Source organism: Alcaligenes sp. MMA, from assembly GCF_020907215.1.
Lineage (GTDB): Bacteria > Pseudomonadota > Gammaproteobacteria > Burkholderiales > Burkholderiaceae_B > Alcaligenes > Alcaligenes aquatilis.
Genome location: NZ_JAJJPP010000001.1, coordinates 920,545 through 978,215, shown reverse-complemented (window position 1 = coordinate 978,215; position 57,671 = coordinate 920,545). Strand labels below are relative to the sequence as shown.

Annotated in this window: 48 protein-coding genes and 1 other annotated feature (1 of these 49 running past the window's edge); of the genes, 10 read left to right on the top strand and 38 right to left on the bottom strand. The window is 55.8% G+C overall.

The features are described from left to right. Window positions 1-119: 119 nt before the first annotated feature. From LNA76_RS04385 to LNA76_RS04340, 10 genes are all read right to left on the bottom strand, one after another. Complete coding sequence (locus LNA76_RS04385) at window positions 120-2,132, bottom strand: DEAD/DEAH box helicase (RefSeq protein ID WP_230018077.1); 2,013 nt, start codon at window positions 2,130-2,132, stop codon at window positions 120-122. A 51-nt stretch (window positions 2,133-2,183) separates the two neighbouring features. Further along, window positions 2,184-2,621 carry a single-stranded DNA-binding protein gene (locus LNA76_RS04380; protein ID WP_003799856.1) on the bottom strand — a complete coding sequence of 146 codons (438 nt, stop codon included), beginning with the start codon at window positions 2,619-2,621 and terminating at the stop codon, window positions 2,184-2,186. 66 nt (window positions 2,622-2,687) lie between these two features. Next, window positions 2,688-3,125 (bottom strand): hypothetical protein, encoded by a 438-nt coding sequence (locus LNA76_RS04375; protein WP_230018076.1) that lies wholly within the window; start codon window positions 3,123-3,125, stop codon window positions 2,688-2,690. An 88-nt stretch (window positions 3,126-3,213) separates the two neighbouring features. After that, window positions 3,214-4,332 carry a PFL_4669 family integrating conjugative element protein gene (locus LNA76_RS04370; protein ID WP_230018075.1) on the bottom strand — a complete coding sequence of 373 codons (1,119 nt, stop codon included), beginning with the start codon at window positions 4,330-4,332 and terminating at the stop codon, window positions 3,214-3,216. A gap of 47 nt (window positions 4,333-4,379) precedes the next feature. After that, on the bottom strand, window positions 4,380-4,769 hold the full coding sequence (locus LNA76_RS04365; protein ID WP_230018074.1) for a hypothetical protein: 390 nt from the start codon (window positions 4,767-4,769) through the stop codon (window positions 4,380-4,382). A gap of 364 nt (window positions 4,770-5,133) precedes the next feature. Next, window positions 5,134-6,747: a hypothetical protein gene (locus LNA76_RS04360; protein ID WP_230018073.1), complete on the bottom strand. Its 1,614-nt coding sequence runs from the start codon at window positions 6,745-6,747 to the stop codon at window positions 5,134-5,136. 7 nt (window positions 6,748-6,754) lie between these two features. Beyond that, window positions 6,755-7,351, bottom strand: coding sequence for a hypothetical protein (locus tag LNA76_RS04355; RefSeq protein WP_230018072.1), 597 nt, complete (start codon window positions 7,349-7,351; stop codon window positions 6,755-6,757). 6 nt (window positions 7,352-7,357) lie between these two features. Next, entirely contained in the window at window positions 7,358-7,963 is a 606-nt protein-coding gene (locus LNA76_RS04350; RefSeq protein WP_230018070.1) for an STY4526/YPO1902 family pathogenicity island replication protein, read from the bottom strand. Continuing rightward, window positions 7,960-9,693: a ParB family protein gene (locus LNA76_RS04345; RefSeq protein ID WP_230018068.1), complete on the bottom strand. Its 1,734-nt coding sequence runs from the start codon at window positions 9,691-9,693 to the stop codon at window positions 7,960-7,962. Before LNA76_RS04345 ends, LNA76_RS04350 begins: the two co-directional genes overlap by 4 nt. A gap of 8 nt (window positions 9,694-9,701) precedes the next feature. Then, entirely contained in the window at window positions 9,702-10,646 is a 945-nt protein-coding gene (locus LNA76_RS04340) for a ParA family protein (RefSeq protein ID WP_230018066.1), read from the bottom strand. A 1,123-nt stretch (window positions 10,647-11,769) separates the two neighbouring features. Here LNA76_RS04340 and LNA76_RS04335 point away from each other — a divergent pair. Next, window positions 11,770-15,321: an AAA family ATPase gene (locus LNA76_RS04335; RefSeq protein WP_230018064.1), complete on the top strand. Its 3,552-nt coding sequence runs from the start codon at window positions 11,770-11,772 to the stop codon at window positions 15,319-15,321. Here LNA76_RS04335 and LNA76_RS04330 read toward each other — a convergent pair. The 18 genes from LNA76_RS04330 to LNA76_RS04245 all read right to left on the bottom strand — a co-directional run bounded on the left by LNA76_RS04330 (window position 15,290) and on the right by LNA76_RS04245 (window position 40,900). Then, the gene (locus LNA76_RS04330; protein ID WP_230018062.1) at window positions 15,290-19,282 is read right to left on the bottom strand and encodes a type VI secretion protein IcmF/TssM N-terminal domain-containing protein; all 3,993 of its coding nucleotides are present in this window, start codon (window positions 19,280-19,282) and stop codon (window positions 15,290-15,292) included. The genes LNA76_RS04335 and LNA76_RS04330 overlap by 32 nt on opposite strands. 1 nt (window position 19,283) lies before the next feature. Then, window positions 19,284-19,964, bottom strand: a complete 681-nt coding sequence (locus LNA76_RS04325; protein ID WP_230018060.1) for a DotU family type IV/VI secretion system protein — start codon at window positions 19,962-19,964, stop codon at window positions 19,284-19,286. Window positions 19,965-19,969: 5 nt separating this feature from the next. Continuing rightward, entirely contained in the window at window positions 19,970-21,367 is a 1,398-nt protein-coding gene (gene tssK / locus LNA76_RS04320; protein ID WP_230018058.1) for a type VI secretion system baseplate subunit TssK, read from the bottom strand. Between the two features lie 7 nt (window positions 21,368-21,374). Beyond that, window positions 21,375-22,016 (bottom strand): type VI secretion system lipoprotein TssJ, encoded by a 642-nt coding sequence (gene tssJ, locus LNA76_RS04315; protein WP_230018055.1) that lies wholly within the window; start codon window positions 22,014-22,016, stop codon window positions 21,375-21,377. Window positions 22,017-22,018: 2 nt separating this feature from the next. Next, on the bottom strand, window positions 22,019-22,423 hold the full coding sequence (locus LNA76_RS04310; RefSeq protein ID WP_094196774.1) for a DUF4150 domain-containing protein: 405 nt from the start codon (window positions 22,421-22,423) through the stop codon (window positions 22,019-22,021). A gap of 29 nt (window positions 22,424-22,452) precedes the next feature. Beyond that, window positions 22,453-23,124, bottom strand: coding sequence for a DUF3540 domain-containing protein (locus LNA76_RS04305; protein WP_230018053.1), 672 nt, complete (start codon window positions 23,122-23,124; stop codon window positions 22,453-22,455). A 13-nt stretch (window positions 23,125-23,137) separates the two neighbouring features. After that, window positions 23,138-24,094, bottom strand: a complete 957-nt coding sequence (locus tag LNA76_RS04300; protein ID WP_230018050.1) for a pentapeptide repeat-containing protein — start codon at window positions 24,092-24,094, stop codon at window positions 23,138-23,140. Next, window positions 24,091-26,592: a DUF2169 family type VI secretion system accessory protein gene (locus tag LNA76_RS04295; RefSeq protein WP_230018048.1), complete on the bottom strand. Its 2,502-nt coding sequence runs from the start codon at window positions 26,590-26,592 to the stop codon at window positions 24,091-24,093. The genes LNA76_RS04300 and LNA76_RS04295 overlap by 4 nt, the downstream gene beginning before the upstream one ends. A 13-nt stretch (window positions 26,593-26,605) precedes the next feature. After that, window positions 26,606-29,491, bottom strand: coding sequence for a type VI secretion system tip protein TssI/VgrG (gene tssI, locus LNA76_RS04290; protein WP_230018046.1), 2,886 nt, complete (start codon window positions 29,489-29,491; stop codon window positions 26,606-26,608). A gap of 3 nt (window positions 29,492-29,494) precedes the next feature. Continuing rightward, on the bottom strand, window positions 29,495-32,176 hold the full coding sequence (gene tssH, locus LNA76_RS04285) for a type VI secretion system ATPase TssH (RefSeq protein WP_230018044.1): 2,682 nt from the start codon (window positions 32,174-32,176) through the stop codon (window positions 29,495-29,497). After that, window positions 32,163-33,191 carry a type VI secretion system baseplate subunit TssG gene (gene tssG / locus LNA76_RS04280; RefSeq protein WP_230018041.1) on the bottom strand — a complete coding sequence of 343 codons (1,029 nt, stop codon included), beginning with the start codon at window positions 33,189-33,191 and terminating at the stop codon, window positions 32,163-32,165. The genes tssH and tssG overlap by 14 nt, the downstream gene beginning before the upstream one ends. Beyond that, on the bottom strand, window positions 33,155-34,873 hold the full coding sequence (gene tssF / locus LNA76_RS04275; protein WP_230018039.1) for a type VI secretion system baseplate subunit TssF: 1,719 nt from the start codon (window positions 34,871-34,873) through the stop codon (window positions 33,155-33,157). Before tssF ends, tssG begins: the two co-directional genes overlap by 37 nt. A 40-nt stretch (window positions 34,874-34,913) precedes the next feature. Continuing rightward, complete coding sequence (gene tssE / locus LNA76_RS04270) at window positions 34,914-35,333, bottom strand: type VI secretion system baseplate subunit TssE (RefSeq protein WP_003799822.1); 420 nt, start codon at window positions 35,331-35,333, stop codon at window positions 34,914-34,916. 12 nt (window positions 35,334-35,345) lie between these two features. After that, entirely contained in the window at window positions 35,346-35,831 is a 486-nt protein-coding gene (locus LNA76_RS04265; protein WP_003799821.1) for an Hcp family type VI secretion system effector, read from the bottom strand. Between the two features lie 143 nt (window positions 35,832-35,974). After that, window positions 35,975-37,462 (bottom strand): type VI secretion system contractile sheath large subunit, encoded by a 1,488-nt coding sequence (tssC, locus tag LNA76_RS04260; RefSeq protein WP_230018037.1) that lies wholly within the window; start codon window positions 37,460-37,462, stop codon window positions 35,975-35,977. 2 nt (window positions 37,463-37,464) lie between these two features. Then, entirely contained in the window at window positions 37,465-37,968 is a 504-nt protein-coding gene (tssB, locus tag LNA76_RS04255; protein ID WP_003799817.1) for a type VI secretion system contractile sheath small subunit, read from the bottom strand. Window positions 37,969-38,006: 38 nt separating this feature from the next. After that, window positions 38,007-39,434, bottom strand: a complete 1,428-nt coding sequence (locus LNA76_RS04250; RefSeq protein ID WP_125276771.1) for a TssA family type VI secretion system protein — start codon at window positions 39,432-39,434, stop codon at window positions 38,007-38,009. Between the two features lie 198 nt (window positions 39,435-39,632). Then, window positions 39,633-39,749, bottom strand: a sequence feature (AL1L pseudoknot). A 389-nt stretch (window positions 39,750-40,138) separates the two neighbouring features. Further along, complete coding sequence (locus tag LNA76_RS04245; RefSeq protein ID WP_230018035.1) at window positions 40,139-40,900, bottom strand: SDR family oxidoreductase; 762 nt, start codon at window positions 40,898-40,900, stop codon at window positions 40,139-40,141. 223 nt (window positions 40,901-41,123) lie between these two features. On the opposite strand from LNA76_RS04245, the gene LNA76_RS04240 reads away from it, so the two are divergent. Beyond that, a complete protein-coding gene (locus LNA76_RS04240; protein WP_094198355.1) occupies window positions 41,124-41,627 on the top strand; it encodes a DUF523 domain-containing protein in 504 nt (167 codons plus the stop codon). Window positions 41,628-42,435: 808 nt separating this feature from the next. Here the strand turns inward: LNA76_RS04240 and LNA76_RS04235 are convergent. The 4 genes from LNA76_RS04235 to LNA76_RS04220 all read right to left on the bottom strand — a co-directional run bounded on the left by LNA76_RS04235 (window position 42,436) and on the right by LNA76_RS04220 (window position 47,003). Further along, entirely contained in the window at window positions 42,436-44,547 is a 2,112-nt protein-coding gene (locus LNA76_RS04235; protein WP_230018033.1) for a hypothetical protein, read from the bottom strand. Between the two features lie 11 nt (window positions 44,548-44,558). Then, window positions 44,559-45,008 (bottom strand): aegerolysin family protein, encoded by a 450-nt coding sequence (locus LNA76_RS04230; protein WP_230018030.1) that lies wholly within the window; start codon window positions 45,006-45,008, stop codon window positions 44,559-44,561. A gap of 329 nt (window positions 45,009-45,337) precedes the next feature. Further along, window positions 45,338-45,799: a GNAT family N-acetyltransferase gene (locus LNA76_RS04225; RefSeq protein ID WP_162496891.1), complete on the bottom strand. Its 462-nt coding sequence runs from the start codon at window positions 45,797-45,799 to the stop codon at window positions 45,338-45,340. A 79-nt stretch (window positions 45,800-45,878) separates the two neighbouring features. Then, window positions 45,879-47,003, bottom strand: a complete 1,125-nt coding sequence (locus tag LNA76_RS04220; RefSeq protein ID WP_230018027.1) for a site-specific integrase — start codon at window positions 47,001-47,003, stop codon at window positions 45,879-45,881. Window positions 47,004-47,193: 190 nt separating this feature from the next. On the opposite strand from LNA76_RS04220, the gene LNA76_RS04215 reads away from it, so the two are divergent. After that, window positions 47,194-47,559 carry an SH3 domain-containing protein gene (locus tag LNA76_RS04215; protein WP_230018024.1) on the top strand — a complete coding sequence of 122 codons (366 nt, stop codon included), beginning with the start codon at window positions 47,194-47,196 and terminating at the stop codon, window positions 47,557-47,559. A 157-nt stretch (window positions 47,560-47,716) separates the two neighbouring features. On the opposite strand, the gene LNA76_RS04210 is transcribed toward LNA76_RS04215, so the two are convergent. Beyond that, window positions 47,717-48,214 (bottom strand): hypothetical protein, encoded by a 498-nt coding sequence (locus tag LNA76_RS04210; protein ID WP_230018022.1) that lies wholly within the window; start codon window positions 48,212-48,214, stop codon window positions 47,717-47,719. 303 nt (window positions 48,215-48,517) lie between these two features. On the opposite strand from LNA76_RS04210, the gene LNA76_RS04205 reads away from it, so the two are divergent. Genes LNA76_RS04205 through LNA76_RS04195 form a run of 3 tightly spaced genes read left to right on the top strand, consistent with a single transcriptional unit; the run spans window position 48,518 to window position 50,268 of the window. Next, window positions 48,518-49,087, top strand: coding sequence for a cytochrome b (locus tag LNA76_RS04205; RefSeq protein WP_094196789.1), 570 nt, complete (start codon window positions 48,518-48,520; stop codon window positions 49,085-49,087). Then, the gene (locus LNA76_RS04200; protein ID WP_094196790.1) at window positions 49,084-49,647 is read left to right on the top strand and encodes a YceI family protein; all 564 of its coding nucleotides are present in this window, start codon (window positions 49,084-49,086) and stop codon (window positions 49,645-49,647) included. The genes LNA76_RS04205 and LNA76_RS04200 overlap by 4 nt, the downstream gene beginning before the upstream one ends. A 48-nt stretch (window positions 49,648-49,695) precedes the next feature. Then, window positions 49,696-50,268 carry a YceI family protein gene (locus LNA76_RS04195; protein ID WP_230018020.1) on the top strand — a complete coding sequence of 191 codons (573 nt, stop codon included), beginning with the start codon at window positions 49,696-49,698 and terminating at the stop codon, window positions 50,266-50,268. A gap of 31 nt (window positions 50,269-50,299) precedes the next feature. Here LNA76_RS04195 and arsC read toward each other — a convergent pair whose 3' ends face one another. Then, entirely contained in the window at window positions 50,300-50,644 is a 345-nt protein-coding gene (gene arsC / locus LNA76_RS04190; RefSeq protein WP_094196792.1) for an arsenate reductase (glutaredoxin), read from the bottom strand. 122 nt (window positions 50,645-50,766) lie between these two features. Between arsC and LNA76_RS04185 the strand changes: the two genes are divergently transcribed. The 3 genes from LNA76_RS04185 (at window position 50,767) to LNA76_RS04170 (ending at window position 53,272) form a co-directional block, all read left to right on the top strand. Then, the gene (locus LNA76_RS04185) at window positions 50,767-51,465 is read left to right on the top strand and encodes a glutathione S-transferase N-terminal domain-containing protein (protein WP_230018019.1); all 699 of its coding nucleotides are present in this window, start codon (window positions 50,767-50,769) and stop codon (window positions 51,463-51,465) included. A 10-nt stretch (window positions 51,466-51,475) separates the two neighbouring features. Then, window positions 51,476-52,267 (top strand): RsiV family protein, encoded by a 792-nt coding sequence (locus tag LNA76_RS04180; RefSeq protein WP_094196794.1) that lies wholly within the window; start codon window positions 51,476-51,478, stop codon window positions 52,265-52,267. A gap of 165 nt (window positions 52,268-52,432) precedes the next feature. After that, window positions 52,433-53,272 (top strand): DUF2789 family protein, encoded by an 840-nt coding sequence (locus LNA76_RS04170; protein ID WP_326833642.1) that lies wholly within the window; start codon window positions 52,433-52,435, stop codon window positions 53,270-53,272. A gap of 168 nt (window positions 53,273-53,440) precedes the next feature. Here the strand turns inward: LNA76_RS04170 and LNA76_RS04165 are convergent, their stop codons facing one another. The 3 genes from LNA76_RS04165 to holB form a co-directional block, all read right to left on the bottom strand. After that, on the bottom strand, window positions 53,441-54,337 hold the full coding sequence (locus tag LNA76_RS04165) for an ankyrin repeat domain-containing protein (protein ID WP_230018018.1): 897 nt from the start codon (window positions 54,335-54,337) through the stop codon (window positions 53,441-53,443). A 351-nt stretch (window positions 54,338-54,688) separates the two neighbouring features. After that, window positions 54,689-55,459, bottom strand: a complete 771-nt coding sequence (locus LNA76_RS04160) for a TatD family hydrolase (protein ID WP_108727520.1) — start codon at window positions 55,457-55,459, stop codon at window positions 54,689-54,691. A gap of 17 nt (window positions 55,460-55,476) precedes the next feature. Further along, window positions 55,477-56,526, bottom strand: coding sequence for a DNA polymerase III subunit delta' (gene holB, locus LNA76_RS04155; protein WP_230018017.1), 1,050 nt, complete (start codon window positions 56,524-56,526; stop codon window positions 55,477-55,479). Between the two features lie 136 nt (window positions 56,527-56,662). Here holB and LNA76_RS04150 point away from each other — a divergent pair, with 136 nt between their 5' ends. After that, complete coding sequence (locus tag LNA76_RS04150; RefSeq protein ID WP_230018016.1) at window positions 56,663-57,472, top strand: deoxynucleotide monophosphate kinase family protein; 810 nt, start codon at window positions 56,663-56,665, stop codon at window positions 57,470-57,472. Window positions 57,473-57,560: 88 nt separating this feature from the next. Here LNA76_RS04150 and mltG read toward each other — a convergent pair whose 3' ends face one another. Then, a protein-coding gene (gene mltG / locus LNA76_RS04145; protein ID WP_230018015.1) for an endolytic transglycosylase MltG crosses the window boundary here: on the bottom strand, window positions 57,561-57,671 show its final stretch. It continues 897 nt past the right edge of the window; only the last 111 of its 1,008 coding nucleotides appear in the window; its start codon lies beyond the right edge, outside the window; the stop codon is at window positions 57,561-57,563.

Below are 57,671 nucleotides of genomic sequence, written 5' to 3'. Positions count from 1 at the left end.
TACTGCAAACCGAAAATCAATTTTTTGGAGAGCCATTAGATTTAACCAGAGATTGTTTCTCAAATCAATTCTAAGTCAATTAGCTTTATAGAAACTCAAATCCACTAAGACAATTAATTTTAAACATGTTCCAACGCGCCTGACTCGCCATGCATCCACCGCTGTAAGAAAGCGTCCGTTATCGCAGCGTCTTCATTTTCTTGCAGCGTCGTTACAGCCTCCACAACATCAATCTCTGTCTCACGTTTGCCCTCCAGGATCTTCCACACGGCTTCGTCAATCGTGTCAGGTATCAGGGGGACAATAATAATCACATCGCGCTGTTGGCCCAGCCGGTATGCCCTATCCTCAGCTTGGCGCATAAGTGCGGGTGTCCAGGGCATAGAAGCAAAGGCCACGTAGTTAGCAGCGGTCAGAGTAATCCCAACACCCGCTGCCATCGTAGTGCCGATAAACACCCGGACCTCGGGATCATCCTGGAACGTGTCGATGGCCTTTTGCCGCTTCATTGCAGAGTCAGCCCCAACCAGACGCACAGCCTTGATACCAGCGGCCGTAAAGGCATCATGCATGGCATTGACCGTGCTCATGTACTCGCAAAAGATAATGATCTTATCTTCAGCCTGCAGACCTTCCACTGTTTCGATCAAGAAGGGTGTCTTGAGCGTTTCCAGGCATTGGCGTAGCTTGGTGATCTTTGGCATGGCCATTAGGCTCATGTCATCGTAAATCTCTTTGTAAGCCGCCAAGCCTTCGCTGGGCGAGATGTAACGGACTGAATGGGTCTTGGCGCCTAGGTCAAGCACGTCCTTTCGCCTGCGTAGCATCCAACCGCACAATGCACGGGCTAATGCGGCTCGACGTTCTCGCGAACCCGTAAAGGTCTTGCGGAACTCCTTCAGTTCCATACGGCCAAGTGGGTGGCCGGTAAGTCGCAAGAGCGTGTGCAACTCAATTTCTCGATTTAGAAGCGGCGTGCCAGTTACAACGTATCGCTTCGGAATGCGCGTAGCCATAACAAAGGCATTGCGCGTACGTCCGGATTTATGCTCCTTAAGGTAATGCGCTTCATCAATAGCCATCGCCCCAAACTCAAGCCCAACCTCTCGCACCAGGCCGCCTAACCGCTCATAGTTTGCAATGACCCACTGACAACCGTACAAGGTCGAAATCCGATCATCCCCGGCAAAGCCGACGATAGCATCGGGGTACACGGCGTGGATTTCGCGTTCCCAGTTGATACGCAAAGAGGCGGGACAGACAATAAGCACTCTACCCTGCCCTGCAGCTAGACGAGCACCCACAACAGTCTGGCGGGTCTTGCCTAGGCCCATATCATCGCCCAAGCACGCACCAGTTTGACCGGCTAGGTGACGGACACCATCGACTTGATAGTCCCGTAATCCTGCGCCCACAGCGATCGCAGCCAGCACTGCTTCATCGATGTCGACTGCGTTGCTCTGCTCCAGGTCGGCAGACAAAAAACCCGCTCCATCCACATCTTGGGCGGGGCCGCTTTCCCCTTGCTCTGGGGTCGCGGCAGGCACCTGGATGGGCGATTCGTCCGCGCTCGCGGACACCAACTCTTCGAGTACGACGGGCTGCTCGTGCACGAACGAGAACTCAGACGCAACGCCAGCTAGGTCACGCAGCACCTGCTGAATATGCGCCACACCACCACGCATTTGCCAGGCAGCGGCTGGCTTATGAAATCGCCCTTGTAGCGCCCGCATTGCACGAATGCACAACCCATCATAGGAGAAGCTGACAGCATGTTGGCCATGGTTGAGCTCGCCTCTGGCCAATTCAAAAATCTGGACGTCGAGCAGTTGGGTAAAGTAATCAGGCGCTGGTGCGCTTATAGCCGCTTTTAAAAGTGCAGACGTTCCCTCAAAGTCAACGTGCTCACGCTGATAGAGCGCCTGCAACCACGCCAGGGCATGGTCTGCACTGCCCTGCTCCAGTACCCACATCCGTCGTCCAGGACACCACCATGCCCCAGCTTTAGATAACCGGGCAGCCATTCCTGAAATATTGAATAACTGTAGCCCAAGCCTACGACCATCAAAAACAGCTTGAATCAGTAACTCAGGAGGCTTAAGCGAGATTGGGGCAATATTCAACGGCAGCACCTCACTTTCATAAACCCTCCATATCCATGAACATTGCCCCTATCTTGTTGATCAAGCAGGCACATCCTCCTCCGACGGCTCATCTTGATCACGAGCTGCCGCAGGCCGGTTTGCTTGTTTGTAGGTGATCGACTCAATGCGAGTGAGCTGCAGGGCTACATCCTCAGCGACAATCTTGATGACTTGTACCTCGGCATTCGTGGTCTCATCTTTGGCAAAGAAGTCGCGCTCCTCGCCAATAACCAGCACGCGTGCACCCTTGCGCAAGAACTGTGCGCACGCCTCGGCCTTGCTGCCGTAGATCTCGACTTCGCGCCAGAACCCCCCGATCTGCCCCACTTCGCCGGTAGCCTGATCCACCCCATAACGCCCAAAATACACACGCATACTGCACACACTAAACTCTTCCCCCGAATTGTTCTTACGAGGGATACGTTTCAAGGTGGGTGAGTCGCCCAGGTTGCCCTTACCAATAAACAGGTTCTGCATATCAACTCCTTTCGGTGAAAAACAAACGACTTGACCATATGGTCGGATTGCCCTGCATTAACTGGATCACGTCCCACTTCGGCTCGGAATTGACCTGGCAAAAGTGGGCACGTTGCGTTGCTGGCTCAGTAACTTCAGTTCACGTACGAGTCCGCGCAATTTGAGGTGTTGCGAATTGAATTCTTGTGCCTGGGCATTAGCGTGTTCGTACCACTGCCGCAGCACGGTCGGTAAGACCGAATATCTTGCGTGCGCCTCTTCCCATGACAGATGCTTTCTTGTGCCAATCTCTCGCCAACGCAGAGCCATATAGCCATCCGCTTTACGACGGTGCTCGGCCAGATACATGGAATAGCCAGCCACTTTCTTTGTGGCAGAGCAGAGCGCGACCATGTCTGCTTCAACCTGGTCAACTTGCATGAGATGGTGGCGCAGCGACTGGGCGGTGCCCCTACCCGTAAAGGGCTTTGTGTCAATCACGCTCTGACACGTTTCGTTCTCCAAGGTCCTCCTTGCCCACTCAACCACATTGACACGTAGACTTCGAGTTCGCTTCGTCATCCTTTCGCCCTTTCCTCACAAAACCCTTTCTTCACACCAAGCCTGAATCGGCATCCTGAAACTCGCCGGCTTCGCGCTGTGCTTCAGCTTCAGCCAGTTGCACACCGACCGACTGCAACAGGCTCCTTTCCTTCTCAGTCAATGTGTACCGGCGTCGAGAATGGCGTGGTTGCAGCTTGGCGGTAAACACATCGGCAGGCACCATGCCGAATACTTCACGCACGAACTCCACCCGCTGCTTGCCCTCTTCTGAAGCATGTTCTGTAATAAAGTCCAGCCGGGACAGCGCATTGATGTCTGGCTGCATGAGCCAACGTGAGAACCTGGCGACCTCATTGAACACGCGACGAATAAAGCGGGTCATTTCCGTGATTGAGCGGCGCATCTGCTGATCGCTTAAGAGCGTCTTGCGACCCAGGGTCTTTTGCAAACGGATGAAGTAGTCGTAATCAACAATCAAACGGCTGATGCTGTATCCGTAGGGGGATCGGAACCCCAGCTGCAAAGACTGCGGTTGGGCAGACTTCAGCACGGAATAACTCAACCCTCGTTGCTGCTGGCTAGACAGCAAAGTCTCGGCAGTCTTGATCTCCTCTTGCAGCCGCTCATTCACTTCTTCCATGGATTGCTCATGACGCAACAACGACCAATCGGCATAGGGATTGTCATTGCCCGTCAACAGCCATAAGCTGCGCAACGAACTGGCGACACGGCGACCACCCACAATAGGCGCCACATCCGATCCAGGCTCACGAGCACGCCCCATAAACAGCCTGAACGCTTCTTTGGTATGCAAGGTCATCAGATCGTCTTCTGAATCGACCAGAGAGCCCAAATCATCCATGGCAAAGAACTCGGCTGGTTTGACGTCAGGATCAGAACCCTTGCGTGTGTGGAACTTGGCCTGCATACGAGCCAATTGATCTTTGCGATCCTCCAGCTCGATATACCGTTCATAAAGAGGATCATCCTCACGCATCGGCCCTGCCATATACGCGGCCAGCAAGGCTTCTTCGCCAGTGATCGAATACCCATCAGTGAAGGGGGAGTTCTCCTCTGTAGAGAACCCAATAAGAGACTTGGGTGCGGGAATGGCAGCGGGCTTGTCGCTGGATTTGAGTCGTGGCTGCTTATCAGTCGAAGTAGGCATAGGTAGTCACTGAGAAGAGAAAAATGAATGGGTGGTGATGGACATCATCAGACCGTCGAGCCCTTGAAATCTGCCAGCGGTGTTGCATTGACAGCATCCAGAAACGGGAACGTATTGGCACGGAACCCAGGCAACATGCCGCTCAAAGGATCTTGATTGAGGAATTCCAACAAGGCGTCACTGTTGAGTGTGACCAAGGTGCGGTAATTGGGCTGCGGCATCACGTTAATAAGCCCCATAGATTCCAATCTTTTCAATGAACGCTGCACCTGCTTAGGTGACACTTGCCCACGCAATGAATCCAAGGCCATCTTGACCGCTGAGGTTTTGACTTGACGTTTGTCTCCATGATCTTGCAAGACGGTATGTAAAACTAAGGCATCGCTGTATTTGCAGATGCGATGCAAAAGATGAACAAACAATTGTTCGTTAGTCATAGAAGCGATCTCCTGATTCTGTTGAGGACATTGAGACAAAATGTCCTACCTCCCACCCGGTGGGGATTAAGACAAAATGTCCTACCTCCCACCCGGTGGGGATTGAGACAAAATGTCCTACCTCCCAACCGTTGGGGATTGAGACAAAACGTCCTACCTCCCACCCGGTGGGGATTGAGACAAAACGTCCTACCTCCCACCCGGTGGGGATTGAGACAAAACGTCCTACCTCCCACCCGGTGGGGATTGAGACAAAACGTCTCACCTCCCAACCGTTGGGGATTAAGACAAAATGTCCTACCTCCCACCGGGTGGGGATTGACGCAAAACGCGTTACCGAAGGAAGCGCGGGCCAGCCAAGCTGTCATGGCAGCTTCCTTATGGTCTGCACTTGCTGGCGCAACTGAGCAAGGGCCTCCTCTTTCGTCATTGGAGGCAGATTTGTCGTCAGGTTTGCATTGAGAGCCTTGATGTGCTCTTGGACGGCGTCTTGAGCATGTCGATTTTGTTCACGCTGGCTTGCAATGCTTTGCGCATATGCCAGTTGCACACGACCGGATTCCAAACCGACTCGCAGCGAATGCAAATAACCAGGAGGATTTGCGATGTGCTTGCCTGGATTGCGCAACTGGCCTTCCAACTCATCAAGCAAACTCTGACGATGCTCTGGCTTGGCAATGGACAGAACCTTGCGCACAGCCTCATGCCATTGCTTGCCAAGCACATTGGGTAAGCTGATATCAACCTCGTCGTTTTGAAAATTCAAATCATCACGACGACATCCCGCCAACTCAACCCTGGCATCGGACTTATCCCCTGCAGACACTGGGGCAATGGCAGGTCTTGTAGTTGTTTGAAGAGATATTGTTGTATTGTTGTTTCGCGGTTTGGGCAGCTTAGTTTCGCGTTTTGGGCAAGTTAGTTTTGCGGTTTGGGCAACCGGGCGAGTTGTGAGGCTGCCTGTTTTTGCGAGTTGTCCACAAGCCGCACCATGACTCGCTGAGGTCTGAGCAAAGAGGCGTCCAGGATTCATGCTGGCAGGGTCACGCAGTGCGTGCTGGACAGTTGCGTTCGCTCGTGCTGCGCCAGCACTATCCAAATCAAAAAGCGGCCTTTGTGACTGCGTGCCTGCTCCAAATAGTTTGCTGGATCGTGATGGCGCAGACTTCAGCTCATTCACAGCGACAGGTTTGGCTATCGGTGTCAGCTTCGGGGCTTCAGTAAAAGGCGGAAGATTTGATGAATCAGCGTTGAGTGGGAACTGTTCCTGCCCGTGCAACAAAGGACATAAGGCCAACAAATTAATCCGTATGCGATTACCTGACTCCTGGACTAGGCCCATTTGTTTCAGGCGATCTCGGGCATTGCGTTGTGTTTTGCTGGTTAAGCATAGGGCGTTGCGAATCGCCTGTTGAGACAGCGTAAACTCACCCTGGATGCTTCGGCTGTATTTGAGAACATGCCGTTGCTGAATCAGCAGATACGAGAGGTACAAGCCAGAGGCCACATTGCCCGCAATATCTGCCAAGGGTCGATAAAAGCTCACATATCGTTTAAGCAATGGCGCAAGCTGGGCCCAGTTTGCTTTCTGATCAACGACCGAGATTCCCAGGCAAGAAGCGAGACGATCCAGGTTGATACGGTAATGGAGTTTGGCCGGTTTACCGGCCAACTTTTCCTGGATTAACGAATGTTGGACAAGTAAGAGTCGGGCACTCTCTTGCTCTCGCGTACTCAACCCTGTTGCCTGCGTACATTGTTTTGCCGTCAGAAAGAACCAGCCATCACGATTTTTATAGTGGACGGCAGTATGTCTGGCCCAATAAAGCGCGTGCCCCAAAAACAAAGCGGCTTTGAAATTGCCCAGTGTTTCAGCCAGGTTGGGGTAATACTGCACAAACCCCTGGCTGGTAAGCAACTGCATAGCCTCATCGATTAGAGACGCCGTCGTTATATCGGTATTTAATGCGGCACCCATAGCCATCTCATCCGTATCGCTTGGACAGAACGGGTTGTGATGACGATAAGCCTTGTTGTTGATGAACCTCTTTGAGCGAGTTGGCCAATGAAGCGGATGCTTGGAGAATGGCATCTGCCACAACATTCAAATGCAGACGATATTCCGGTACACGTCCAGGCCCTGATTGCTCACTCAACATGCCCAATGCGATCAAGTCACGTCGGCATGTCCGCTGTTGAGAGGCGGTAATCCCTGTGACCTGGTGACATTGCGTGGCCGACAGGCGGAACACATAATCATCATCCTGAAAGTCCTCGGGCTTGGCTTGGGCAACACGTTCCAGCACAGAAGAGAGCCATAAGCCAGTGATGACATTGCCCGTAATGTCGACATAGAGACGATGAAAACTGATTGGCGTTTGCCCCATCAAATTCAACAGCGCCGCCTGCGCCAAAAAATCCTCCCTTTGCGCATCTTTATTGTTCTGGGAACCGTCAATTTGCGAGGACGGTAAGGCCCACTCGCGCTGTGCCTGGCCACCACCATCACGCTCTGCCGGTGGCAGGGGCGCGGGATGCAGCGCAGGTGTGGAAATGGTTGGCGTAGTGATAATTTCGTCCATGTGGCTTTATCCTTGCAGTGGTGGCGTCGTCAGTTTGATTTCCAAACCAAGCTCATCATCTTCCGCAAACTCGACAATGGTTTGCTGGAGAACACTGATTCGCAGCTCAGGAAACTGTTGGTGTAAGGCATAGATTCGATCCCGGCAGGGTTGCTCAGACATCGATTGCTGAATATCGAACCAGGCTCGATGGATGGCGTCACGCACGGTGACTGGAGGCAGGGCCGTACGGCCACCAGGCTCCCCGCCGGGTCTGAGTTGTGCGCGCAAGTCCCGATACTCTTCGTGCGACAGCTTGAAATACGCACACACCATGCGACGCGAAGCGCCATGAATCACGAAGTATTCGCGTAACTTGGCGTGCTCACGACGCATATCAAGCAGGTGCAGCCCCTTGCTGATGACCTGCTCAGACAGTGAAAACCACATTTCCTGTGGTGAGTTGGCCAGATTCGTAATGTCCCGAGTGGTTCGGTAACGCAAATCATCAAGAAACTCGGGTGAATAGCCCGCCCGCAGTAGAGAGTCCATGTGCCCACCATCGATTTGCTCAATAATGTGGGCCAGCAACATGCGCCGTAACACAGGGCATTGAATGGGAATCTTATTCATGAAATTTCCTCCGTCACATCCGGCATGAACAAGGGCATAAACCCGTCCAGTTGGCGCTCTGGGTAACGAGTCCGAACCCGTTCCATATCTGTGAGCAGACGTGTGACCAACGGCCCCAATTGCTCATGCTGTAATACCAGGCTCACGCTTTGGAGCGAGAGGCTGTCAAATGCCTCGCCCAGTAACTCCTGCGCTCCTGCCTGAAACTGCTCTTCGCCCTGCTCCCAGAGCTGTCTCCAGGTAATGGTGAAACCATCAGCTTCATGCGGAATGAGTTGTGTAAATCGACGATCAAGCTGACCGGTGAGACTGACCAGGATTTTCCAGAGAGCTCTGCGGTAAATGACCAATTCTGGTTCCAGCTCAACCCCATCGACATACCCAATACCTTGTGCAGGGAAGTCCAGGTAAAAGCCAAAGAGGTGATGTGGCTGATTACTTTTAAAAAGCACATCCGACATATCGATCAGGTTTTGAAACTCGCCTAAGACCGTAAATATCGGCTGCGGGTCGAACCCTTCCCCCTCCCCGCTCAAAACCACGTTCTGCGAGACCGATGGCGAAGCTGGCAAAAAGGCGCCGCTAGAACTGTCTGGCTTACTCTTAGGCGCGGGCACACTGGCCAACATTCGGCCTAGTGGGGGCTGAGTCGGTGCTTGAGTGATTAACGGCTTGGGATCCACTGGCACCGTAGGAGTGGCTTCGATCAGCCTCAGGGTCTCAACCTCCAGGCGCGGGTTCGCCTCCAGAGCCTGGGCCATGGCCAGTAATTTCTCAGGGGCTACACCCAAGGCTTCAGCAATGGCTGCGTTGACCTCATCAAGCAACCGCGAGACCTCTAAAACCTGCTGAGCACTCTGATCTGCAGTGACAGATTGTTGGCTCATCACAGCGGCGTACTTGTGCAGGATGGTCTGTAGCGCAGTTTCAGCGACTGCTTGTTGGCCAAATTTGTCAGCCAGTTTCAGCCACTGCGAGATCTGCGGTTTCAATAGTAGGTTTACATCGCGTGTTTGCAACCAACGCCCGATCGGGGTCAGATACTCAACCGCAAAATGGAAGTTTTGCAGCATGCTCATGCCGAAATTCAAGCCACTGGCCTGACGCAACTCCCGATTCAACTCCGTGGTTGACAGTGCTTTGCCCGATTCCTTCTCGAAATGCTCCTTAAACGACTGCACTCCCTGGGCTTTCTCCCAGAACGAGATTTCGCCACGCTGCTCGTTTTCAGCTAGGTGGGCCGCAATAGTCGGCGCATCCCCTTTCCAGACCTTGACGATGACCGTCAGGCGTGCAAAGCGTTGATCGCCCTCTTCGTACAGCTCTTTCGCAATACGCAGCCGCGTGTTCCCGCCTCCGTAGACCATATAACGCAGTTGACCAGGACGCCTGGTAACGCTGATATGGTTCAGGATGCCGTTGGCCCGGATCGACGCCTTGATCTCGTCATAGAGCGGGTTTATTTCGGTACGCGGGTCAAATTCGTACCGATCAATGTCAGTAACGGCCAAATTTGAAATACTGCCATCGACCACATCCATAGGCGTCATAGCCCCCATGGCGTTCAGCGGTGGTGGCGTACCCATGAGGGAACGTTTGGCGATGTCTTCATAGTTCGATTTTTTTGAGGACACAGGGCGGGTCTCTCTTGATGTTGAGCTCAACTCAGCGTTTATGCGCAACTGCGCGGCACGCTGACTGGCGGTCAGCAATTCCGGAGTTTTAGACATGGCACGCTCTACGAGTTAGTCGTGAGCGGGCTGTCTGGCTCGTCTGACGCGGAAATAGGGACATGCAATGCCGCTAGCGCGGGGGCTAACTCATTGCGATGATTCGGAGTGAACTTATTGCTCAGGTTGGGGATCAATTCCCACAGCAAACTGTGCATGTGATCGCCCGCTCTGACCGGATCAACCCAGTGAGCAGGGACTTGAGCGGTGGCTGCTTTTTTGTACGCGACCGCTTGTGGAATCTGGGTTGCCAGCACGGTCACACGCCCACTCATCTCAATGAACTGATTGCGGATTAGGCTAGACATGGTGCGGCTATCGACTGTGTTTTCGGTGCGATTGATCACGCACTGAATGGCGGGCACCTTGTAGCCAAGATTGGAGGCAGATTCGTGACGGGCCACCAGTTTGATCGTGCCGTCAACAAACTCACGGGCCGACAGAACATCGGGTGCTACAGGTGCGAGCAACACATCCGCTGCATTGACAGCAGCGTCTTGTAGATGGCCCACCGCCCCTTGGGTATCGATGATGCAAACGTCGTACTGAGCACGGATATCCGGGTTACTCAGGGCCATCCGAATACGCACCAGGCGATCAAGCTGATTAGACAACCAGATTTGAAGGGGGCTGTCGTCACGCTGAGTGTCAGAGCACACAATATGCAAGAAACCGCCCTGCACGTTCAAACTTGAACGGTCGCCCTCGAATTCGGCTGGTGGAAATTCGACATGACTAATGCAGTCAGTGGTGAGTGCTCCCGACATCACCATTTGCGTTAAGCCATAAGGGGCTTGATGAGCCAGTTTGTAATAGCGAGTCAGAGATGGCTGAATATCAGCATCAATTAAAAGAACGCGATATCCGAAATCAGCAAGCAATCCGCCCAAATTGGCAGTTAAAGTGGTTTTGCCAACACCACCTTTAGTGGCGACAGTTGTGAACGTAAGCATTTTAAAAACCTCGTTGAAAAAGCAACGAGTTTTCTGCTTAAATTACTGTATAAAAAATACTTATAAACAGGCCCACTTAACATAAATCGACATTATGCGATATCCACTAGCAAAGTAAACACGAAGCCTTTACTTTCCCGACACAGTAATCTCGCAGAACGTCCAACCAGCCTATCTTCAAGCAAAAAGGCACTCAATACAGTCGGAATCAGGCCACTTGTCTTTGCCGCTGTGAGCTCGCAACTATACCAACAAGAGCTACAAGCGATCCTGAGCAATACGCACTTTCAATTCCCTTATATCGGAGCGCCCTTGGTGCTGGGCTCGGCGTGCCCTTTGGCATGAGATGACCACAATGAATGTTCGACTTGCGCTCAGGATCGCTACACTGAAAAAGCCCTATAGAGTCGGCATTACTTGGGCTGTCTGCTAGAGACCGGCTAAGTGCTCAGTGGCTGAGGCTTATTTTATAGACGCACTTAAGCAACATGCGTTTTTAAAAGATAGCTTGGGCACTAATTAAGAAAAACAATCTGGACGTGGTGTCAACCTGGCAAGGGCCACCCACATGTTGGGCTCTGAACCGTGTGTGTAAAGCGCAAGACCAGGCGTGCGCGACATCGCTGACGAGTCTGGGCATTACCGGACCAACGCCATTCTATCGGGACCGCCGCCCTGCTCCGGTCTATCCTGCAGCGCAGACCTCCTCGTCGATAGCCGTGTTTTCTGCACGATTTGACGTGCGTTGAGCCCCCGAAATCCTCGAAAATCCGATAACAGCCAATTAGCGCACGCCTCGTTTGATCTGGGTGTTGCCACAACCGCGTAACAAATCAGAGGCCTAATTAGTTTTGTTACAAGCCGATGCCACCCGCTCAATGCCCTGTGTTCGCGGGTCCAAGCTTGACACGTTCCTCATACCAGGATTGGGGATCAGGTTTCCTTCCCAGTTAAACCAAAAATAAACGCCTGCAAACCAGAATGAAGCCTTTTGTTGCATCACTCGTACATTTACTAACGCAGAGTGCAGTCGGCAGGGATGGAAAACAAGATGGGAATGCAGACGGGGATCTCGAGACAGGGTCCCAACCGAATTGAACTCTATTGTTTAGGAACCTTTCGTTTGTTGATCGACGGGCAGGACCGCAGTCACCTGTTAAGTTATGACAAGGTCAAACTGCTGCTCGCTCTTCTGGTGCTGGCGCAGGGTCAGGCGATAGCACGAGTCAGGCTGGCCGATATGCTCTGGCCCGAGAGCGACCCCGAGCAGGGGCGCGCCCGGGTGCGCCATGCATTGTATGTGTTACGTCAGGCATTGGCCCCCTTGTCCAAGGTGCTGCGTAGCTCCACGGCAAGCCTAACACTGGAGTCCGACACGGTCTGGAGTGACGTTCTGTACATAGGCAGCTCCACGGCGACCGAGCTGGACGAGGCGCGCAACAAACTAAGCCTGTATCAAGGCCATTTCCTGGACGGCCTTAAACTGCCCAGTAGTGACAGTTTGATGAACTGGCACAACAACTGGAATGCACGCCTAGACATCGAGCTGGCGCAATGCCGACACCATCTGATCAAGGCCTTGATGGCCAGCGAACAGCAGCAAGCAGCCTTGGCTTATGCCAAGACCTGGGTCAATCTTTGGCCCGAGGATGAATCCTGCCATCGCTTACTAATCCGACTTCTGGTGCAGGACAATGATCATGACGCGGCCATGCTGGCCTATCAACAATGCTGCGATGTGCTGCAACAGCGTCTGGGTGTACTACCTGATGCACAGACGCGCGCCTTGTTGTGCACCGGCGCAAACGCGGCACCCGCCTTACACGGACCGTCCGATCCCGACGGCTACCACTTTCGGGCCATGGCCACGGTGGCCATTGCCATAGGCTGGCGCCCCAACCCGGACAGCAGCGACGATCCCATGGAGACAGATTACGAAACCAGGACCTTTCTCCTGCGCGAAACGCATGAGCGTGTGGTGCGCCATGCTCGCGAACACGGGGCTTGGATAGAGCAGGAGCATAACGCCACCTTGCTGGCACATTTCGGCTACCCTGCCATCAATGAGCGTCCTGTGGCCCCTGCTTTGACGCTGGCGCGCACGCTAACCGGTCTCAACCGGCCAGCCCAAGTCAGTCTCGGCCTGGCCGTTCATGCCGATGTACTGCCCATTGATCCGACCACGCCCATCAATGCACACCATTTGCTCTGCCCATCAGTCATTTCCCTGGCCTGGCAAGCGGACAACGGTGCTGTCTTGCTCAGCAGTCAGGCGGCTGCACGCCTGTCGTCCTGGTCTCTGGAGTCCTTGCCATCGGGCAAAGAAGCGTCCTCATACCAGCTACGTCTGAGCGAAACCGCTACCGATACCGGCCGCATTCACGGCCGGCTGCGCGAATTCGACATTCTGCTTCAATATTGGAGCGGTCGTCTTAGCGCGGCGCCACGCATGCTGTTGCTGCATGGCCATACAGGAATGGGCAAAACCAAGCTACTGCGTTCGCTGCAGGACTATGTGCGCAATGTGGAAGGTGCCGTCGTGGCGCTGCAGACCCAGGAAAACGACGTACGCAGCCCTTACGCGCCGGTACTGCGCTGGCTGCAAAAAGAGCTGCGATATGTCACACCGGATACGCCCAACACCCGTAGCAGCGAACAGGAGGCGCAGCTACATCAACGATTAATGGCCCAGTACGACCTGAGCCTTGCGCAGGCCGATACTCTGCATCAGACCCTGATTGAACCGTCAACACTTAGCCAGAGCGCGGTGCGCGAACAAACACAACACGCCTTGCTTGCCCTGCTGCACGCACTTTGTCGGAACCAGACCTTGTTGCTGACCTGGGAGGACCTGCATTGGTGCGATGCCGCCAGCCTACAATTGTTGCAGCGTCTGCTGGCAGGCGAGGAGCGGCTGCGCATTGTGGCTACCTCACGCCAGACCTTGCCTGAGTCCTGGCCTGTCCTGCCCTTGCGTATTGGCGCACTCGCTAACCAGGACTTGAATGAACTGATCAGTCAGCGCAGCCGCTCCATCAAGCTGCCCCGCGACATTCGCACGCACGTCATCGAGCGCAGTGAAGGCAGCCCCATGCTGGCACGCGAACTGCTGCACTTATATCAGCTCGGTCAGGATCTGACCCTGGTGCCACGCTTGCTAGATCAGTGCGCCGCGCATTTGCGCCGCCTGACCCCACTACAACGCGAACTGGCCTACCTGGCTGCCCTGCTGCCCGATATTGACGAGTGCGTCGCCAGCCGCTTGCTGGAGCAACCCCAATCGACCATCCGCGCCACCTTACAGATACTGGAGCAGCATGAATGGTTGATACCCACCAAGCAATCCCACTGGCGCTGCCCCGATATACTGGGCAACTGTCTGCGCCACCTCATTATCCGTCCCGAGCGCGAACGGCTCGGACGACGGCTGGCCGAACATATGGTCGAGCATAATCACGCGCCATCGGCTATTGCCACCCTGCTGGGACAGGTTCGCTACCAAGACACGGTCCAGTGGTGGCAACGCGCCATTGAGCACGCACTCGAACACGGTCAGTTACAGGAAGCCGAGCGCTGCCTGTCGCAGGCCCTACGCAGTCGGCGCTTTATCGCCGATCCCACTGTACATTCACAAACCAGTTTTGCACTGCACCTGACCAAGGCCTCCTTGAGCACCGCCGCCACCGGCCCGGCCTCTCCCCGTTCGGTAGAAGCCTTCGAGCAGGTCAACGAGCTGCGGGACCCCGAACAGCCCCTGACCTTGCTAGCCAGCCTATGGGGCGAATGGTTGACCCGCCACAATCGGGGGCAACTGGACGCCTCCTTGCCGATTGCCGAAAAAGTACTGCGCCTGTCCCAGGATCAACTCAACGAGGCCTGGCAAGGCTGGGCCTGGTACGCATTGGCCCAGCATCGCCTGTGGCGTGGCGATCCGGCACAGGCAGAAGCGTTGCTGGTGCGGGCCCTGCCGTTGATCGGCATGTCGGCCGAACCCCAGGATGCCCAGGCCCTGCCATCCCAGAAGCCCTCGCAGGCGCTGGCCTATACCTCTCTGGGATTGTGTCAGGCCTTGCAAGGCCATTTTTCCACTGGTTTGCAAAATGCCCGCCACGCCATCACCCTGGCCAGCTACCACCACCATCCTTTGGCGGGCGCCATTGCCTCCCGGTTACATCTGATGCGTATTTACTATCTGGCAGGAAATCTGCAGGAAATGGCTCAGGAGAGTTTGGCGTTGACTGGAACGCAGTCACCGGCCAAGCCCGATACGGTATGGATTGCACTGGCCCAGATGCACCAATTACTACCCGCTGTGCTACAGACCCGCAACGCGAACCTGATTGAGCCCATGCAGGCCGCGGTCGAACGCATACGCATAGATATGCCTGTTGCTGTGGAAGGACAACTGTGCATGCTGGCTCGCGCCCTGCTCAGCCTGGAGCGTGACGACGCAGCGTTTGCCGTATTGGCCGAAGCCGAGCAGATCAGCGAACAACACGGTTCCGTGCTGATGCTTCCCGAAATACAGTGTCTGCGCGGCGATATCTGGCTACAGCGCCAATGCCCGGACCTGGCCAGCCAACACTGGCAGCAGGCCCGGGAAAGCATGGACCAGCATGGGCTGCTAGCCTACCAGCACTGGCTTAACGATCGCCAGGCACTAATTCCGGGTTGACCCGCAAGGCCTGGGCAATCTGCCCGGCCACGATGCGGGCTTGTTCGCGGCTGTCATAAACCGGGCTTTGCACCCGGTACAAATCTTTGCGTCCCGGACGAGGCAAGGGAATCTGCACAGCTTCAATCCCCAGCACGCCCAATTGCTCCACGGCAGCGCGGGGATCGGCAAACACTCCCACCTGAACACGCCAACCCTGCTGTGCCCGTTCCTGAGCTGGCGTCGCTAATGAGGCAACCACTTGCTTGGGCGCAGGTTTGGCGGCCCGTTTTGAAGCGGGCTGAACAGCATGTTTTTGCGATGTCGGTGCAGACGGGGCCGAATCGGGCGGCAATAGCCCCTCCTCCTGAAACACCGTTGTTGGCGAACGCCAGCACTGGGTCACAATGTGCTCGGGCACCAAATCCTGCGTCCAGCTCGGTTGCGCCATCGGGCTGCCCACACCGGACTGCGCCTCGCGCAGTGTCAGCAATTGCTCGTTGATCTGAGCCTGTCGGGCCTGTATGCGATGCAACTGGTTCACGTTATCCACCAGATTACGTTGCCCCTGCAAACGCCAGTTCAAGACCAGCCACTGCACGCCGGCATCGATCAGACGCTCTTCTTGCTGCGGGAAGTCGCTGGCCTGGAAACGGTGCTCGCCACTGCTGAACTCGTGCAAAAAGTCGATAAAGCCTTCTGCGCCCGGATAGACCCGCTCCAGCACAAAGCCTGGAAACTGAATCTGCAGCACTGCATCACCACACTGCCCTTGTGCCCATGCAAAGGTAGCCCTGGAGGGGAAGTTGAAGTTATCCAGTCGCGTCACACCGCTGGCACATTGCAAACTCAGGCGGGTGCGTTGAGGCAATTGACGCGCCCCGGTGTTGAGCAGCGGCGGCTCGGCATCGATCACAACGGCCGCGGCTAATGACTGGACCGCTTTGGCCTGTTTATCAAGCTCAGCCAGCTCCTGCTGCAAGGTTTCGATCTGGCTACCGCGCACACGCGCCGCCTGTTCATCGTGCAGGCGCGTTTCGGCATGAGCCACCTGCCGCGCCTGAACGGCGTTCGCGTAGGCATAGAACTGCCCACTAAGCGGCATACTCTGCCCCAGCGCGCTGCGCGGTCCGTAGCTTTGCGCATCACGGCTCACAAAGTAGCGCAAATCACCCTGCATGAACTGAGGCACGGTGCCACGATCACCGTACAACAGTTCATAGGCCAGGACGGGACTGCGCACATCCTGTACCACACTCAAGACCGAAGCGGCCCATTGATCCTGCAAACCGCAGGCGGTGCGCCGGGCGGTGTAATCCAGCACCAAGGCCAGCGGACCACGCATCAGAGTCCACACGGCATCCTCACGGGCAGTATCGCGCTGCAATTGGATGCGCAAGGCATCCAGACTGTGTTGGGCATCGTGCAGCAAGGACTCTTGCACTTGCGGGTCCTGTCCAAACCCCCAGGTCTGGCGTGCCAGTTCCTGCGCGCTGCCCGGCCCCTGCAACAAACGCTTGATCGCATCGGCAAGTTGAGTCTGATAGGCACGCAACGGCGCAATGCCCGCCAGACTGGCACTGACGCCCTGCACGCTTTGTGTCAACGACTCTCCTTGCTGCACCGAGCGCAGCCCCACATGCCCCAGTGCATTGACGCGTTGAGCCTGATCCAGCCAGCCTGCCAGGCCCTCCTGGGCGGGGGCCTGACGGGCGGCCAGACGCAGTTGCTGCAACGTCAGCATGCTAGCCACCCAAGCCGGGCGTTCTCCGGCAGGCACCTGCTGAAACAGCCCATCGACCGCTTCAAAAAGACGAGCATAGGGATCAGCCACTGAAAACAGACTGCTGATGGCGCCATCCCAATCCGATTCGGTCTGCAAATAAAAACGGGCATCGTTAAAGCGCACAATGAAGCGATACCAGGCGTCGTAGGACAGTTGCCGGAAGCCCTGTTCCAGTACATCACTTTGCCCCATCCAGAAACTGCGCTCACCTGAGGCTTCGGCCAGCTCCTGGACGAAACCCGAGATCGCTGCCGTACCGGTCTGCGTCAAACCGGCAGCGATCACAGGCGCCCTTGCATCGGGCCGGACACTCCAGAAGTCAGCCAGCGTAATCGGACGAATACTGTTTTGAAAATCTGCCCAGGCCAGCAGCCAGGAGGGTGAGCGAGAACGTAAGCCCAACTGACGCAGCGCAGCCTGTAACGCATCCAGCTCCCCTTGCAGTTGAACCCGCTCAGGCGACCAGTGCAGATAATCCACATACTGTTGACCAAGCAGCACTCCAGTCTGCAGACCGACTTGCCGGGATGCCGAGTCGCCATACAAGGTCGCCAGCTCCATGCCCGGCAATGGCCGGCCCTGGAGTGGGCCGCCGCGTAACTGGCCGGCCACCAGATTGATGCGACGCACCAAATATTGACTCCAGGCAGCCACCTCTGTCTCACTGCCGCTACGACTGACGCGTGGCAGATCCTGCACAATCAATGGGTCCAGAAACGCCTGCAGGATTTCGCGCCGGAACGCATCCACAAAACGTTGCTGGTAAAACTGCTGTACCTGACGCACATGGCCCTGAAACGGCAACAAGGCCTGGACGCCGTGATTGGCACTGTCCAGCCTGCCAATGGCACTGCGCCAGATATTGAGTGACTGCACATCTTCGTCCAGCGCACCCTTTTGCATGCGTGTTTCGAGCTGCTGCAACGGTTGGGCCGCAAAGGCTTGCAAACTCGAGCGGGCGCGTTCACTGGAATAAAACAAACCGCCTGCCAGCGCACCACACAAGAGCAGCCAGACCAGAACCAGAGAATGACGCAAGACACGGCGCCAGGGCGACCAGCGGTCGAAGACTTGCCAGCCATACCGGCAAGACGGCAGGATGCGATCGAGCACGTCGCGGGCAAAGGCAATGCCTTCACGAGTTTGATGTGGAGTGCGCACCTGCCAGTACAGGCCGCGCAATAAAGGGGTAGCCGAATACGGCGTGGCCTCGAAGGCCGGGGCCAGCAAGTCTTGCAAGACGGCTTGCTGTGCCGCGATACGCTCGGGCAATTCAAACACCGGCGCAGGCTGCACTCCATGCTGACCCAGCACAATCCGCAATTGCGCCATTCGTCGTCCCATGGACTCGAACGCCTGCGCCAGAAACTGCAACGAGCCCTGCTCGGCACCTTGTCCGCCCACCCTATAGCCCAGCGCCTGATCGTAGACCTCGGGCGGCAATTGCTGCAGCCAGGCAGACAGACCGGGGACATTCTCACCACCTTGCAACATCAGCCAGACAGGAATGCGCGCCTGAAAAACACGCGCCAAGGCATCATGGCGAGCTCGCATCTGTTTGCCAGCCGCCTGCAACTGTTCCTGATTGGCCTGTAATAGCCAGGACAAGTCGATATTGAAAACCAAACCGTTAAGCGGCTCGCGTCGGCGTGTCCGCATCAACTGGTGCAACAGACGCGACCATGCCGCTTCTTGGGCCGTCTGCTCATCAGCACCGAGCACCGGCCCGGCCCACACCATGACACTGGCTTTCATGAAGAACCAGCCTACCCCCTGATCCAGTCCTGGCCCGGCCGCTGGCAGCGATTGCACAGCAAGACGGGCATAATCATCCTGCGTCTGGCAAGGACCGACATCCAGGCTCAGCATCCAGGGCAAGGCATACAAGGACGAACGCCGTCCCCCCAGCCGTGCCTGACGCAACACCTGCAGCCCTGCCCCCCACTGGGCATCAAACGCGGCATGCTGGCTGCCCAGCGCACGCGGCATGTCCCGCGCCAGACGCCGGCGCAAACGCCACGCCAGCCAGCGCCGACGCAGCCCCGCGGCCAGCCAGATCAGCAACAGCGCGACCAGCACCAGCGTTGGCAAGGCCCACAGCGGCCAGCCCTTGTGCATCACATACAACCAGGCCAGCCCCGTCAGCACGAGCAGCAGCGCCAAGAAGCCCAGCACACGCAAACTTCGTTTCAACATATCAATGGTCCATCAACAAAGCGTTGACCAGCTTGGCCAGTGAATGATCCAGATACAGATACAGCACCAGCACCAGCAGCAAGGGTGCCAGCAGCAGCGTCACCGTGTATCCACTGGGCCGCCCCGTCAATCGCCCGGCTGGCCGCGGCGGCGTGGCCTGTCCGGTACCCGACTGCGGAAACAGCGCCTGTCCCGCTGCAAAACCCGGCATGCCCTGCTCCTGACGTATCTGCTCGAGCAACTGCACTCGCCAGGACTCAAACTCACCGGGCGCGCGCGCCGCATATTCACCCTGGAATCCGGCAACCAGCACCAGGCCGTAAACCTCTCGCACCTGCGTGGCGGTCTCGGGCAGGGCCTGCAGGCGTTGATAAAACTCGCTGCCAGCGCGCGTGGTGGCAAAGTAATGACGCTGCAACGGCGTCAAACGCCAGTGTCCAGCCCCGGGCCAGGGACTGGTCATGGCCGTCTCGTCAATCCAGGCCACAATGGCAAACAGGGCGGCGCCAACCTCGACCTGTTCATAGCCGCGGTCACGGGCGCGTGCGCAGGCCTGATCCAGCGCCTCGATCAACGCCGAACCGCTTTGAGCTGCATCGGCTTCCTGGGAGAAGTGAGTACGCGCCTGACGCATGGCCGTCAAAAAGAAAGAAGCCAGGCTACTGTCCTGTATCACGGGCATTGCGCTCACCATTTGCTGACAATCAGTTCAATCTGCAGATTCTCGGGTGCGCCCAGCGCAACCAAGGACACTGCGCGTGTCTGCTCCAATGCCGCCCAGCCCGGCGACATGGGATCGATGTAGCAGTACAAGGCTCCCGGACGACGAGGAATGCCGCGTGGCGGTTCGGCCAGTTTGAGCAGCTCGACCCCTCCCAACGAATGGGTCACCAGCAGCTCGACCTGGTCGGGGGCACACAGTTTGAAGTCGCCCGCCAGCGCCTGCAAACGCTCTTGCTGCTCGACTCCGGCATAGGCCACCAGGTGGTAGCGTTGGCGGGCGGCAAAAAACGCGTCCGGCAACTCAGCCTCGTACAAGCCCGCACTGGCGCCAGCAGGCTGTAAGCGGATCAACAGCTCGGGAGCGGCGACAATTTCATTGAGCAAGGCACTGATCAGGGTGCTCATGGCGTGAAACCCCGCTGCCAGATCTTCGTGCTGATACGGCGGGGCCAGCACCTTTCCGTCCCGGGTCTCGCCCATCATGTCGTAGCGTTCCGAGAAGGTGGACAACTCGCCGACCAACTGCCGCAACAGGCCATAAACCTGCCAAGGATGCGTCTGCGGAGCCTCCAGCACATGATTGAGCATGGGGCCATAACGATTAAGCACCTGCAAAGCCACCAGCAAACTCAAGTGGTTACCGTCCAGATCCTCCGTCCTGCCCAAGCCGCCAGGTTTAAAGACTTCCAGCTGCCGTGCGCGTCCGGTCAGCTCGTCGCGGATGCGGCGTATCGCCTCGATCAGCCAGGGACTGGCCGACAAATTCAGGCTGGGGGGGATGTACTGGCGCTGCAAGCGCGCCTGATCGCCGTCCTGCTCCAGCCGGGCCACAGCCAGCAGTTCATAGTGACCCAGCTGAGGCAACTCCTCGTCCCAGAACACACGCAAGACGTAATTCATCAAGTCAAGCTGACCCTCAGGGCCCTGCGCGTAATCGTCCGCCACCGTGACCGGATCGGCAGCCGCCACCATGCGCGTACTCACCGTCTGAGCCTGGCCGGAATCGTCAACCACACTCACATTGGCCTGGCCGGGCATCATGCGCCGCAGTCCAAGGTACACCGTACGGCCAGTGGCCAGATCCGCCAGTTCAAAACCGCGCGACTCAATCACGGCATTACCGGGATACTGGATAAAACTGCCGTCGCGCAGCCGTGCCGTCAAGGCCAGCACTCTGAAATCCAGCGTCTGCAATGCCGCCTCGTCCAACTCCAGTTGCAGCACACCCCATGGGTACGGCTGAGTCTGGGCCATGAATAAAGCCAGACGCTGGTAGAACAGATTGTCGTTATGCTGGAAATGCTGGGGCTGCAAAAACAGACCCTGGTGCCAGAAGATCGGTTGCAAAGGATGAACGCTCATGAAATCTCTATGGGTGTTGATGACCGACGGGCCAGGGGCCCGCTGCCGGCAAAGTGGCCGGGGGCGGAATGACAGTATCAGTCTGACTCTCGATGATGGCTTGCGGGCCCAGCCGCAGACGAATACGCAGCGGCTCGGGCCGGGCCTCGTACTCACGGAACATCAGGCCATGACTGTCAAGCTTGGCGCCAAACTGATAAAGACGGGTGCCGCGGGCTGGATCCAGGTGCTGATAGCCCAGCGCGACGGCTACGTAACGGGCCTTGTCCATGCGTGCCAGCCGAATGCGCCGCTTGACGCCCGGTTCGATAAAAATACGATCCAAGCTTAGTAAACCCGTCGGCGCACTATCGGCCATCAACAGACTGGAAAGCTGATCCGGCCTGCTTGAGTACGGTTCGAACACCGAGGGCTCGACCATCTGCGTCACCACCATCAGCACCGTATGCGCCTGCCCTCCCCAGGTGTTCAACTGTGGATCGGCATTAACCTCCAGCACCAGCGCATCACGCTCGTACTCCCACTGCAGATCCTTCAAGGCCTCGTCCTTGGACTTGGTCTTGAACATGCCGCAGCCGGTCAACACCAGTGCGGCCAGCAAGACCAGCGCGGCGCGGCGACCCGTACGGACAACATGACTGCGCCTCATCCTCAGCTCCCCACCATCACTGTGCTTTGACTAGGGCTGATCACCGTCCCGACCGAGTTGACCGGCATGCCGTTATGGCCCGTCATGCAGCCCATGCGCACAGCCGGTTTGCCACCCACCATCACCGTCATGCTGCCGTTCATGAACTGCACTTCGCCTTTGATTCGATTGCTGGCTACGCCGCCGACGGTGCCGACCTCATCACCGCTGCTCATCATGATTTTGCTGGCCTGATTCAAAGCAGGCATATTGACCACCAGCACATTACGCACCAAACCCGAAGGCTGGGCCATCTGCGTCGTCGCCAGATTGGGAAAAGGCGTAGGCACGGGACCGGCCGGGGTCGGCACTTTGCACACATCGGGAATCGCATTGGCCTGCGCCCCGCCATTGTTGAGCATGAACATAAATCAAAATCTCCTTGGTAATACCGGGCCTAGCCCAGATGCACTTGCTGGCCGTCCACGACCACACGTTGAGCACCCCGCAGCTCAGCGCTGCGGGCCCGCACACGCCAATCCCGCTCGATGACCAGCCGCTGCGAGGCAGCCGCATAGTCATCGTGTCCAGCCACACGCGTGACACGCTGGCCGGCATGTATCTGGCTCTGCCCATCGTGCTGCTGACGCTGGCCGCTATACTCCTGCCGCTGTGCAAAATAGCTGTGCAGGGACTGCCCTGCCAGATGCACTTGCCGGGCCTGTAACAGGTACTGCTCAGCCTGTAGCGCCAGATCCGCCCCTTGCAGCACCACGGCCTGCGCCGCTTGCAGATGCAAACCGCCGCCAGCCTGAACACGGACGTTGCCGGCACTACGCACCACGGTGTCGGCAGGCAGATGCAGTTGCGCCGTCTGACCGGAACGTTCCAGCACCGCCAGGATGTAGGCCTGCCGCCCATTGAGCGTCAGCAATACCAGATCACCCACTTGCGGCTGCAACAGGCAGGAGGCTGCCAGCGGTGCAAAGCAACTGCCCATGGGGCCAAGCACGCCCCAGCGCTGCCCAGCCTGGACATAGACTTTGGCCTGCACGGTGTGCCACTGAGCGACCTGTGAGGGGTCCTCCGCTATAGACAGCGGCTCAGAACCCGGACTAAGACAAGACATCTGCATCTCCTTTTTATAGCGCCGACAAAGTCCAGCGCGCATCAGCACGCCAGCGCTCGGCCTGCAGGCGGGGGGTATCGTCGCCCTGCAGGCCCTGCTTGTCACAGCCATCCCAGCACACCTGATGCAAATCGGCTCCATGTACGCGCATGCCTTTGACCTGCGTGCTACTCAGATCAGCCCCTTGCAAACGCGCATAGCTGACATCGGCATACTCCAGACAGGCACCCGACAGGCAAAGCCCCTGCGCATGCGTATGCCCCAGCCTGGCCTGTGCCAGATGGGCACCGCGCGCACTGGCCTGCGGCAAGCGCGCATAATTGAATATGGCCCCCTCCAGACGGGCCCCGTCCAGGCAGGCTCCATCCAGCGTGCTGCAAGCCAACGACAGAAACGGAGCCACAATCTGCGACAGGTCGGTTCGCTCCAGATCACAATGCTCAAACGCACATTGTTCGAAACGGCCTTGTGCCAGATGCGCGTGCGCCAGATTGGTGCGACGCACCTGAACCTGAAACCACTGCGCAGCCACGGCCTGCAAGCCGGCCGCCTCACAATCCATCCATAAGGCCGGCCCGATTTGCTCGGGCAGGCGCAACCCCCTCAGATCGCAGTGTTGCCAGGTCACGCCGTGCATGAGTGCCTGACTAGCCTGCACCTGGCTCAAATTGCACTGCAGCCACCAGCCATCGTCCAGAGAGGCCGCGCTCAAATCCGCGCCGCTGAAATCGCAGCGCTCAAAGTGCGCCCGGCTCAGTGCTGCTCCACTCAAGCGTGCACCCTGGAACTGGCAGTCGACCAACACCGCGTCCGATAAATCACAGGCGCTCAGATCGGCACCGCGCAGGTTCAATCCGTCCGCCCGCAAACCGTCGAATTTCAAACCACTATATTGACCGCCGGACAAATCCAGATCTCGAATTGGGCCCTGTTCGATCAGGGCCAACAACTGCTCTGCACTCAAACTCATCGTGATTTACCTCCTTGTGTGTGTCGGGCCCAGTCAGGCAAATGGCCTAGCAGCGCCCCTTCCAAGTCCACGCTACGCACCGTGGCACTGCCCAGTTGCGCTCCGTACAGATTGGCTCCACGCCAATCGGTTTGGTCAATCAAGGCGTAATCAAACGCCGCATCCAGAAAATTGGCGCCAGGCCAGCGCGCTCCTGTCCAATTCACTTCTTTGAAAATGCTTCGTGCAGCTTGCACCTGCCAGCCTGTCGCAGCGCGTAAATCGCAGATCTGTAAAAAAGCATCGCTGAGATCGGCCTGATCGAAACGGCTGCCGCCCAAGTCACTGTCCTGCATACTGGCGCCCCGCATATCGGCGGACCGCATATCGGCATCACGCAAGATGCAGCCACTGTCCAAGCGCACATCGGCCATCTGCGCGCCCACCCAGTCCACGGCGCGGCCCTGCGCGCCGGAAAAAGTGGCGCCCCGTAATACCGCTTGCGAGAAACACACCCGATCCAGCGTGCATTGCGACAGATCAGCGCCATCCAACTGTGCGGCATGCCAATTGCTGCCTGCCAGACGGCAACTCGTCATTCCCAGGCGCTCAGCCTGTGCCTGGGCAAATACGCCACCTTCCAGCAAACAGTTTTCCCATTGCCCGGCAGCCAGTCGGGCCGCGCTCAGAACGACACCTTGCAAATCACAGTTCTGTAAACGAGCACCGGTCAGATTCAATGCATCGATCTTTTTGCCCGCCAGAATGCATGCCTCCAACACGGCGCCGCTCAGATCTGCTCCATCAAGCTCCACACCCCGCAGATCCAGCCCCATCAAATGGCACCCGCGCAAGCTATGGCCCGCCTGTCGGTGGGCATGAAATTGCTCCAGCGTGTCGATAAACTGCTGCGGTGCTCCTTGAGCGACCAACCCAGCCTGCAACACGGCCAGCTCGGCAGCCAGACTGTCCAGACGCTGATCCATTTCGGCCAACTCAGCGTGCAGGCTGGTCCCTTGCTCATCCAGGGCATCAAAGGCAGAAGACGGCACATCGGACCAGCCGGCTTTGGCGGCCTGGATCTCTGCCAGCATGTCCACAGGTCCGGAGGTCGAGGGCGCGCGAGGTAATTGCGCCAGCGCCAGCAAGGGCTTTTCATCCAGTTCCAGACGCTTGGCCACATCCTTGACCTGCGCCAGCAACTCGCCCTGTCCCTGCTGCAAGGCGTGTTCGATGCTTTGCAGCGGATCGCTATCCTCGGCCTTTTCGTTCAGAACCAGAGCGGCCAAAGGCGCAATGCGCGGCAAGGAAACCGGGCTATACGGAGCCAGGCGTTCTTCCATATCCGCAATCCAGGCATTGCCCTGCGCTCGACCTTGCTCCAGGCTCTCCTGCAACTGAGCCAGGATCTGCGGGTCCGCCTGCGAAGCGTCAGCCATCTGCGGCAGGTCGCCCAACGGCTCCATCTCTTTGTCCTGCGGTGTTTCGTGCACCATACCCTGCGCACCAGCGGCTGCATGCAGCGCTGTCCAACGTGCCTGCAGCTGAGGCAGGCTGCCAGCCGGCTCGTGCGCGTACTCGGTAAAGACCGCCGCAGCGGCAACATCGGCCGCATCGGCACGCTGGACCGGGATACTGGCCCGATACAGCATCAGGACACGTTCATCTTGAGGAAACAGCCACACCGTATCCAGATCAAGGACAGCCTCCTCAATCCGTTCACTCCCTTTTCTGCGCAGCAGCAAACGGGGTCGCAGGCCTGGCAGGCGGCCCGACACTTCCGGTCGTTGCGGATGCATCCCCTGTACACGCCAGGACTCCGTGCCTTGCCAGTAACCATCCCGTACCTGATCCTGAGGAAAGACATCGAACAAGCGCGGATCAGTATCGTCGGGCAGCCAGGGAAAGCGCTCTTTCTCCCAGCGTTCATCCACCGTCCCCACCCAACGCATGCGCGAGCCAGCGCCAGCGGGCAGACGTGTCAATATCGCGGGCCCCCATCGGTCAGCCGGCGAAAGCACCGGCGTATCCGGATGCTCGGTATGCGGCAGCAAGACACCCTGCGCCTGCTCCGGGTCTTTCAGCCACCCGCAACCATATGGGTTTTCGTTGTAGCCTGCGCCACCATACGCTTGGCGCAAGGTCAAGGGCAGTGACTGAAACGGCTCAGCGGCACTGGCACGCCAACCTGCCAGCGTGTGTTGCCAGCGACGAGTGCCATGCACATGGAGGGTTTTGTGCAAGTGGCCCAATTGGACCTGGACCGCCATGGCCGTCGTGTGCTGCCCAGGGGGCGCCCAGGCCTGTCCCGCTACGCCATAACTGCCCCGTGTCTTTTTCAAACCCGCATCAAAGGCCTCATCCGGAAAATGCGCCAGCAACCACGGCCAGGCCTGGGCTTCGGGCAGGCATCCGCCCGCTTGCCAAACATAGCCCAAGGTCACCACCCAGCGCGCTTGCCCTGCCTGGGCATGGTAGGCCTGCATCAACAGCACATCATCGGGTTTGTCGATATCCATAGGGACAATGGTCCTAATTGAGCTTCAGAATGCTGTTGGCCTTGATGCTGACAACAGTTTTGCCATTAAGACGCACACACTGCGCCTCTACATCGATTGTGGGAGCCTTCAGCAGCACCGACGCATCGCTGACCTTAATTTTTCCGGTCTGGGTCATGGACTCCAATGTCACACCAACACTACCTGCTTTGATCCCGACCTGAGCCTGATTGATCGCGATCTTCGATGTCAAGACACCCCAAGACAGCACGGACGCTGGTCCTCCTGTTACGGTAGAGTTACCGGACACCAGAGTATCGATTCCTCCGGTTCCCACGACATAGTTGATTTTGCGGCTGGTCAGCGAGTAGGCATTGGCCACCGTAATGGACTGCTTGCCATAGGTGCCCTCCATATCCACCACCTTGGTGCTTTGACTGCGCACCACCCGTTTTTCTGCCCCCAGGATGATCTTTTTCTCATCGCCTTTGGTAATACGACTCTGATCGCTCAACTCGACTTTGGTGTAGTCGCGCAGATCCAGCTCCTTGGAGCCGCTGTACTTGATCCCAACGCTGTAACCCACGGTAATGCTGCTTTTGAGCGAGGCTGAGGCACTGACTTCCGCGCCCAGCGACGTTGAAATTTTGATGGGATTGACATTCAGCAGCGAAATATCCAGCACCTTTTCCGGTGCCTTGAGGTAGGACAGATCAACCCAGCCATCGGTCCCTTCCTTGACCTTCTTGGCCGATTTATTGATCTCATCCATCAGTTCTTTGAACTTTTCGCTGGACGTTTTTTTCTTCTTTTGCTCCGTCGTATCCTTCTTGTCTCCGGTATCCTCGCCCGCTGCCTCCCCTTCTGTTTCCGGTTCCTCAGATACGGACTTGCCTTGCTCGAGCCTGTCCAAAGCGTTATCTAGCTTGGCCAGCAGGGCTTGCAACTGCTTTAAGGCCCCATCCGGATTAGGCTGCCCGCCTGCCGCGACCTGAGCATTTTTTTGCAGTTGGGCCAACATCTGCGCTAACAGTGCCCGTTTGGCCTCCAGGGCTTTCATCTGCACGGGCGCGGTGGCCGTCGGCAAGCAGGCCTCCTCTTCCAGAAAGTCGGCCATGGCCTGATTCTGTGCCTGCTTCAGGCGTTCGCGCGGCTCGGGATCGGTATCAACATTGCCTTTGTTGCCCACTTCCAGGTGGTAAACACCAGGCACTTGTTGAATGAACGAGCGTCCCAGCAGGCCCATATGCCCCTGTGTACTCAAACGCACGCCCGAGCGATGGGGGCTGGCGGGGTCCGCGCCCAGATGGAAAGTGCTCCCCAGCGTAGGCGAGGACAAACGCGTATGCTGGGCGCCCAGTCTGTCCTCGAACTCCAGAGCATTCTGACCGGCCGTCCGCAACCCCGGCTGAGTCGCCGTATCCTGATTGCGAATGCTAGGATTTTCTTCGTTCGGAATGGCCGAAACAATCACCGGCCGGTCCGGGTCGCCGCCCAGAAACGACACCAGCACCTCCGTTCCCTTGAGCAAAGGAAAATTCATGCCATGCTGGCTGCCCGCATACGGCGTGGCCATGCGCACCCAGGCGGAGTTGCCACCATCGGGGCGCTTCGCATCGACAGGGGCAAATAAAAAGCGTATGCGGTAACAACCGTGCTCGTTGATCTGGGCATATTCGCCCTGGCCTTCGGCCACCACGATCGCGCTCAAGAAGCCAACCACACGTGGCTTGGGAGTGACGCGCGCCGGGCGAAATTGACGCACCTCGGGCAACACCGTCAAGGAGGCCTGATAAAAAACCTGCTCATGCCCCGCCGCGCCACTTTGGCGCGGCAAGGGCTGGCGCCCCTCGTGGCGCAGCGCAATCACAAAGTAGCGCTGGTTGAAATCGTGGCGGAAATGCTCATGCAACTGCACGGGATAACCGGCCCGTACTCCCGGCGCCAAAGCCACACCCTGAAAACGACTACGCTGGCAGGCAATTTCCTCGGCACGCAAGCTCGCCATGCGCTCGCCATCGTCCTGCTTGCTGAAGTGGGCCCCATAGATCTCCACACTTCCCACGCCATCGAACCTGTCTTGCGGCGGCTGCCCCTGCGGGTCGATAGCCGCTTTCATAGTCAGATTCAATGAAGGCTGGCTAACCGAGAAATCCCGCAACACCACCGAGCGCGGCGACACACTCAGCGCATGATCGAAACGCGAAGCCCCAATCCGATTCTGTTCACCGCTCAAGGCACCGGCCGGCCGCCAATACAGGGGAACAGCCTGCCGAGGCTGGTCCGTGCGCTCATGACCAAACACCAGAATTTCATGGTCTGCGCCATGTTCGAACCAGTAATAGACGCCCTCGTGCTCCAGTCGCCGCGAGAGAAAGTCCAGGCTGCTCTCCTCGAACTGACAAATAAACGCAGTGCGCGTCGCCATCAACAGGTCGGAGGACAAACGCAGGCAATACTGCGCGCCGGCATCCTGGGCTGGCTCGCCTTGCCGGCTCAGGCCGCACTGCGCCAGTACCATGCGAATGATGGTGCCCAGATCAGGTTTACCGCCTGCCTGTGCATCGGCTTCCATATAGACTCGCGACAGGCGAAACATGCGCAGCAGCGCCATTTGCGGCTCAAGCACGGCTCGATAATGGGCAAAGCCATCATCCCGATGCGTCTGCCGCAATTCGGTAATAATGCCGTGCCAGGGCAGCCAACGCTCCTGCGCATCGAGCACGCTCAAGGTAGCACGCGCTCCCAGCAGTTCTTCCAGATCGATATCGTCTCGTGCGGAGGCCAGCTCGATCTCGAAACGATAAGGCCGCGACACGGCCTCCTCGCCGGACCAGCGCGTCACCAGAAAAAGGGCAGGATCGGCCAGGCCGCAACGGAAGCTGGCCAAGGCCTGTTCGGTATCGTAGTCATTTAGCATGCCTTAGCTCCCCATCCGTATCACCCAGGGCTGCAATGCCTGCGGGTCCACATCCACACTCAAGGCAGTCGAGCCGCCACCGTCGGCCATCCAGGCCAACACCCGGTCAGACAGCGCTGGCAACAGGCTCTTGCGCAAAATAAAGTCGATATTGCGCGCGCCACTGTCTACCTCGGTACAACGCGCCGCAATGGCCTGAGCAATCGCGGGCGTAAATTCCAGGCTCAGCCCATTGCTAACTTGCAAGCGCTGCACGATGCGAGCCAGCTTTATCTGCACAATCTGCGCCAAAGCCTCATCCGACAGCGTGCTGTAGGGCACCACCGTCATGCGCGCCAGCAGAGCCGGCTTGAAATGCTGCGACAGTGTCGGGCGAATACGCTCGGCCAGTTCATCAGCCTGCGGCGGCGGAATCTCGGCCCGGGCGGCCGTCACGATGTCGGTGGCCAGATTGCTGGTCAGGAAAATGACCGTATTGGAAAAGTCGATCAGCCGACCCTCGCCATCGGCCAGCGAACCTTTGTCAAACACCTGATAAAACAGATTGACCACATCCAGATGGGCCTTTTCCACCTCGTCCAGCAGCACCACACTGTAGGGCCGCTTTCTGACGGCCTCGGTCAGCACGCCGCCTTCGCCATAGCCCACGTAGCCAGGAGGTGAGCCGACCAGCCGGCTGACAGTATGTTTTTCCTGAAATTCGCTCATATTGATGGTAGTCAGCGCCTGCTCACCGCCAAACATCTCATCGGCCACCGCCAGCGCTGTTTCCGTCTTGCCCACCCCCGAAGGGCCGACCAACAGAAACACGCCCAGCGGCTGGCGCGGATCGCGCAAACCGGACTGAGCCGCCTTAAGCACCTGGGCTATCTGCGCGAGGGCCTCATCCTGCCCCCGGATCCGCTGACACAACTGCCCCGCCAGTCCCAGCACGGCACTGGCCCCATCCCGCTGCATCTTGCCCAGTGGCACACCGGTCCAGTCCGAGACCACCTGCGCGACCGTATCGGGCCCGACCTCCGTAAACAAGAGAGGGGCATCGTCCTGCAGGCGGCACAATTGCTCGCGCGCCTGGCTCAACGCCTGGGTCAAATCCTCGGGCGACAAGTCCGGCTCCACCGCCGCATCACTGTGTTCAGGTCCGGCCTTGTCGGGGTCTGCCTGCAAGCGGGCCAGACGCTGCCGCAAGTCCAGGACCTGCTCGGCAGCTACCCGTTCGGCCTGCCAGCGTTCGACCAACGCATCCAGATCCTGTTTGTCCTGCTGCACGTGTGCATCGATCTGCTCAAGACGCGCCGCCTCGATACGATGACCGTGCGCCTGATCGCGTTCCAGGGCCTCACGCTCGCGGGCCAAACCCGCCAGACGACGTTCTATCCGCTCCACCCCGGCTGGCTTGACTCCTAGACTGATGCGCACACGGGCTGCTGCCGTATCCAATAAATCCACAGCCTTGTCCGGCAACTGTCGACCCGTGATGTAGCGCTCCGACAAAGTGGCTGCGGCCTGCAAGGCATCGTCGCGCACGCTCACACCATGCACCGCCTCGTAGCGGCTCTTGAGCCCACGCAGTATCTGCACCGCCGTGGCACTGTCAGGCTCGTCCAGTCGAATCAATTGAAACCGTCGCGTCAGGGCCGGATCGCGCTCGAAATACTTTTTGTACTCGGCCCAAGTGGTCGCGGCAATGGTGCGCAGCTCACCACGCGCCAAGGCCGGTTTGAGCAGATTGGCGGCATCGCTGCCACCGCTGGCGCCACCGGCGCCAATCAGCATATGCGCTTCGTCGACAAACAAAATAATTGGTTGCGGTGAGGCCTTGATCGCGTCAATCACCCCACGTAGCCGTTGCTCAAACTCCCCCTTGACGCTAGCCCCGGCTTCCAGCAGTCCCAGGTCCAGGCCCAGCAAGCGGGTACCGCGTAAAAACTCGGGCACATCGCCTTGCTCGATGCGCAAGGCCAGCCCCTCGACCACCGCTGTCTTGCCCACGCCGGGTTCACCCACGCAAATGGGGTTGTTCTTGCGACGACGCGCCAGAATGTCGATCATCTGGCGGATCTCATCGTCACGCCCGAATACCGGATCTATCTCACCGCGCGCCGCCTTGGCGGTGTAATCTTCGCAAAACTGCGCCAGTGCGCTATCAGCGGCCGAGGTCGCCGTGGGCGGTGCCCCCTTGGACGCGTCGAGCGGCTCGTAAGCCTGCTCAGCCGACGTCCCGGTCCAGGCGGCAAACTGCTTGTGCAATTGCTCACTGGAGAGGGCGCGCAAACTGTCGCCCCACGGTGTACCTGCGGCGTAATAACCCAGCCGCATCAACAAGGCCAGCAACACGGCACCACTACGCACATGGCGGGCCCCCAGATTGACCGAGGCGACCAGCCAGCTATCTTGCAAGCACTCCGTCAGCATGGGCGAGAAAACCGGGCGACCCGGATTGCCGCTTTTGAAGCGTGCCAATGCATCCTCCAATTGGGCTGCCAGTCGCAGACTATCAATCTGACTCTGGGCCAGAATGTGTGCCAGATCGCTGCCCGTCTCGCTCAGCAGGCGATGCAACAGGTGCTCAATGCTGATTTCATAATGCCCCCGTGCCAGGGTCAGGCCTGCGGCAGACTCCACGGCCGCTGTGCACAAGGGATTGAGCCTGGCAAACAAAGGCTTTAAGTCAACGAGCATCATGATCATCGTTCTCCGCAGTAAAAAGATTCAAGCCGAAACGCACCGGCCGCTCGGCCAGTACGCGGCTACGGCCTTGGCCCAGCCATGTATTGCATCCCAGCCGCTGCCAACCCCGGCCCAGACAGGCCCCCTGGCGCTGCTGCGGCTCCAGCCACAACTGCAGTTCGCACTGCAGCGGAGCCTGTAAATACCAGGCCACGGTGCGGCTGACCCGATCAAACAAGGGCGCACCCGGCAATAAGTCGTGAAACAGCTCGGCCTGCAAAGGGCCAATTTCGACATCGGCATTGCCGGCGCAATCGAGCACCTGTTCGCCCAGCACACTGTCCTCACCCAAACGACAGGCTTGCCCGCCCAAGCGGCTGCGATAGACCGGGGCAATGCGGACAAAGCGCGGTGCACAGGGGTGGACCCGCACCGGCAAGCCCCCCAACAAACCTGCCAACAGGCTTTGCAAACCCAAGGCGGAACGTGACTTCATGCCCAGATTGCCGGCAAAAGGCAGCAGCGCCTGCGCATCATCCTGGCGTTCAGGCGCCTCACGCAGCCCTACCAGGGCATATAGCTGGCGCAGGCGCTGGCCATCACGACGCTCATGTACAGCCAGCCAGATGCGATACTTTTCCCAGGCCTGATACAGCAGCGGGTACAGAGCCGCATGCACAATGTCGATAAAATCGCGGCGGGCCGAATACCCCTGCATCGCTTCTTGAATCAGATCCTCGGTATAGAACGTGGGCAGCGGCGAGGTCACCCCATACAAACCAAAGAAATTGGCCTCAATATGAAAACGTCCATCGACACCGCGTTCGACCTTGGCCAGATCCGACTCGGGGAATGCCAATGTCAGTGTCGGCCGAATACGCAGGCGCTCGCGCAAGGCCGCATCGTCGCCCAGATGCTGGCGCAGCAAACGCGCCGCCTGGAAGAAGCTGTATTGAGGGGCCTGGGTCTGCAAATCCTGCAGCAGCCCAGCCTCTACAACAGGCGTTGCTGACCGATCTGCGCTGGCCATTGCAGCGTCTCCCCATGGACCGTGTCATGCAGCGTCAAGGCGATGAAGGTATTCATCGTCGCGCAGCCGGACAAAAATTCGTTCAAGACAGAACCGAACAGATACAGGCTGCCGGGACCTGAGAAATGATCTCCTGCGCACTCGATGCGAACCGTACTGCCCTGGACAGGCATGCCGCGCACCATGCGCCGCTGGCTTTGCACCTGCACCTGCTGAATAGATTCGATCTGGCGCAATCCGGCGGCTCGCTGCCCGGACTCCCCGCGTTGCTCGGGCAGATACAGCAACAGCAATTTGCGCAGACTCTCGGCGCTGGACAGCGCCATCTGATTGGCCTGCATGTGCGAGAGCACGCGCCAGAGCAAATCCTGCGCCAGATAGGGTTCGCGATAGGAGGTGACCCCGGTAATGTTAGAAAAAGTCACCCGCACCGGCGACCGGTCGGTCGCCTCGCAGATCTCGCCCAGGCGCAGATCATCCGGCCCGCTGCCGTCGGTACAGCTCAGGCGCAAGGACAGGACCTGCTCACCGTCTTGCGCCAGCCCAGCGCCTGGCAAGCTTAAATAATGCTCACAACCCGATCCCAGTGCTGAGGCACGTACGCGAATGTGATAGGACTGGGCGCCCGGCACACAGTCGCTGGCCGGCTGATAGCCTTGTTCCAGCCCATCCGCACTGCGCAGGTCCACCCGGTCAACACTGTAAATCTGAGCACCCTGACGCCCCGTGACTGGCCGGATACGATATTCCGGCTGCCGGTGATCCACGTACAAGGGCTGGCCATCCAGGGGATACAAGTTGACGGCCGGGCTCGCATGCAAGACAAAATTGTCCACACTGACCTCAGGAGCCCAGTCGGGCAGACGGTCAAACTCAAAACGCAGCACCAATCGCGTCCCCTGACGGGCACGCCAGCGCTCCAGTCCCTTTAGCTCCAGAAAGCGCAGCTTTTCGGGCAGGGCAAAATATTCATGCAAAATGCGCCAGGCCGGATGCGCACCTGCCGGCCAGGGTAATAAAGGATAGGCGGGGTCAAAGCCAAACGGACGCAGACACGCCGGCTCCAGCCGTACCATGCTGCCTTGGGGCGAGCCGACATAGATGGCGCGCGTGTCACGCATAAGAATTCGAAACAATCCGCTGGCCACCGTCTCGCTGCCGCCCAGCCACAACCGCAACGAGTTCCCTTCCCATTGAGCGGCATCCAGGCCTGTCAGAGCCAGTTCCAGCACCAGCGCCGGCACCTGACTGGCGCGCTGGCCTGCATCCCAATAGGCGTGTTCCAGCCGCAAAGGCTCAACAGCGACCGGATAAATCGCATTGAATACCGCGCGTTCACCGCGCTCGCCGGAAGAAGAAAAAGTCGTACCGACCGGCACCTGCAAGGTTTCACCGGTCACGCTGCGCGGACTGTACTGCATGATGGTCATGCATGGCACCGGCCGCAGGAACTGTGGAAACATCAGTTGCGCCAGACTTTGCACAAACTCAGGAAAATCGTCGTCCAGACGCTGGCGCACAAGCCCCGTCATGAAGGCCACGCCTTCGAGCAGACGCTCTACATCCGCATCGACCGCGGCCGCACTGCCCAGGAAGGGAGCCAGAGCGGGATTGCGACGCCCAAATTCGGCCGCCAAGGAACGCAGATTATGCAGTTCCTGTTCGTAATATCGATTCAACATTCCCATTTCCCTGGAGCACACGCAACAGCTAACACGTCTGTCATTGCGCTTGCAAAGACACCCGACCAGACGAGGAGATTGACGTAGCCAGCCGTATCGGCAGCTCGTGGTCGTCTACCTGCACCAGGCCTTCGAGCGAAAAGCTCAAGGACAGCACCTCACTGCCCTGCTCGCTGACCTGCACTTTGGGCGCTTTCAGGCGCGGCTCGTAGCGTTCGATCATGCGGGTAATGCTGTCGATGATCTCGCGCGTGGACCCGCTGCTAAAGGAGCCAGCCAGATTGGTGAAATCCGGCACCCCGAACTCCGGGTCCAGTGGCACGCTGCCGCGCCGGGTATTAAGGATGCGCTGCAGATGCTCGCGTATCGAGACCACCAGCACCTGGGCACGCGTGGCCTGGGTCTGGATCTGTCCCGTCTCCAGCGCAGCAATGCGCTCCAGCAGACGCAACTCGCGCATCCCTTTTCCCTCTTACTTTGGTGTGAGCCAGGAGTCTTCGGCCTCGATACCGTCCGGTTCCCAGGTCCAGACGATTTTTTCGTAGGTCAGGGCGATGTCTTCCATGTGGCCGAACTGGCGGTTCTCGGGAGCCAGGCAGTTAGGAACCCAAGTGCGCGAGCTGGTGACGACGGCCTTTTCCAGGCGAATCGTGTAGTACTTTTCTTCCGTGCCCTTAGGGCTAATACGGTAAAACTCCAGCTCGACTTTGCTCAGTTGTTCGCCCGAGCACTGTGCCTGGAAGATCTTGGGCGAGGACTTGTCGATTTCCTTGGTCAAGGTAATACCCAAGTGCTGGCGCTTGCCCGAGGGCAGGCCCGTCTGGGGGCTCTTGGGCAGTTCAATGCGATGATCGACGGCCTGGATCAGAATCTTGCCGCTGTGACCCTGAACTTCGCAGGACCCTTCGATCTTGCCCTGGGTTTCGCCTTCAAGCGTGAGATAGCATGGCATAGGCATGGTAAATTACTCCTGTTGTTAACTGACTGTGTGATGACTTAAGCAGTCGTTGCCAATACCGGGTACACCACGACGTCTGGCTGGCGTCGCGCCGGTGCCTCAAGGTGGCGATCCTGCTGACACAGGATCGCCCGCCCTCAAACTCAGTTTTTGTCCAGCTTGCCCACCAGCGACAAAGTGAACGATGCGCCCATGTACTTAAAGTGCGGACGCACTTTCAAGCCCACGCGGTACCAGCCTGGATCGCCTTCCACATCCGAAACGGTCACCTCGGCCTGTCGCAAAGGCCGACGGCTGCGCACACCCGCGCTCGGGTTATCCATATCGGCCACGTACTGACGAATCCACTCGTTCAATTCGGCTTCCAGGTCATTGCGCTCTTTCCAGGTGCCGATGTTCTCGCGCTGGATCACCTTGATGTAGTGCGCCAGACGGCTCACCACATAGATGTAAGGCAGTTGCGTGCCCAGCTTGTAGTTGGTCTCGGCCACCTTGCCTTCTTTGTTGTTGCCAAAGAACTTGGGCTTTTGCGAGGAATTAGCCGAAAAGAAGGCTGCATTGTCCGTGTTCTTGCGCATCGTCAGGGCGATAAAGCCTTGTTCGGCCAACTCGAATTCGCGTCGTTCGGAGATCAGCACTTCGGTCGGGATCTTGGTCTGGGTCTCGCCCATGGCCTCGTAGTTGTAAATAGGCAGGTCCTCGACCGCACCGCCGCCTTGCGGCCCGATGATGTTGGCGCACCAGCGATAACGTGCAAAGCTGTCGGCCAATCGGTCTGCAAACGCAAAGGCCGCATTACCCCACAGAAAGTTCTGATTGCCACCCGACACGTCTTCGTTGTAATTGAAGGTCTTGGCCGGTACCGTGTCCTCCCCATAAGGCACGCGCAGCAGAAAATGCGGCAAGGTCAGGCCCACGAAGCGGGCGTCATCGGACTGGCGAAATGAATTCCACTTGGTAAATTGCGGGCCTTCAAAGACTGCACTCAGATCTTTCAGATTGGGCAGCGCCGAGTAATTGTCTACGCCAAAAAACTGCGGCCCTGCCGAGGCGATAAACGGCGCGTGCGCCATGGCCGACACACTGGCCAAGGACTGCAGTAGCTTGATGTCCTGGGTGCCGGGACCAAACTCGTAATTGCCGATGATGGAGCCAAAGGGCTGACCACCGAACTGCCCAAACTCCGCCGTGTAGACAGCGGTATACAAGCCCGAGCGGGTAATGTCGGTAGCATCCTCAAAGTCTTCCAGCAGCGCCTGCTTGGACACATTCAGAATGGCCAGCTTGTTGTTCTCACGAAAATCCGTGCGATCGACCAGGAATTTCAGCCCTGCCCAGGCCGACTCCAAGCGTTGGAAATCGGCATGGTGCAAAATCTGGTCAACCTGACGACACAGTTTGCGATCCAGATTGGCGATCATCTCATCGATCAGGCCCTGGCTGATCTTCTCGCTTTGGCGACCCGGCTCAAGCAGCTCAGCCACAAAGGCTTCCAGCCCCTGACGGGTAATGGCATAGGCCTCATCATCAGGACGCAGGCGAGTCGATTCAATCAGCTCATCGAGCAGCGAGCCGCCTTCCTGGGCGCCTTGCGCAGTCTGAGCCTGCTGTTCCGGTGTGGTTGCAGTCATGTTTATTCCCCTTGCTTGTCCTGTACGCCCAACTCAGCCAGCAGACGCTGACGCGTGCCTTCGTCCTGTACCAGTCCCTGCAGACGCTTGCGAAAATCAGGCAGATTGCCCAGTGGCCCTTTCAATGCCTTGAGTGCGTCGCGCAAGGCAATCAACTGGCGCAGTTCGGGCACCTGATCGACCAGCGCGTCGGGCTGAAAGTCGCGCATGGACTCAAACCGCAGGTCCACAGTCAGTTGATCGTCCGGACCGGCCTGCTCATTGAGCTTGTCCTGCACCAGCAAGGTCAGCGACAGATTCTGGGCCTTGAGCACGTCGTTGAACGTATCCTTGTCCACGCTGACCGGCGTACGCGCATCCAGGGGCGTACTGTCTTCGCGCAAGGTAAAGTCGCCCAGCACTAACTGGCGAAACGGCAGCTCCACCTGCTCCTGGGCATCACCCGTGGCGGGTTTGTACACAATATTGACGCGCTCTTTGGGGGCGACGGAACCATCAGCAGCCATGTCGGTTTCTCCTGTTTAGAAAATCGGGGTCTGTTCTTTCATCGGGCACGCATCAGTTGCTCGCCACCCGTCTTTAACCGCGCCAACGCTCCATCCAACAAGCGTCGCGCAGCTTCGGCCTCGGCTCCAGCCGCCATGACCAAAGAGGTCAGGCCAAACACATCCAATCCCTCACCGTCCAGCGCCGTCTCTTTAGGCGGTTCGGCACGGCCAGCGGCAGGCGTAGGCTCAGTCACCCGCGTCCCGGACGCGGTCAGCCAGGCACGCGTCTGCTCATCGGCAAAGGGACGCCCATCGCTAAAAGCCAAGCGCTCCAGCCCAGGCAAACGCTGCAAGATCGCTTGCGTTTCGATCAGAATCGTTTGCGCACCGGCCTGCCCCTGAGGCAAAGCCTGCGCCGCCTGATAGGACAGGCGATTCAAATCCAGCCAGAAACGCATGCGTCCCAGGCGCGACTCTGCAAAGCGCAAGATCGCCGCCGGGTCCTGGGCTTCGCTCAGGCGCTCCAGCACTGCCAAGTCCGCGACAGGCGGCGGAGCAACGCGCGTCACCCCTTCCTGGGCATGCGGCAAGGTATCCAGAAACAGCCAGGCGCTTTGTCGGTTCAAGCGCAGCAGCCAGGCCGTGGCCAACAGTGCATCGTCCAGAGTCAGCAAAGACTCCTGGATCGTCGCGACGCTTTGCTCTACATAGCGCTCGGCCGCGACCACGTCGCTTAGTGTTGCAGCAGCGATGACAAGGGTCTTGTCACTCGCGGAGTCAGACCCCACCTCAGAGCGCACAGGCTGAGCGACTTCTTTGGCTGCAAGTACCGGGGCGGCCGTCTGGGTCGCTACCGCAGGTTCGTCCTGCGCCGGTTCAGAAAGCGGGAAATCAGGAACACGCGTTTCAGACGAAGTCTGTGTAACAGGTGCCTCGCTCTGGGCGGTCGGCAACAACTCTCCCAGACGCTTGCCTAAACGCCACCACGCCGGCGGTTCATCGTCTTTAGCCTGCCAGAACGCATCCAGCTCATCGCACAGGGCAAGAACCTCGTCGCGTTGCTGCGAATCCAGTCCCTCTGCGTCCCAATCGGGCTCGGACAATACCGCGTCACATTCGTCCAGCAGCCATTGCACTTGATTGCGCCGGCCACGAATGCGTGCTGCAGCCGGACTCATGGCGTCCCAATACACCGTATGCAGATCGCGTATCACCTGTAGTCCAGCAGCCAGACCACGCGTACCGTACTCATGCAACCAGGCTGCGCACAACCACACCCCGGCACTCAGATCCTTGCCTTCTTTATCCAGTACCTGAGTTGCCAGAGAGGCGACCAGCGACCAGTCCAGGGGTGTGGCAGCATGCATGTCCACACGTTTGCCAACTTCAAGCTGAAGCGACGCAAATGTCTCACTATCACGAGGCATCTGCCCATGAGGCTGTGATTGGCTGATTGCTCGTACACCTAGCTGGCTGTCCAACATTACTCCGTGTCCCCCAGACTCCAGTCACCTGTCAAAAAAAGGCGACCTACTATTGATGCACGAAGTATAGAAATGACACGTTTAAAGATCGTTAAAGGCTTCTTGGTACTTATCTAGCATGTAGTACGGCGGAATAAACACTCTATAAACGCTAGCTTGTGTCCATCGGTGTAAGTCAAGCGATCAGCGATAGCCGGACGGAACAATCTGCAAACGCTGACACAGCGGCCCAACTCCTTATGCGTCTCGGTGCCTATCAATACACTGCCGGATTACTTCAGTTGGTGATCGGGCACCGCCCAGACGAAAAAAGTGCTCCCCAGACTCAGAGTCTCGTTCGCTTTGGATCGCTTTGGATCGCTCTCGATTCTCGTGCTCCCGCAGCAGGTGCGCAGCACGCTCGCGCACTTCAAGGCAAAAAACCAAACTATGCAATTTTTAATAATAAATTTGGATTAGTTCGGTCAGAAATGTATTGAGAATCATTGCCATCATTCGATGCCTGTTTTTCCTACCCGCCGCATCTTCATCATGGCCGATCCATATACTCCAAAAAACATGGCTCGCTTATTGAATGGATTGAGCTGGGAGGTGGCACAGGGAGCCCCGTTGACTAGACATCACGTCAAAGCGGATATGACCTTGCCCATGCCAGTGGGCATCACGCAATTTCCCGCTGAGGTGCATGGCTCCGATCCTATGGGCTACTTGCCGCCTGTCGTGTCCAGAAATGCTCCCGTGACAAAGGACGCCTCGGAGCTAGCCAGCCATAAAATTGCACGGGCCACCTCTTCTGCTTGTCCCCCTCGTCCCATTGGAATGCTGTCCTTTAAGCGATCCACACGGTCCGGCTCACCACCGCTGGCGTGCATCTCGGTATAAATATGTCCTGGCCGAACGCAATTGACACGAATCCCTTCTCGGGCAACCTCTTTAGCAAAGCCCGTTGTGAAAGTCTCCAATGCTCCCTTTGACGCGGCGTAATCCACATATTCATTCGGACTGCCAAGCTTGGCCGCTATTGACGAGACATTAACAATGGAGCCTCCCTGCCCACCATGGCAATAAGCCATACGTTTAACCGCCTGTTGGCTACAAAGCATGGGGCCAAGCGTGTTGACGGCAAAAGTGCGTTGCATACGCTCGAAACCGATATTCTCCAGACGGGATTGCTGAAACAGCACACCTGCGTTATTCACCAACACGTCAATCCGTCCAAATCTCTGGTCAACTTGTTCAAAGAGCCCAGTTATCTGCTTGGGATCTGCACAATCCGCCTGGACAGCAAAAGCGTGGCGACCTGCCGCCTCTATTTCAGCGACCACTGCCAAGGCAGCAGATTCGCTTTCAGCATAGCTAAGAATGACGTTATAGCCCTGCACGGCGGCCAGGCGCGCGGTCGCTGCACCTATGCCACGGCTCCCACCGGTAACCACTATGACTGGATAATCTGATGCCAACCCCATTTGTCCCTCTCCAATGTACCGTTTCAAGGCATCATAAGGCGAAAAACCGGGCTCGGGCCAAACGTACTCTGAAACAGTGAGCACTACTTGAGACCAGCACTGAACTCCTGCATGCTGTCGATACAAACCATTGTTATATACCGCCCAGTCTTTCGATCTTCAGGCTGCGCCGCCACATGGCGAACCGCGAGCCTTGTACTACCTAACAGAGCCAACCAACATGATGAAATTCGTTTTAGTGAGTTCATGCCTGCTTGGCAAACCAGTCCGCTATAACGGCACCCACAAACTGGCTGAAAACGAGATTTTGTCGCGCTGGCTAAGTGAAGGCCGCGTCATCTCTGTATGTCCTGAGCTTGCAGGTGGAATGCCGGTACCTCGTCCGCCCGCTGAAATTATTGGAGGCGGCGGCATGCAAGTGCTTTCCGGGCTGGCACGTGTTGTAGACGCTCAAGGAAATGATGTGTCTCGCGCTTTTGTAGCTGGCTCCGTACAAACTTTGCAACAAGCAAAGCTCAAGAATATTCGGGTCGCCATCCTTAAAGAAGACAGTCCGTCCTGTGGTTCCAGCTCTATTTACGATGGTTCCTTTACCGGCATCCGTATCCAGGAACAAGGCGTCACTGCGGCGCTGCTGGAGTCCGAAGGCATTCGCGTCTTTAACGAAAAACAATTTGCGCAGGCCGAGGCCTACTTGTGTGGCTTGGAAAATGAGGATTCGGAGTGAACGAAGCCCCCTTTAGCGACGTATTTCCCTGTTTCGCCAATCAGCCCCTCTTGTTATCCCCTATCCTGCAAGAGCCACACATTTGCCTACACCTGAAGATCTCCCAGCGTCTCTCAAAGTGATAGCCCTGTGGGCCACCATGATAATTGCTCCATACCTAGCGCACAAAATCGTCTGAGGAACAGTATTTTCAAGAGACGCACGACAAGCTTGCCAAGCTTGACGGTATCGACATCGAACTCCTGCGTGCGGGCGCTTCGATGTAAAGACAAGCGGCTGTCCATACTTTCATAACGTGTAAAAGTCAGAGCAAGTTCAACCTGTCTGCCTCAAGGTGCCAAGGACAAAACCGGCTTGGTTTATTATTAATAAATGCAAAAAACACGACAAGCACAGATATATCTTCCAAGTTAATCCGGTTAACTAACCACGGCAGCTAACTAAAACTATTGAGTCCTTATAATCATCTAGTAAAAAGACCATTTTCAACATATCAGCATGCATATTAATGCCTTTTTGCTTATAGAAAACACTCACGCCTAGCAGGCGCTAATTTTCACCCATCTGAAATAGGCCCTTTTTAGCTGAAACGGAAACGCAATCCTATCTCTGTACAAAGTGTGGCATTGCATGTATTGCTGCTTCTGTCACTCTCAACGTCCGGCTAAAATTAAACCCATATGTTTTTGAACTGTTTTAAATTTTGCTAAGGCTGAAAACTTAAAACCTCTCCATGCCATCTTAGGCCTGGAGAGGTTTTCTTTAAAATTTGTTAAAAAAATATTTTTTCCCGCCAATTTTGGCCTACTTATCCAAATATGTTGTTTATTTTTTCAACCATTCCAATATAACTGGTATTTATCTTACGTAAAGCATATGGAACCTTGTAATCCCAATCCTTAGACCACGAATCACTGCTTAATGTGCAGATATTGAGACTACCAAGCTCTTGCTCCAAAGCTGCAAACTGGTCTTGCAGAGATTGGCTAGAGGCAAGACTTCGACCCTGGCTTTGCCCACGCCACTCAATGCCCTTAGCGGCAGAGTATGGAATAGGTATTAACTGAAGATCATCTTTAAACAACACCCCTTTCTCTTTGTTTGCTTTTAACTTCAGCGCACTTCCCCCATCTTTTGTGAATATCATTTTTTCGGGCAAAGCTTTTCTCAAAAGCATTAAAGAAGGGCCGAATGCATAAATATCACCATTTGTGTCGATGAACGGGAGCATCTTTATAAAAGTGCTGAAAGCTGTGGGATTATTACTTCCATAGCTGCAATAGCCTGCTTTATAGGTAATCTCTGGAGCAGGTATAGGACGGATATCGATAATTTCACTGCTTACTGACTTGTCACCAAGCAGCAGTCCTAAACCGAGCTCTGCATTTCGCAAAAACTCAAGCTGGTTCCATATTGTGTAAATTTTTTTGGCTTCATCACTTAAAGAATCAAATGCTATTTCTATAGCATCTTCCCGATCCAGATTGTCGCTTAACTTTATCTGGGCAATCTTGAAAGAATCTGCCACTTGGGATGCAGATTTAAGATGGAAAAAATCCAATTTAATATTACACGCATTAAATGTATTATAAATAGTATTTAACGTAGAAAAATCTTGCATCATGCAGCGAATCTTTAAGATATACTCTGCCACTTCATCATTGCTGATTTCATTCATATATCCCATCGACATCCATGGGAAAATATCAGACCAGTTTGCTATCCATGCCCCTAAAACCGCGTAATCAGAATTTGATTTTAAAACACCTTCTTTAGCCCCTACAAATAATGCCTTAGGTATTTTTCTTGAAATACGCGCCTCAGACAAAACATCCAATGAGTTTTCTTGAACTTTATTGGCTAAATCAACCAGGCCATCAATATTATTCTTGTCTCTAACCATTGATTTAAATTGGTCAAGACTCAGGTCTGGATCTGCTTTTTTTGCCTCCTCGTATCCTGAGGCTATAGAAAACTCTTCGGAGTCTCCAAGCTTCTTAATTGATTCTAATTTTTCCTCTATCTGCGGATCTTTTTCAGGTTTTAAAAACTCGGGTATCTCAGGAGGACGGCTTACCGAACTTTGCATTGGAGCTTTATCTAGCAAGCTGATCTCTGATATCTCAGAAAAGGATTTATTAGCAACCACATCAAACCATGAATTCACCTGATTTTCAACGCAACCACCACTAGCTAGGGCTTTACAAGAAACATTGACCTCGGAATCCTGATTTTTTTGAGCACCGTTATAAGTTTGCTCTATAGATACTGAGGTTCCTATTCCCGAATAGCTAAATGCAGCAGTTTCACCGTATTTCCAACTATTTTCCGCCTTCCTGCTAGTCATTTCTGTTGAAACGGAGCCCATTCCACCCCAGATAGCTCCAACGACTAATCCGTCACCATATGAAGAGATGAAATTCTGCAATGATTTCACCCATTCCTTCATTAACTCTTCTTTTTCTTTTTGTGAACCAAGGTGATCACGAACAGCGATAAACCTGTCCAGTACATTCAACGCCTTATGCTTAGGTCCTGCACTTAAGGAATTTAAAACATCTTCTACTAACAAATTATCAAAATCGATATATTCTATGCCCGATATCATAGAAACATTATAAGAAACTTTTATCGATTTACTCTCTGAGGCAGTGGCGTTACTTACAAACACAGAAACTGCAGATGTAAATTTAGCGATACCTGACGCGCCATATGCTCCGGAAAAACCGATGGTTCCCTCATTCAGGGAATCCGTATAAACATATTGACTCTTACCACTCATACTCATTTCAACTTCTTTCTGAGTGATCATCTTTGTAATGGGTTGATTCAATATCGATGGTGAAAAATCATTTCCAAGAACGGTAGACCCTACAGTAATCCCCAATAGCGGATTTATAGATTTAGATTCTATGGCCATGATTTTCACCATTAGTATTTTTTAACGACAGTAATAAAAATATTTCCTGATGCACCACTCGTACTGCCGCCACCTTTTTTATTAACTGCGTATTTTTCTTTATCTTTTACATCTAGCCTATCGCTATTTGACCCACTCCACGGGCAATCCCAATAATATTTAAATACTTCCGTATCGCCATCATAAAGCGAAAATCTTCCTTCAGTACCGGATGACGCATTTTCTCGTCCGCAGGAAGCTATTGTGTAGGAATCCTCATCTTTGATGATTGTTCCGTTTATCTGACTAGCGTAGATTTCTTTGTTCTTATTCCCAGGCTCATGAAATTTTCCCCAATCCAGATGAGCGCCTTTAATCTCAAAATCACCGTTAACGACAAACACCGTGATTTCTATCCACTGAGCATAGGCTCTAAGTGTTTTTTCTTCATCTGAAAAATCTTTATCTGTTTTGCTATTCATATCCAACTCCTCAGCCTGTTAATTACATTGCCCCTAACTATTTTGGGCCTGGATTACGAAAGCAAAGAGTATCAGACAGGTCAAACAAACTCAAATAACAAATTAATTTTAAAAATTATTATTTTAAATAAGGAGGCCTTCTATCTGGCCGCTAATAAAAATATTTTTATAATTCCCCGCCTAATTGTTTTATTATTTTCTATATGTTTTTTTAATTAGGCGGCCAGAACAATCACGGACTTCTTGAATAACAAGTGACAAAATAGCTCTGGTATCTCAAAAACAAGAACTCGATGAAACGCAGTGTTTATTTTTCAAAAGAAACCATCTTACAGAGTCAGCTTGAAACCCTTATGGCTAGCCGTAAAGCCTAACTGCTCATAAAACCGATGGGCGTCGGTTCGTGCCCTATCCGAGGTCAATTGAACAATGCGACATTGGCGTTGACGGCATTGTTCGACCGCCCACTGAATCATCAAACGCCCCAATCCCGAGCCACGGGCCGAGCTGGCGATACGGACGGATTCGATTTCCCCGCGCCAGGCACCTTGGTGGGACAGGCCAGGCATATAGGTGATCTGCAGGGTCCCTACAACAGCACCATTGAGCTCTACAACGGCTAAATACTGGTTAGGATCCGCTTCTATCGCTGCAAAGGCCTCCAAATAAGATTGAGCCAGGGGCAGACTGGTATTTTCACGCTGTTGACCCAGAATATCGTCAGCCAACATGGCCACAATCGCTTCCAGATCTGCTTCTACCGCAGGACGAAAAACAGGTGTAGACGTCAACTCGCACTCCTTATCAAAAAATAGACAAAACAGATGTGGAATTATGCCTGCTGGAGCTGCCTAATCTGTAGCTAGCCCTTCATTCTGACTGCATATTCTCTGTCGTGGCAGGATTGTCAGGAACCTTCTGCGCATCCAGCCACGCCAACCAGGAAGCTTGCAGACGCCAGGCACTGGCAGCACCGGGGGCGTAGCCCATGATTTCCTCGATTTCAGGTAGAGAGAAACCGCGTTCAATCAAACCCGCGGCAAAGGTATTGCGCAGTCGCTGTGGCGTCATTAACAGATCCATCTGCTTGATACCCCATTTACTGACAATACGGGCGAGCGTCGCGGGATTCATCTGTGCCTGAGGACGAGCGGCACTGATCTGGCGACTACCCGGAAAGACACGGCTGTCTTTCGTCCAGACTAAAGCGTCTTGGGCTGCGCTAAAGATTAACCAACTGCGCAAAATGCCTTCACACCAGACGGGCACAAACACGTCCCGTTTTGCCGCGCCTGTAAGCTTGAGCAAGATAGTGCCAGCCCGCCAAAGGGCAGTTTGCTCGTCATCAACGTCATGTGTTTCTGCGGGTTCTGCAGCGCGTCGAACAGCGCCTATCGCGCTAGGGTGCAACTGCCCTAACTCGACCGGGCGCAAGCCGGTACCCAGCATCACGGCCACAATCGTCATATCCCGGTATTCACGCCAACGGGCGGCGATGGTCATATCGCTGGCTAGCTCCAATACGCGCCACCGATTTTGCAGTGCCTTGATGGTGGCAACGCATTGATCGACAGAGAGAAATTGGGTGGCCTGGTTGTCGGGGGCTTGGCGCCAGCTTTCCTTGAAGGGGTCATTAATAGCGGGGGCTAGGGCTGGGTTTTCCGAGCGGCCATCCTGACGGCAAAGCTCTTCGTAAGCGCGGGCGATGACTTGTTGATAGCGCTCGCGTTGTGGTCGGCGCACATCGTCCAGATTGCTCAAAAAGTCCCGGATATCCACGGGTTTGATCTGGGTGTACTGTTTTTTGTGATCTTGCAAGGCATGCAAGAAGCGCCGCCACAAGGTGCGATAAACTCGCTGCGTACTGGGTGCCATGGGTGGGCGTTGATGTTGCAACCAAGTATCAAACAAGGCTTCCGCCGAGATGTCTGCGGCCTGCAAGCCCAAAATGGGCAGGTCAATCTGCCCTTCTTCTCGTGTAGACCGTTTTTTCATCGGGTACTCGTTATTTCCGTTAATTGCATTTTATTGTCTATCAGCGACAAGGGAATGACAAGAGGTCCAAGAACCCTAAAGCGAAACAAATAAGGACGAAGCAAGAGAAACGGTAGAACGCGCAGCAAAAAATCTGTACGTTTATACAGTATAATACAGGATCCTGACAAACTTTACGAACCACGCCACGATGCAATACTTGGTCACCACCCCCCATCGCTCTGAATATCCGAACCCCTTGGTCCTGAAACAAGGCGATTTTCTGAAGGTCGGAGAACGGTATCAAGGCCCGGAAAACTGGGATAACTGGATTTACTGCTCTACCGATGAACACGCCGGGGGATGGGTGCCTGAACAAATTATTGAGCGCCTGCCAGACCCTGGAGCAGGTCGTGCACTGCAAGACTACAGCGCGCTGGAAATGAATGTAGATAAGGGTGACCTTGTTCAAGGAGAAAAAATCCTGAATGGCTGGTGCTGGTGCCTGCGCCCCCAGGATGACGCTCTGGGCTGGGTACCTCTTAGCCACCTCTCGCCCCTACCTACTGACAACTGATCTCTTGCAGCACGGCTGGCCGCAACAACGGCCCTGACGCCCGATAAGCCCTCTGCCTCAATCACAAGGCAGAGGGTATTGAATCAGGGCATATTGTCACGCGCAGATCGTTTGCCCCTAGCCGTTCAAACATGCAATGTGAAACTATTAGGCTGGACTATCTATACAAATTCTGATGAACCCAGCCCTTATTGGTCAGGATCATTCTTGCCTGCCCTTGTACTTGCTGAGCCGTCAAAGCACGCAGATCCTCATAGGTATCCAGAACCGCACTATCTTTGATCCAACCCGCAGCGTCAGCCAGGTGATACACATAGTTCACCTGACTGACAGTAAACCCACCTGCACTGGCCGGCTCGGTGAAATCACTGATGCGGTCCAAAACCAGGCGGCCTGTACAAAAAGCGTCACGCTCGCCTTGGGACTGTTCAGCATTGGAGCGACGCAAATAGGTATCCGCATTGGCATCCAGCTCGTAACGCGGTGCGTCCTCTTTCCCAACCTGACGCAACAAACCCACCTTGGCCAACGCGGCCAGACGAGCCCGATCTTCTACGATCAAAGGGGAGTCATGCTCGGCCTGATAGGGATAGACACGTCCAGGGACACCAACACACAAGCCGTCTCGCGTATCCAGATAACGCTGGATCGCCATACTGAAATTTTCCTCATTGGCCTTTTTCGAATCCTGGCACCCTGCCAACAACCCGGCTACCACGACGACCAACGCTGTTTTCCACATAACCACTTTCCTTGCTTGCGTGCTCAAAGAACGAGTGTAGCCCGCCCCCGCCCTGCCCTAAAAGCCTTGTCACACGCTGACAAGAAAATACTCCGATAGCCGCTTCACAAGATCGATACCCCTCAATATTGCATTACTGCGTTGCAAAATCTGGCCTTTTACCTTGCTGACAAACAGGGTAAAGTCTCTGGGCTTCGTAAATGAAAGGCATTATCAATGAGCATTACCCCCGTTCCAGGTGCCCTCCCGCGCTATACCCTCGTAGCACGTACTTTGCACTGGTTGATGGCCCTGGCCCTGACTGCACTGGTGACCGTGGGCTACGTCATGAAAACCTTGCCCCTGTCACCTCTGAAACTGCAAGTCTACTCCTGGCACAAATGGGCGGGCATTTCCCTACTGGTGCTGGTGATCCTGCGCCTGCTCTGGCGTTTGTTGAACCGCCCCCCTGCTCTGCCCGCTGGCATGTCGTCTTTCAGTCGGGCTCTGGCCCACTGTGGTCATGCTGCTTTGTACCTGCTGATGATTGGCATTCCTCTGACGGGCTGGTTGATGAGTTCGGCCAAAGGTTTCCAGACGGTGTGGTTTGGCGTGATCCCCCTGCCCGATCTGGTGTCCAAAGATAAACCTTTGGGCGAGTTGCTGGTCCAAGTCCACATCTTTTTGAATTACGCCCTGATTGCCATGGTCAGCCTGCACATTCTGGCGGCTTTAAAGCATCAGTTCATAGACCGTGACGGCTTGCTAGGCCGCATCACCTTTACTTTAGGTAAAGCCAAATCATGAAAAAATCTGTCTTCGTGCCTCTGCTGATCGGCGCCTTGGGCCTGAGCGCCAGCCTGTCGGCCAATGCCAAGAACTACCAGGCCCTGGACACCCAAAATAGCGAAATCGGCTTTCAGTATTCCCAAATGGGCGTGAAGCTGGACGGCCAGTTCCGCCAATTTGAGGGCGAACTGAATTTCAACCCCGACGCCCTGGATCAATCCAAGGTCGTACTGAAAGTCGCACTGGATAGCGTTGACACCGGCTCCGAAGAAGCCGATGACGAATTACAGGACGTGCGCTGGTTCGATATTGATGCACATCCCCAGGCCGTTTTCAGCTCCAAAAGTTTCCGCGCCGTCAGCGCCCAGCACTATGAAGTGCAAGGCATCCTGCAAATCAAAGGCCGTGAACAGCCCATCACCGTGATGGCGACCATGACCCCCGAAGGTGACAAAGCCACTTTCAGCGGCGCCTTTGACATCAAGCGTGGCGATTTTTCTATCGGTGAGGGTTCCTGGTCCAGCTATGACATCGTGGCCAACGAGATCACCGTCAACTTCAAGATTGATGCGAAATAAGCAGACGCATCAACGTCTCCTCCCCGTATAAACAAGGATTGCACCCTTATGATCAAGCCCGTGATTGCCCTGTCAGCTAGTTTTCTATTGGCTTTTGCCGCTCAGGCCGCGCCGGTCACTTATCAGGTTGAACCCAGCCACACCTTCGTCCACTTCAGTTACAAGCATTTGGGCTTGAGCACCCAAAGCCAGCGATTTAACAAGTCACAAGGTACCGTCACCCTGGACCAGGAAGCCAAAACCGGCAGCATTGACATGAAAGTCGATACCCGTTCGGTCAGCACTGGCTTTGCCCTGTTCGACGAACACATCCAGGGCAAGGATTACTTTGATACCGCGCAGTTCCCCGAGGCCACCTTCGTGTCCAAGGACATTCAGTTCGACGGGGACAAGCCCGTATCTGCTCAAGGCGATCTGACCATCAAGGGGATTACCAAGCCCGTGACCATGACCATTGAGTCCTTCCTGACGATGCCCCAACACCCGATGTTGAAAAAGCCCGCTCTGGGCGCGGACGGCAAGATCACGGTCAAGCGCAGCGACTTTGGCATGCCGGCCAATGTGCCCCACGTGGGCGACGTGGTCACCATTCGTATTGCACTGGAAGCCATCGCCCCCTAACCCAGACTTGCCCATCAGCATGGAAATCTGATTACAGAATTTCCTGCACCACTTCCAAGGGACGCGCCAGACGCGTCCCTTTTGCTGTGACCACGATAGGACGGTTCAACAAGATAGGATTGGCTTCGATGGCTGCCAGCAAGTCCTCATCGCTTAGATCAGGATTGCCCAGATTCAGCTCGCTGTAAATGGCTTCTTTGCTACGCATAGCCTCACGCACCGTCAAGCCTGCAGCCGCAATCAGCGCCTTGAGTTCGCTACGTGTCAAAGGAGTTTTCAGGTACTCGATAATCTCCGGTTCCAGACCTTTTTCACGCATCAGGGCCAAGGCATTACGCGAAGTGCTGCAGCGCGGATTATGATAGATTTTGCTCATGACAGTCTTTGACTTCCTATAAACCGTATTCAGGCGAACAATAGTAGCCCAGCGCCGCCGGATACGTCATCTGGGTAGCTTGCCGCAGCCAGGCCAGCGTCTGCATTTCGCCAGGAGAACACATGATCGACCTGTATTACTGGACTACTCCCAACGGACATAAAGTCACCCTGTTTCTGGAAGAGTCCGGTCTGCCTTACACCATCCACCCCATCAATATTGGCCAGGGCAATCAATTCAAACCCGAATTTCTGCGTATCGCTCCCAATAACCGTATTCCCGCCATTGTTGACCAGGCCCCGCAAGACGGCGGCGAGCCTATCGCCCTGTTCGAGTCCGGCGCCATTCTGCAATACCTGGCAGAAAAAACCGGCCAGTTCCTGTCTGCCGACTTGCGAGTCCGCACCGAAACCTTGCAGTGGCTGTACTGGCAAATGGGGGGACTAGGCCCCATGGCAGGTCAAAACCACCACTTCAATGTTTATGCCCCTGTCAAAATCGAGTACGCCATTGACCGCTATGTCCGTGAGACCGGCCGCCTCTACGGTGTGTTGAACAAACATCTGGCACAGCGCGACTTTATCGCCGGAGACTACTCCATTGCCGATATGGCCAGTTATCCCTGGATTGTCTCCCACCAGCGCCAAAGCCAGAACCTGGACGACTTCCCAAATGTGAAACGGTGGTTTGAGCGTATTGGCGAGCGCCCCGCGACCCGCCGAGCCTACGCCTTGACTGAGCAGATCAACCCCGGTTCGCCTGCATATGCCCCCAAGGCACACCAAATCCTCTTTGGCCAAGATTCCAACACTATCCGATAGGACTGATTCCATGACCTTACAGCGCCCCTCTCAGCTGCTGCTTATTGGCCTGACAGCCATGGCTCTGTCTGCGTGTTCCAGCACGCCCAGCAACATCTCCCTGATTCCGACACAAACCCAGGATCAGACTGAAAAGGACGGGGTCTTTACCCAGCCTCTGGATTACAAACATGTCAAACCAGGCTGTACGGGTGAATGCCCACGTCTGGAAGTCAAGTCCCTGATTTTCCCCGGCAATTCCGAGCTGACCAAGCTGGTCGATGAAAGCCTGGCCAACATGACAGTCATTACAGACCGTCATCCCGGTTACCGTGGCTTGAAGGAGTTCGAGAACTACTACTGGGTGACGGCCAATAATCGTGACGAAGTGCACTTATCTGCTCGTACCCGCTATCGCAACCGTGATCTCACCGTGATAGAGCTCAGTTCGGGTATTTATATGACGGGTGCCGCCCACGGCATTACCGCCACCCAGTTCATCAATTGGGACAATCGTCTGAAAGTCGCTTTGCCGGTGGAGCGCATTATTGCTCCCGGCAAGATCAAACCCTTCCAGGAACTGGTTCGCCAAGCCCACAACAACTGGGTTTCCAACCTGAGCGAAGCACGTGAAGACCGCGCTGGCTGGGACAGAATGTGGCCCTTCCAGCCTGCCCAAACAATCGCACTGACCGATCAGGGCTTGCTGGTGAAATACAACCCTTACGAGATCGCTCCCTACTCCTTCGGTCAGCCCGAGTTCCTGCTGCCTTACTCGGAGCTGCGAGGCATCCTGCGTCCGGCCTACCTACCGGCCAATTAAGCATTTGGGTCACATAACGCACACAGGCAGCGCATTTCCGACTGCCTGTTCATAAACACAGTGTGCTCATATGCTATGTCAGGCCCGGCGTCTTTAGTCATACCCAGTCGGCCCCCCCCGCTCTTAGCGTCCGATCATCCCTCTCTTGCAGGCGCCCATACCATCATGTCTGATAACTTGTTCCGCTTTCACGACCTGTTTGCTCAACTGGGTCTGCCCAACACTCCCGAGGCGATTGCCAGTTTTCTGGAAAAACACCGCCCCTTGCCCAATGACATCCTGCTGGCCGACGCTCCCTTCTGGAACAAGTCTCAGGCCGAGTTCATTCGGGAGAAACGATTGCTGGACTCTCCCGAATGGATCCAGATCATTGACCAGTTAAGCGAAGCCCTGCGTCAAACAACTGGTGTGCTGAACCTGTCAGGCCCTTGCCGCGTTCTGGCCCTGTCAGGCAGTCTACGTCAACGCTCCTTCAACACCGCCCTGGCACATGCCGCTCAAGCCCTGGCCCCGCAAGGGATGAGCATCGATGTGGCTACCCTGCACGGTATTCCCTTGTATGACGGTGATATCGAGAGCAAGGACGGCATTCCAGACGCCGTGCTGAGCTTGAAGGAAAAGATCCTGAGCGCCGATGCCCTGCTGCTGGTCACCCCGGAATACAACAACGGCGTCCCCGGTGTGTTCAAAAACGGGATCGACTGGTTGTCCCGTACGGATATGAAAACTATCTTTTCGGGCCGCATTACGGGACTGATCGGTGCCTCCATGGGTGGCTTTGGCACGATCTCTTCCCAGACAGCCTGGTTGCCTACCCTGAAAATGCTGGGCGTGTCCCTGTATAGCGGCAGCTCTTTACTGGTGTCTCGTGCGCAGAACTCCTTTGATGCGGAAGGCAAGCTGCAAGATGAGACTATCCAGAAAATGCTGAGCAGCTACCTCCAGGGCTTCCAGACCTTTGTGCATGCTTCGCAGATGGCCAAGGCGCAAGAAAGAAAAAACTAATTAAGCAGCAACAGCTCAAAAAGCTTATAGGACTTTGCCTATAGGGCCGCTAAAACCTGAGCCGATAAGTGGGGTCATGTCGTAGGAAGCCCGTATCACTACACACCCTCAGAATCGCTGCAACAAAAAAGGAGCCTTGAAGGCTCCTTTTTCCATCCTGTCCCTGGCTTAAGGCTGAACCGGCTTTTCAAAACGGTCCAGGTCAAAATACCGACTGCTACTGTCCGACGAAGCGGGCTTGGAGCTTGAGCTATCCGCTGCAGGAGCGGGTTCTGGTTCTACCGTCACGGTTTGCACCCGGTTCAGATCAGGCTGCTCTACCCGCTCAGGCACACCATAGGTCTGTACCACGCCACCCGAATACGTCCCCGCTGCAGCCGGTGCTGCAGCCGCTTTGCGTGCAACGGCCTGATCCAGATAGCTGGCCAACTGCTCATGGTTTGCCGAACGTGCCCAATCTGCCGGACTCAAGCCTTGAGCATTTTGCATGCTCGGGTCCGCACCCGCTGCCAAGAGCATATCGACGACTGCCCGTTTGCCTGACAAAGCCGCCATCATCAAAGGACTGGTTCCGTCGGGCGCAGGTGCGTTCACAATCGCTTTTTGAGACAGCAGGTAGCGCACGGTGTCTTCATGCCCTTTAGAGGCAGCGTAGTGCAAAGGCGACCAGCCCACCCGATTCACTTGCCCACCCCGCGCCTGCAGATCACGCAAACGAGCGGTTTCCCCCATCAGGGCCAGATACATCATGGGAGTTTCGCGGGCCTCGTTCTCGATGTTCACATTGGTTTGGCGATTGGCCAGCAAGGTGTCCACCACTTTCCAGGACTTGTTGCGGATCGCCAGCATCAAAGAAGGATTACCCTTGGCATCCAGCGCATTGGGATTCGCTCCCTTAATGAACTCCTGCTCGATGATATTCGGGCGATCATTTTCCAGCGCCAAGTACCAGTTTCGGCTTTCCAGCTCCGGCTCCTGCGCCGACACGGGGGCTGACAGCAGAAAGGCCAAAGGAAGCACCATGGAAAGGATGGTTTTATCGAGTATTTTTCTTTTATAAATCATCTTATTAAATCCTTTTCATAAAGTGCTTTATTAATTTATGAAAGTACAGAGGGGGGGGTTGCTTAACGCCGCATTTTTTTATGCTCAGGGGGACTTCAAGAGCCCACAAAACAGTTTAAGAAACACAGCTAAGCTATTGATTATCAATAAAAAACATCATTTCATATCCATTTCCCGCCAAACCAAAAAAGGGGAGAAAATTATGAAAACTTCTATTTTTATATTTAAAATCAATAGATTAAACAGCAATCCTAAAGCATCAGATTAACTTCAATGCATGTCTCAGCAAGACCGTGAACCTTGAGCTAAACCACGACTACGGCCTCAAAAAGACCTCTAAACAAGATTAAATTAAAGCTGTACCTTACTGAATAATTTGAAAAAATTCTCCGTGCTGGCCTCTTCCACTTCCTTGACCGAGATCCCGCGCAGCTCCGCGATCTTCTCGGCCACATGAATGACCAGGGACGGATTGTTCGTTTTGCCTCGATATGGCACAGGAGCCAGAAACGGCGAGTCCGTTTCGATCAGCAAACGATCCAGCGGCACTCGTTGTGCCACATCTTGCAGTTGGGTGGCGTTCTTGAAGGTCACAATCCCGGAAAAAGAAATGTAGAAATTCAAATCCAAAGCCGCTTGTGCCACTTCCCAGGTCTCAGTAAAACAGTGCATCACGCCCCCGGCAATCTGTGCCTGCTCTTCGCGCATGATGGCAATGGTGTCCTCACTGGCCGAACGGGTATGAATGATCAAGGGCAGCCCCGATTCGCGGCTGGCACGGATATGGGTGCGGAAACGCTCACGTTGCCAATCCAAGGGTTCCTGCAAGCGGTAATAGTCCAGACCCGTCTCGCCAATCGCCACTACCTTGGGATCTTGGGCATGCCGGATCAGCTCCTGGACGGTAGGCTCAGTGACTTTCTCGTAATCCGGATGCACGCCGACCGAAGCAAACAGATGGCCGTGAGGACGCACCAGGTCCATCAAACCGGGCCAATCGTCCATATCCACGCTGACCACCAGCGCACAGCCCACCTGGTTCTGGCGCATCCTGTCCAGGATGTCGTCCAGATTTTCAGCAAGTTCAGGGAAATTAAGATGGCAATGCGAATCAACAAACATGGTTAGACGGTACTTTTTTAAACACGACGACATGCCTGGTGCAATCGGTCCAGGACATGATGAATAAACAATTTAGCATTGAGTGGGTGATTGCCAAGCGCCTTTTGCTGGACCAGCCACTTCAGGGCTTCTGTTACCGCCGTGGTGTTGGATTGGGCGGCCAAGGCATCAATGCGTTTTTGCAAAGAAGGATAGTAACGCGCCGGTTGAGCAAAACTACCCAGTTCAATATCGACAAACAAGCGCTGCCAATGGTCGATCCACTCTTGGGCAGGCAGTTTTTCCAGCGTATCGGCCAAGGACAAATCCGCCTCACGACCCGCTTTCAACACCCCATCCATCCAGGCGCTGAGCCAGTCCGGACACGGTGCATTCATCTCCTGACTGGCACTGAGTGCTTTGAGCGGTGCTCCTCCCCAGGCAGCCAACCAGTCCGAGGCTTGATCCACGCCTTGTTGCTCCAGCCATTGCACCGCTTGCTGGGCATGGGGTGCCGGCAAGGGCAAACGGCGGCAACGCGATACCAGTGTGGGCAAGAGTCGGTCTGGGGCATCGGCAACCAGCAGGAAAACGGTACGTTCAGCCGGCTCCTCCAGAACCTTCAGCAAGGCATTGGCGGACACCAGATTCAGGGCTTGAGCCGGATACAGCACCGCCACGCGCCAGCCCCCTCGATGGGTGCCGGTATTGAACCAATGTTGCAACTGACGCAATTGCTCCACCCGGATTTCCCGAGAAGGATTTTTGCGAGCGGCCGACTCTTTAGCCAAGTCCCCGTCCTGAATATCCGGCCCCTGCTCTTGCAGAGCAAGCGCATCCGGGCGCAGTAAACGTAAATCGGGATGGTTTCCCCCCCGCACCCACTGACAGGCCTGACAGTGACCACAAGCCAGCCCCTGCACAGGCTGGTCGCACAATAAACTGGCTGCGGCTGCACGAGCGAATTGCGTCTTGCCGATGCCCGGCAGACCGTGGATCAGCCAGGCATGGGCAAAACGCTCCTGATGACCCAGCCAGCTTTGAGCAGTCTCGATTTGCCAGGGTAGAAAAGTCAAACTATCAGACACCGTATTGCCTCAAGGTTGCACAACAAAAGGCCTGATTCGCGCAGGAAGGGCAAGGCAATCGCCCCCGCTTGAACAGCCCAGCACACATTGTAATATGAACCGGTAAAATGCCTGCTCCACTACCAAGGATAATGAAGTGAGCTTATTGATCGGGCTGGCCGCCAAAGCGCGCTCAGGCAAAGATACCGTCGCCAATCTGCTACTGGCACACAACCCTTTATTGGCTGCCTATGCCTTGGCCGACCCCGTAAAAATGGGCTGCGAAGTGCTGTTTGGTCTAAGCCCGGCCCAGGCCTGGACCGACGACAGTCTGAAAGAAGTGCCTATTGCCCTGTGGCAACGCTCCCCCAGACAGTGCTTTCAGCTACTAGGGACCGACTGGATGCGCCAGCGTGACCCCGATCACTGGCTGCGCCGTGCCCAGCATGTACTGGAATTTGGCCCTGGCGCCCCCCTTGCCAGAGACGTTCAGGATTACTCGGTCTGGGCGCTGGCCTTGGCCGCGATTTACGGCATGGTGCCCGAACACCTGGATGATAAGCGTGCTGATCACATTGACGCCTTTTGGGGTTTGAGCCCGCGTCAGGCGGCCGAGCACTTGCGTAATCAGGTTCTAGCCACCTATCCGGATTACGAGCAGCGTCGCCAAAGCTTGCCCCTGTTCCTGCCCAGCCACCAGCTTCCTGATATGAGTCAGGCCCGTTGCCTGCTGATCAAAGACATTCGTTACGAAAACGAGGCCAATTTCATCCGTGAACATGGCGGGGAAATCTGGCATATCGAACGCCCGGGCAACCCGGTGATCAGCCAGCACTCGTCTGAATGGGGCGTAGAACGCGCTCCCCAAGACTATCTGATTCAAAATAATGCGGGCCTGGAAGAGCTCGCCAACAAGGTCCATGATTTGTGGGCAGGGTTCGCGCAAAGGCACGATTTGGAGCGCTGACTCACGGTCACCACAATAGCAAAGCCCGATACGCGCCCCCAGGCATTGGGCCAGCAGCATTCAGGCCCCTGAGGGGCCTGATCTGGTTTTAACGCTTCAGAATATATTTGGCGACGGCCCGATTATGTGCAGCCAGATTGGCCGAGAACTCGCTGGTTCCATCCCCACGCGATACAAAATAATAGAAATTATGTTTTTC

Coding starts and splice junctions, on each gene's coding strand:
- LNA76_RS04380 (WP_003799856.1), bottom strand. CDS start 2,621: ATGCAGAACCTGTTTATTGGTAAGGGCAACCTGGGCGACTCACCCACC.
- LNA76_RS04370 (WP_230018075.1), bottom strand. CDS start 4,332: ATGCCTACTTCGACTGATAAGCAGCCACGACTCAAATCCAGCGACAAG.
- LNA76_RS04365 (WP_230018074.1), bottom strand. CDS start 4,769: ATGACTAACGAACAATTGTTTGTTCATCTTTTGCATCGCATCTGCAAA.
- LNA76_RS04360 (WP_230018073.1), bottom strand. CDS start 6,747: ATGGGTGCCGCATTAAATACCGATATAACGACGGCGTCTCTAATCGAT.
- LNA76_RS04355 (WP_230018072.1), bottom strand. CDS start 7,351: ATGGACGAAATTATCACTACGCCAACCATTTCCACACCTGCGCTGCAT.
- LNA76_RS04350 (WP_230018070.1), bottom strand. CDS start 7,963: ATGAATAAGATTCCCATTCAATGCCCTGTGTTACGGCGCATGTTGCTG.
- LNA76_RS04345 (WP_230018068.1), bottom strand. CDS start 9,693: ATGTCTAAAACTCCGGAATTGCTGACCGCCAGTCAGCGTGCCGCGCAG.
- LNA76_RS04340 (WP_230018066.1), bottom strand. CDS start 10,646: ATGCTTACGTTCACAACTGTCGCCACTAAAGGTGGTGTTGGCAAAACC.
- LNA76_RS04330 (WP_230018062.1), bottom strand. CDS start 19,282: ATGTTGAAACGAAGTTTGCGTGTGCTGGGCTTCTTGGCGCTGCTGCTC.
- LNA76_RS04325 (WP_230018060.1), bottom strand. CDS start 19,964: ATGCCCGTGATACAGGACAGTAGCCTGGCTTCTTTCTTTTTGACGGCC.
- tssK (WP_230018058.1), bottom strand. CDS start 21,367: ATGAGCGTTCATCCTTTGCAACCGATCTTCTGGCACCAGGGTCTGTTT.
- tssJ (WP_230018055.1), bottom strand. CDS start 22,016: ATGAGGCGCAGTCATGTTGTCCGTACGGGTCGCCGCGCCGCGCTGGTC.
- LNA76_RS04310 (WP_094196774.1), bottom strand. CDS start 22,423: ATGTTCATGCTCAACAATGGCGGGGCGCAGGCCAATGCGATTCCCGAT.
- LNA76_RS04305 (WP_230018053.1), bottom strand. CDS start 23,124: ATGTCTTGTCTTAGTCCGGGTTCTGAGCCGCTGTCTATAGCGGAGGAC.
- LNA76_RS04300 (WP_230018050.1), bottom strand. CDS start 24,094: ATGAGTTTGAGTGCAGAGCAGTTGTTGGCCCTGATCGAACAGGGCCCA.
- LNA76_RS04295 (WP_230018048.1), bottom strand. CDS start 26,592: ATGGATATCGACAAACCCGATGATGTGCTGTTGATGCAGGCCTACCAT.
- tssI (WP_230018046.1), bottom strand. CDS start 29,491: ATGCTAAATGACTACGATACCGAACAGGCCTTGGCCAGCTTCCGTTGC.
- tssH (WP_230018044.1), bottom strand. CDS start 32,176: ATGATGCTCGTTGACTTAAAGCCTTTGTTTGCCAGGCTCAATCCCTTG.
- tssG (WP_230018041.1), bottom strand. CDS start 33,191: ATGGCCAGCGCAGATCGGTCAGCAACGCCTGTTGTAGAGGCTGGGCTG.
- tssF (WP_230018039.1), bottom strand. CDS start 34,873: ATGTTGAATCGATATTACGAACAGGAACTGCATAATCTGCGTTCCTTG.
- tssE (WP_003799822.1), bottom strand. CDS start 35,333: ATGCGCGAGTTGCGTCTGCTGGAGCGCATTGCTGCGCTGGAGACGGGA.
- LNA76_RS04265 (WP_003799821.1), bottom strand. CDS start 35,831: ATGCCTATGCCATGCTATCTCACGCTTGAAGGCGAAACCCAGGGCAAG.
- tssC (WP_230018037.1), bottom strand. CDS start 37,462: ATGACTGCAACCACACCGGAACAGCAGGCTCAGACTGCGCAAGGCGCC.
- tssB (WP_003799817.1), bottom strand. CDS start 37,968: ATGGCTGCTGATGGTTCCGTCGCCCCCAAAGAGCGCGTCAATATTGTG.
- LNA76_RS04250 (WP_125276771.1), bottom strand. CDS start 39,434: ATGTTGGACAGCCAGCTAGGTGTACGAGCAATCAGCCAATCACAGCCT.
- LNA76_RS04245 (WP_230018035.1), bottom strand. CDS start 40,900: ATGGGGTTGGCATCAGATTATCCAGTCATAGTGGTTACCGGTGGGAGC.
- LNA76_RS04240 (WP_094198355.1), top strand. CDS start 41,124: ATGAAATTCGTTTTAGTGAGTTCATGCCTGCTTGGCAAACCAGTCCGC.
- LNA76_RS04235 (WP_230018033.1), bottom strand. CDS start 44,547: ATGGCCATAGAATCTAAATCTATAAATCCGCTATTGGGGATTACTGTA.
- LNA76_RS04230 (WP_230018030.1), bottom strand. CDS start 45,008: ATGAATAGCAAAACAGATAAAGATTTTTCAGATGAAGAAAAAACACTT.
- LNA76_RS04220 (WP_230018027.1), bottom strand. CDS start 47,003: ATGAAAAAACGGTCTACACGAGAAGAAGGGCAGATTGACCTGCCCATT.
- LNA76_RS04215 (WP_230018024.1), top strand. CDS start 47,194: ATGCAATACTTGGTCACCACCCCCCATCGCTCTGAATATCCGAACCCC.
- LNA76_RS04210 (WP_230018022.1), bottom strand. CDS start 48,214: ATGGCGATCCAGCGTTATCTGGATACGCGAGACGGCTTGTGTGTTGGT.
- LNA76_RS04205 (WP_094196789.1), top strand. CDS start 48,518: ATGAGCATTACCCCCGTTCCAGGTGCCCTCCCGCGCTATACCCTCGTA.
- LNA76_RS04200 (WP_094196790.1), top strand. CDS start 49,084: ATGAAAAAATCTGTCTTCGTGCCTCTGCTGATCGGCGCCTTGGGCCTG.
- LNA76_RS04195 (WP_230018020.1), top strand. CDS start 49,696: ATGATCAAGCCCGTGATTGCCCTGTCAGCTAGTTTTCTATTGGCTTTT.
- arsC (WP_094196792.1), bottom strand. CDS start 50,644: ATGAGCAAAATCTATCATAATCCGCGCTGCAGCACTTCGCGTAATGCC.
- LNA76_RS04185 (WP_230018019.1), top strand. CDS start 50,767: ATGATCGACCTGTATTACTGGACTACTCCCAACGGACATAAAGTCACC.
- LNA76_RS04180 (WP_094196794.1), top strand. CDS start 51,476: ATGACCTTACAGCGCCCCTCTCAGCTGCTGCTTATTGGCCTGACAGCC.
- LNA76_RS04170 (WP_326833642.1), top strand. CDS start 52,433: ATGTCTGATAACTTGTTCCGCTTTCACGACCTGTTTGCTCAACTGGGT.
- LNA76_RS04165 (WP_230018018.1), bottom strand. CDS start 54,337: ATGATTTATAAAAGAAAAATACTCGATAAAACCATCCTTTCCATGGTG.
- LNA76_RS04160 (WP_108727520.1), bottom strand. CDS start 55,459: ATGTTTGTTGATTCGCATTGCCATCTTAATTTCCCTGAACTTGCTGAA.